Source organism: Pseudomonas sp. YeP6b (assembly GCF_025642995.1).
Lineage (GTDB): Bacteria > Pseudomonadota > Gammaproteobacteria > Pseudomonadales > Pseudomonadaceae > Aquipseudomonas.
Map to the genome: position 1 here is coordinate 56,889 of NZ_CP080090.1, position 57,671 is coordinate 114,559.

46 protein-coding genes and 2 pseudogenes (2 of these 48 cut by a window edge) are annotated in these 57,671 nt (G+C 60.6%); 26 read left to right on the forward strand and 22 right to left on the reverse strand.

Features of this window, described 5'->3' with window-relative positions; translation table 11 throughout:
- The 3 genes in view from tssK to tagH are tightly spaced (at most 56 nt apart) and all read right to left on the reverse strand, a layout consistent with a single transcriptional unit that may run on beyond the window.
- Positions 1-1,198, reverse strand: partial view of a type VI secretion system baseplate subunit TssK gene (gene tssK, locus KZH41_RS00265; RefSeq protein ID WP_263274192.1) — the 5' portion only. It extends 137 nt beyond the left edge of the window; only the first 1,198 of its 1,335 coding nucleotides appear in the window; the start codon lies at positions 1,196-1,198; its stop codon lies beyond the left edge, outside the window.
- An 18-nt stretch (positions 1,199-1,216) separates the two neighbouring features.
- Positions 1,217-1,726 (reverse strand): type VI secretion system lipoprotein TssJ, encoded by a 510-nt coding sequence (gene tssJ / locus KZH41_RS00270; RefSeq protein WP_094948686.1) that lies wholly within the window; start codon positions 1,724-1,726, stop codon positions 1,217-1,219.
- Positions 1,727-1,782: 56 nt separating this feature from the next.
- Positions 1,783-3,141 (reverse strand): type VI secretion system-associated FHA domain protein TagH, encoded by a 1,359-nt coding sequence (gene tagH, locus KZH41_RS00275; RefSeq protein WP_263274193.1) that lies wholly within the window; start codon positions 3,139-3,141, stop codon positions 1,783-1,785.
- A 403-nt stretch (positions 3,142-3,544) separates the two neighbouring features.
- Here tagH and tssA point away from each other — a divergent pair, with 403 nt between their 5' ends.
- The 14 genes and pseudogenes from tssA (at position 3,545) to KZH41_RS00345 (ending at position 23,117) form a co-directional block, all read left to right on the forward strand.
- Positions 3,545-4,564, forward strand: coding sequence for a type VI secretion system protein TssA (gene tssA / locus KZH41_RS00280; protein ID WP_263274194.1), 1,020 nt, complete (start codon positions 3,545-3,547; stop codon positions 4,562-4,564).
- A 54-nt stretch (positions 4,565-4,618) separates the two neighbouring features.
- A complete protein-coding gene (tssB, locus tag KZH41_RS00285) occupies positions 4,619-5,125 on the forward strand; it encodes a type VI secretion system contractile sheath small subunit (protein ID WP_010168268.1) in 507 nt (168 codons plus the stop codon).
- 2 nt (positions 5,126-5,127) lie between these two features.
- Positions 5,128-6,624: a type VI secretion system contractile sheath large subunit gene (gene tssC / locus KZH41_RS00290; protein WP_094953189.1), complete on the forward strand. Its 1,497-nt coding sequence runs from the start codon at positions 5,128-5,130 to the stop codon at positions 6,622-6,624.
- Positions 6,625-6,773: 149 nt separating this feature from the next.
- Positions 6,774-7,262 (forward strand): Hcp family type VI secretion system effector, encoded by a 489-nt coding sequence (locus KZH41_RS00295; protein WP_078739799.1) that lies wholly within the window; start codon positions 6,774-6,776, stop codon positions 7,260-7,262.
- 93 nt (positions 7,263-7,355) lie between these two features.
- Positions 7,356-7,871 (forward strand): type VI secretion system baseplate subunit TssE, encoded by a 516-nt coding sequence (gene tssE / locus KZH41_RS00300; RefSeq protein WP_005792513.1) that lies wholly within the window; start codon positions 7,356-7,358, stop codon positions 7,869-7,871.
- The gene (gene tssF, locus KZH41_RS00305; protein ID WP_094953191.1) at positions 7,868-9,727 is read left to right on the forward strand and encodes a type VI secretion system baseplate subunit TssF; all 1,860 of its coding nucleotides are present in this window, start codon (positions 7,868-7,870) and stop codon (positions 9,725-9,727) included. The genes tssE and tssF overlap by 4 nt, the downstream gene beginning before the upstream one ends.
- A complete protein-coding gene (gene tssG, locus KZH41_RS00310; RefSeq protein ID WP_094953193.1) occupies positions 9,691-10,734 on the forward strand; it encodes a type VI secretion system baseplate subunit TssG in 1,044 nt (347 codons plus the stop codon). The genes tssF and tssG overlap by 37 nt, the downstream gene beginning before the upstream one ends.
- A complete protein-coding gene (tssH, locus tag KZH41_RS00315) occupies positions 10,727-13,405 on the forward strand; it encodes a type VI secretion system ATPase TssH (RefSeq protein WP_263274195.1) in 2,679 nt (892 codons plus the stop codon). Before tssG ends, tssH begins: the two co-directional genes overlap by 8 nt.
- Before the next feature lie 157 nt (positions 13,406-13,562).
- The gene (locus KZH41_RS00320; RefSeq protein WP_094953196.1) at positions 13,563-15,503 is read left to right on the forward strand and encodes a type VI secretion system Vgr family protein; all 1,941 of its coding nucleotides are present in this window, start codon (positions 13,563-13,565) and stop codon (positions 15,501-15,503) included.
- Positions 15,504-15,518: 15 nt separating this feature from the next.
- Complete coding sequence (locus KZH41_RS00325; RefSeq protein WP_094953197.1) at positions 15,519-15,953, forward strand: DcrB-related protein; 435 nt, start codon at positions 15,519-15,521, stop codon at positions 15,951-15,953.
- A gap of 12 nt (positions 15,954-15,965) precedes the next feature.
- Positions 15,966-20,354 carry an RHS repeat-associated core domain-containing protein gene (locus KZH41_RS00330; RefSeq protein WP_263274196.1) on the forward strand — a complete coding sequence of 1,463 codons (4,389 nt, stop codon included), beginning with the start codon at positions 15,966-15,968 and terminating at the stop codon, positions 20,352-20,354.
- Between the two features lie 13 nt (positions 20,355-20,367).
- Positions 20,368-21,030 (forward strand): hypothetical protein, encoded by a 663-nt coding sequence (locus tag KZH41_RS00335; RefSeq protein WP_083356085.1) that lies wholly within the window; start codon positions 20,368-20,370, stop codon positions 21,028-21,030.
- A gap of 180 nt (positions 21,031-21,210) precedes the next feature.
- Positions 21,211-22,494 (forward strand): annotated as a pseudogene (locus KZH41_RS00340) (RHS repeat-associated core domain-containing protein); the annotation flags it as partial.
- An 11-nt stretch (positions 22,495-22,505) separates the two neighbouring features.
- Positions 22,506-23,117: an imm11 family protein gene (locus tag KZH41_RS00345; RefSeq protein WP_094948980.1), complete on the forward strand. Its 612-nt coding sequence runs from the start codon at positions 22,506-22,508 to the stop codon at positions 23,115-23,117.
- A 107-nt stretch (positions 23,118-23,224) separates the two neighbouring features.
- On the opposite strand, the gene KZH41_RS00350 is transcribed toward KZH41_RS00345, so the two are convergent.
- From KZH41_RS00350 to KZH41_RS00360, 3 genes are all read right to left on the reverse strand, one after another.
- Complete coding sequence (locus tag KZH41_RS00350) at positions 23,225-23,500, reverse strand: HU family DNA-binding protein (protein ID WP_003213368.1); 276 nt, start codon at positions 23,498-23,500, stop codon at positions 23,225-23,227.
- Positions 23,501-23,691: 191 nt separating this feature from the next.
- Positions 23,692-24,840, reverse strand: a complete 1,149-nt coding sequence (locus KZH41_RS00355) for an NAD(P)/FAD-dependent oxidoreductase (RefSeq protein ID WP_058421114.1) — start codon at positions 24,838-24,840, stop codon at positions 23,692-23,694.
- A 36-nt stretch (positions 24,841-24,876) separates the two neighbouring features.
- A complete protein-coding gene (locus KZH41_RS00360) occupies positions 24,877-25,044 on the reverse strand; it encodes a rubredoxin (protein ID WP_003213373.1) in 168 nt (55 codons plus the stop codon).
- 195 nt (positions 25,045-25,239) lie between these two features.
- Between KZH41_RS00360 and KZH41_RS00365 the strand changes: the two genes are divergently transcribed.
- Both KZH41_RS00365 and ubiA read left to right on the forward strand, forming a co-directional pair.
- Positions 25,240-25,803 carry a chorismate--pyruvate lyase family protein gene (locus tag KZH41_RS00365; protein WP_094948981.1) on the forward strand — a complete coding sequence of 188 codons (564 nt, stop codon included), beginning with the start codon at positions 25,240-25,242 and terminating at the stop codon, positions 25,801-25,803.
- Positions 25,803-26,693: a 4-hydroxybenzoate octaprenyltransferase gene (gene ubiA / locus KZH41_RS00370; RefSeq protein WP_094948982.1), complete on the forward strand. Its 891-nt coding sequence runs from the start codon at positions 25,803-25,805 to the stop codon at positions 26,691-26,693. The genes KZH41_RS00365 and ubiA overlap by 1 nt, the downstream gene beginning before the upstream one ends.
- Before the next feature lie 167 nt (positions 26,694-26,860).
- Here the strand turns inward: ubiA and KZH41_RS00375 are convergent, their stop codons facing one another.
- Positions 26,861-27,241, reverse strand: a complete 381-nt coding sequence (locus tag KZH41_RS00375) for a hypothetical protein (protein ID WP_094948983.1) — start codon at positions 27,239-27,241, stop codon at positions 26,861-26,863.
- Between the two features lie 154 nt (positions 27,242-27,395).
- Here KZH41_RS00375 and phoB point away from each other — a divergent pair, with 154 nt between their 5' ends.
- From phoB to KZH41_RS00390, 3 genes are all read left to right on the forward strand, one after another.
- Complete coding sequence (phoB, locus tag KZH41_RS00380) at positions 27,396-28,085, forward strand: phosphate regulon transcriptional regulator PhoB (RefSeq protein WP_003195617.1); 690 nt, start codon at positions 27,396-27,398, stop codon at positions 28,083-28,085.
- Between the two features lie 81 nt (positions 28,086-28,166).
- Positions 28,167-29,453: a phosphate regulon sensor histidine kinase PhoR gene (gene phoR / locus KZH41_RS00385; protein WP_242156154.1), complete on the forward strand. Its 1,287-nt coding sequence runs from the start codon at positions 28,167-28,169 to the stop codon at positions 29,451-29,453.
- Between the two features lie 268 nt (positions 29,454-29,721).
- The gene (locus KZH41_RS00390; RefSeq protein ID WP_083356076.1) at positions 29,722-31,062 is read left to right on the forward strand and encodes a hemolysin family protein; all 1,341 of its coding nucleotides are present in this window, start codon (positions 29,722-29,724) and stop codon (positions 31,060-31,062) included.
- A gap of 3 nt (positions 31,063-31,065) precedes the next feature.
- On the opposite strand, the gene KZH41_RS00395 is transcribed toward KZH41_RS00390, so the two are convergent.
- From KZH41_RS00395 to KZH41_RS00440, 10 genes and pseudogenes are all read right to left on the reverse strand, one after another.
- On the reverse strand, positions 31,066-31,737 hold the full coding sequence (locus KZH41_RS00395; protein WP_094948985.1) for a peptidoglycan DD-metalloendopeptidase family protein: 672 nt from the start codon (positions 31,735-31,737) through the stop codon (positions 31,066-31,068).
- Positions 31,738-31,781: 44 nt separating this feature from the next.
- A complete protein-coding gene (locus tag KZH41_RS00400) occupies positions 31,782-31,976 on the reverse strand; it encodes an XRE family transcriptional regulator (protein WP_318654894.1) in 195 nt (64 codons plus the stop codon).
- A gap of 4 nt (positions 31,977-31,980) precedes the next feature.
- Positions 31,981-32,232 (reverse strand): annotated as a pseudogene (locus tag KZH41_RS00405) (type II toxin-antitoxin system RelE/ParE family toxin); the annotation flags it as partial.
- Positions 32,233-32,351: 119 nt separating this feature from the next.
- The gene (locus tag KZH41_RS00410; protein WP_094948988.1) at positions 32,352-33,254 is read right to left on the reverse strand and encodes a response regulator; all 903 of its coding nucleotides are present in this window, start codon (positions 33,252-33,254) and stop codon (positions 32,352-32,354) included.
- A gap of 167 nt (positions 33,255-33,421) precedes the next feature.
- Positions 33,422-34,183 carry a phosphate signaling complex protein PhoU gene (phoU, locus tag KZH41_RS00415; protein ID WP_094948989.1) on the reverse strand — a complete coding sequence of 254 codons (762 nt, stop codon included), beginning with the start codon at positions 34,181-34,183 and terminating at the stop codon, positions 33,422-33,424.
- 115 nt (positions 34,184-34,298) lie between these two features.
- Positions 34,299-35,132, reverse strand: a complete 834-nt coding sequence (gene pstB, locus KZH41_RS00420; RefSeq protein ID WP_056860879.1) for a phosphate ABC transporter ATP-binding protein PstB — start codon at positions 35,130-35,132, stop codon at positions 34,299-34,301.
- A gap of 93 nt (positions 35,133-35,225) precedes the next feature.
- On the reverse strand, positions 35,226-36,896 hold the full coding sequence (pstA, locus tag KZH41_RS00425) for a phosphate ABC transporter permease PstA (RefSeq protein WP_263274197.1): 1,671 nt from the start codon (positions 36,894-36,896) through the stop codon (positions 35,226-35,228).
- 15 nt (positions 36,897-36,911) lie between these two features.
- Positions 36,912-38,945 (reverse strand): ABC transporter permease subunit, encoded by a 2,034-nt coding sequence (locus KZH41_RS00430; protein ID WP_176462889.1) that lies wholly within the window; start codon positions 38,943-38,945, stop codon positions 36,912-36,914.
- 485 nt (positions 38,946-39,430) lie between these two features.
- Entirely contained in the window at positions 39,431-40,417 is a 987-nt protein-coding gene (locus tag KZH41_RS00435; RefSeq protein ID WP_094948992.1) for a phosphate ABC transporter substrate-binding protein PstS, read from the reverse strand.
- 250 nt (positions 40,418-40,667) lie between these two features.
- Complete coding sequence (locus KZH41_RS00440; RefSeq protein ID WP_242153523.1) at positions 40,668-41,957, reverse strand: MFS transporter; 1,290 nt, start codon at positions 41,955-41,957, stop codon at positions 40,668-40,670.
- A 456-nt stretch (positions 41,958-42,413) separates the two neighbouring features.
- Between KZH41_RS00440 and KZH41_RS00445 the strand changes: the two genes are divergently transcribed.
- Positions 42,414-42,818, forward strand: coding sequence for an acyl-CoA thioesterase (locus tag KZH41_RS00445; protein ID WP_010566936.1), 405 nt, complete (start codon positions 42,414-42,416; stop codon positions 42,816-42,818).
- Positions 42,819-42,875: 57 nt separating this feature from the next.
- Positions 42,876-43,775, forward strand: a complete 900-nt coding sequence (locus KZH41_RS00450) for a D-hexose-6-phosphate mutarotase (protein ID WP_094948994.1) — start codon at positions 42,876-42,878, stop codon at positions 43,773-43,775.
- Positions 43,776-43,941: 166 nt separating this feature from the next.
- On the opposite strand, the gene KZH41_RS00455 is transcribed toward KZH41_RS00450, so the two are convergent.
- From KZH41_RS00455 to KZH41_RS00475, 5 genes are all read right to left on the reverse strand, one after another.
- A complete protein-coding gene (locus KZH41_RS00455; protein ID WP_094948995.1) occupies positions 43,942-44,478 on the reverse strand; it encodes a DUF3299 domain-containing protein in 537 nt (178 codons plus the stop codon).
- A 77-nt stretch (positions 44,479-44,555) separates the two neighbouring features.
- Positions 44,556-44,801, reverse strand: a complete 246-nt coding sequence (locus KZH41_RS00460) for a GlsB/YeaQ/YmgE family stress response membrane protein (protein WP_010168336.1) — start codon at positions 44,799-44,801, stop codon at positions 44,556-44,558.
- Between the two features lie 106 nt (positions 44,802-44,907).
- Entirely contained in the window at positions 44,908-45,993 is a 1,086-nt protein-coding gene (locus KZH41_RS00465) for a 5-(carboxyamino)imidazole ribonucleotide synthase (RefSeq protein ID WP_083356067.1), read from the reverse strand.
- A 12-nt stretch (positions 45,994-46,005) separates the two neighbouring features.
- Positions 46,006-46,497 carry a 5-(carboxyamino)imidazole ribonucleotide mutase gene (gene purE, locus KZH41_RS00470; protein WP_003195648.1) on the reverse strand — a complete coding sequence of 164 codons (492 nt, stop codon included), beginning with the start codon at positions 46,495-46,497 and terminating at the stop codon, positions 46,006-46,008.
- Positions 46,498-46,828: 331 nt separating this feature from the next.
- Positions 46,829-47,752: a LysR substrate-binding domain-containing protein gene (locus tag KZH41_RS00475; RefSeq protein WP_094948996.1), complete on the reverse strand. Its 924-nt coding sequence runs from the start codon at positions 47,750-47,752 to the stop codon at positions 46,829-46,831.
- Positions 47,753-47,934: 182 nt separating this feature from the next.
- Here KZH41_RS00475 and aspA point away from each other — a divergent pair, with 182 nt between their 5' ends.
- From aspA to KZH41_RS00500, 5 genes are all read left to right on the forward strand, one after another.
- Positions 47,935-49,359: an aspartate ammonia-lyase gene (aspA, locus tag KZH41_RS00480; protein ID WP_053258714.1), complete on the forward strand. Its 1,425-nt coding sequence runs from the start codon at positions 47,935-47,937 to the stop codon at positions 49,357-49,359.
- Between the two features lie 391 nt (positions 49,360-49,750).
- Positions 49,751-51,202, forward strand: a complete 1,452-nt coding sequence (locus tag KZH41_RS00485) for an alanine/glycine:cation symporter family protein (protein ID WP_094948997.1) — start codon at positions 49,751-49,753, stop codon at positions 51,200-51,202.
- Positions 51,203-51,288: 86 nt separating this feature from the next.
- Positions 51,289-52,272, forward strand: a complete 984-nt coding sequence (locus tag KZH41_RS00490) for an asparaginase (protein WP_263274198.1) — start codon at positions 51,289-51,291, stop codon at positions 52,270-52,272.
- A 93-nt stretch (positions 52,273-52,365) separates the two neighbouring features.
- Positions 52,366-56,967 (forward strand): hypothetical protein, encoded by a 4,602-nt coding sequence (locus KZH41_RS00495; protein ID WP_263274199.1) that lies wholly within the window; start codon positions 52,366-52,368, stop codon positions 56,965-56,967.
- A gap of 62 nt (positions 56,968-57,029) precedes the next feature.
- On the forward strand, positions 57,030-57,671 hold the 5' portion of the coding sequence (locus tag KZH41_RS00500) for an AraC family transcriptional regulator (RefSeq protein WP_263274200.1). 351 nt of this gene lie beyond the right edge of the window; only the first 642 of its 993 coding nucleotides appear in the window; the start codon lies at positions 57,030-57,032; its stop codon lies beyond the right edge, outside the window.

The following is a 57,671-nucleotide window of genomic DNA, read 5'->3' on the forward strand; positions in this document are numbered from 1 at the left end:
GATACGGAATCTGGCGTGGCGCCACCGGCAGCGGCAGCAGGCCGATACCCGGCAGTTGCAGGTTGACCAAGTCGCGGATGTGTTCCACCGAGCCGACCTTGCTCTGCTGGCCGAAGCGCGCACGCAGGGTTTCGCCGGGCACATCGGCACGCACCACAAGGATGAAACTGGCGCTGTCGAGCACGGTTTTGTCCGCGAGCATGGCCACGTGCACGCCGTAGGCTTTCTCCACAATCGGAATCGGCGTGGCCTTGCTGTCGATCAGCATCGACAACGCCTCACGCAAGGCGGCCATCACCGGGGTGAAGCTCAGGGCCAGGTCGTCGTGCTGGTATTGCGGGTATTCCTGGGGGCGTCGGCCTGACGTCGAGAAGGTGGAAAACTCACCGGCCAGGCTCACCAGTTCGCTGAAAAACCGCTCCGGGTGCAGCGGGCTCAACTGGCTGAAATGCTGGAGCAGCGGCTGCGCGCGGTTGACCAGTTGCAGCAGCATGAAGTCGGCAATCTCCGACGCACCACCCGCGCCCGAGGCGACCACGCGGCCGGCCAAGGCTTCGCCACGTTGATGCAGCAGGCCCAGCAGTTCACTGCGAAACGCGGTCAACGGTTTGCTCGCGGCCACGTCGAGTACCGGCGGGATGTAGGTGTCATCCAGCACCAGCGCGCGGTCGGCGCGTTTTTCCTTGATGCGCACCAAGCCGATGGCGGCGTAGTCGCTGATGCCATCTTGCGCAGTCAGCAGGCGCAACGCGCGGGAACCGACGGCCACCGGCGCACGGTTTTCGAACGGGGCATTGTCGTCGCGCACTTCGCGTACCTGGCTGACATAGCGGGCGGCGCCGAGGTCTTCGCCGTCGTCCACCGTGTCACGCGCGCCCGCACGCTTGAGCGGCAAGGCCAGGTAAACCAGGCCATCGCGCAAGTTGTCGTCGATATTCAGCGGGCTCGGCGCCAGGTCGTCCTGGGGAATATTGAACGGCGTGCCATCCGGCAACAGGCCGCGCGCCGACACAATCGCCAGCTTGCCCTGGGCCAGCAGGCCCTGGTCGATCAGCAACTCGGAGAAACCCCAGGCGCCGGCGGACAATGGGCGGCTGCGGGCGTCGATCAGGTTTTCCAGGTAACGGTCATGCTGCTGGAAGTGCTGCGTTCCGATGAACATGCCTTCCGACCAGACCACGCGATTGTTCCAGGACATGGGGGCTCCGATTGCTTGTTATTGGGCAGGGCTGGATGGGGGAACCACGACGTCGGCGCGCACGGCGCGTACATCGAGGCTGATCTGGTATTCGGTGTATTGGCGCGCCGGCACGGTGAGCACCGTGCGCCATTGCGCGCGGTCCAACTCGCGATAGCCCACCAGCAAGCCGATCTGGCGTGTGGACGGGTCGAGGTCGCGCTGGATGCTCAGTTGCTGGCCGGGTTGCACCATCACTTCGTCCTGGTCCAGCAGGTCTAGGCCGAGGGTGGATTGCGCACGATCAGCCAGCGCAAAGTAGTCGGAGCGACTGAAGGTGGCGGCGTTTTTCAGTTCGAAGATGCGCACGCGAACCGGCGCGGCCTGGCCGTTGGCGCCAGGGTTGAGCCCGGAAATCGCGTGAAAATGCAGCTCGATGGCGGCGGTGTCGGCCTCAGCTTCGGCGGCCGCCTCGGGCTTAGCGGCATCCTTGGCACACGCCGTCAGCAGCAGCGCCGTGGCGGCTGCGAGTAAAAACCTGGGAATCATCCTGCGTCCTCAATGACGTACTTAGCTATCCGTTTTATCCATTACCGCACCCCGCGTTAACGACGCTGTCGTGCGCTGTGCTCTTCGTAGGCTCGGCTGAATTCGCGGCCGAACAGGTCCTGGAAATCTTCCTGGGCCTCGCGGGAAATATTGCTATAGAGCTCGGTGAACTGCTGCCAGTACTGGGCCTGGCGTGAGCCGTTGAAAAGGCTCGACAGCCCGGCGGACTTGCCCATGCGCTCCTCCAACTGCGCCGGTTCAAAACGCGCGAGCAGGTGTTTGATCGCCGCTTCCACACCGGCCATCACCGCCAACTGGTGGGCCCGCAGGTCATCGAAACTGTCGCGCACGGCGATGTCCGGCGCCATAAACGCTTGGTTTCCATGACGAAGCAGCAGCAGTAAGGCTTCGTCGGCATTCGGTGCGAATTTCAACGGATTGTTTTCGGCTGGCTGGATCATCGTCTGCTGCATGCGGAATTCGCCCTTGAGGCTGGCGCGGGCACGCAACACGTCGATCAGGCCTTCGACCATCAGCCGATAGCTGCGGCCGATGCTTTCCATCTGTGCGCAAGCGTCGGCTTTGTCGAGGCGCAGTTGGTCGAGGCCAGCGCCGCGCAGGAAGGCTTGCAGGAGGTCGGGCTGTTGGCTGTCGGCCACGGGGAGCGCGGGCTCGACCACAGGTGGCGGCGGGATGACCGCAGCGGGTGGCGGTAGTGGCGACGATGCCGGCGGCGGTGCACTGACGACCGGTGCCGGCGTGTCGCCAAACAGATCCCAGTCTTCGGGAATCACCGAACCGGATACCACCGGTCTCTCAATCAACGGCCTCTCAACCACCGGCACGGCAACCGGCGTCGGCGGGCGGAAGTCGTGTTGCTCGGAAGGCACGTGGTCCGCCACGGTCGGTGGTGGCACGGCGGTGGGGCTGAGGAAGTCGAACAGGTCCGGCAGCGTGTCCATCGACGAGGCGCCTTGGAACTGCGGCGCGATCACCGGTGTGGCTGCTGGCGTACTGGCGACAGCGCCCATCAGCGCTTCAAAACTGTTCGGCGAATCACCGGCAAATGCCTGGCTGTCGACGGCTTGCACGTTGAAGTCGATGCGCGCCTGGATTTCGTAATCGCCGATGCGGATCAGCTCACCATCTTGCAGCGGCTCGCTGTTGCCCCTGCGCAGACGGACACCGGCATTAACCAGCTCAACACCGTTGGTGCTGTTATCGGTTAAATAATAACGGCCATCTTTGTATTGAATAACGCAGTGTTGCGAGGAAACCAGGCGCTCTGGATCAGGCAATACCCAGTCATTATCCGAGCTGCGGCCGATAGCCATCGAGCCCTGGTTCATGGACTTTTCGGGGCACTGCCCAGGGGTAATCTTGTGATAACTAGTAATAGTCAAACACAGCGACATCTTGCCTCCTTGCTGATACTTCGCGCGCAGTCGATTCCCGGGGCGACGGTTCCCCAGAGACCCCACTAGGTCGTGAAATCGACCCTCACAGCCTGCTAATGCCAGCATGATCGCTGATCTTAACCGGGCTCCATGACAAAAATCCTATTCTGGTGCACCACTCGACTCACCAGTCGCGCAGGTTGTTAAACACCGCACATCTGTCACAGAGGGCGAATAGCTTACCTTGACAAGGCCTAACTACTACACCAAAAATGCACAACTTCTTGAATACCAATGATGGCACTTTGAAATCAACTTGAATTCAAAGTTCCAGTATGTCCAAGAAAACATGCCTAGTTCATCGTGCAACTAGTGCATGCATTGCCCGCCATTTAACGGGCTGATAGGGAGATCAATTTCAGTGGATGTGCCGTTGCTGCTCACCGCCGTTTCCGCGACTTCGCCGTGTGGCGAAGACATGGAATATGACGCGGACTTTCTCCACCTGGAGCGTGCCGCCAAGGGCCAACCCGAGCGCAGCATGGGCGATTCTATCCTGCCCGCTGAACCGCCGGATTGGCACAGCATCCAGCAGCAAAGCCTCGACTTGTTGCAGCGCAGCAAAGACCTGCGCATCACCCATTTCCTGTTGCAAAGCTCCCTCGCTCTCCAAGGCGTGGCCGGGCTGGCCGATGCCCTCACGCTGATCAACGCCCTGCTGCGCGAATACTGGGCCGACCTGCACCCGCGCCTGGATGCCGACGACGATAACGACCCCACCGTACGCATCAATGCCCTGTCCGGCTTGACCAGCGACGCGACCATTCGCCTGCTGCGCGAAAGCATCCTCACGCGCTCGCGCACCTTCGGCCCCGTGAGCCTGCGCGCCGCGCTGAACGCCAGCGGCTTGATGAGTTTCCCCGACGAACAGCTCGGCTCCCAGCAACTCAACGCCGCGTTCCTCGACAGCGACCCCGAACAACTGCAAGCCACCCGCAACGCCGTGAGCGCCGCACGTGCCGCCTGCGAAGCCATCGAACAACAAGTCAGCGACCAGGTCGGTTCGGCCCAGGGCGTGGACCTCAGCCTGTTGAAGCAACCGCTCAAGCAGGCGCTGCAAGTCCTCAACCAATTCGTACCGAACAGCGACACCAGCAGCGAGCCCGAGGCCGTCAGTGACGACAATGCCCCCTCGGTTGAATACGCCGCTGCCCCCGCAGCACCACGCCCGACCGGCGACATCGCCAACCGCGATGACGTGCTGCGCAGCCTCGACAAGATCCTTGCGTACTACACCCGGCACGAGCCTTCGAGCCCGCTGCCGGTGCTGTTAAACCGGGCGAAGAATCTGGTGCATGCCGACTTTGCAGCCATCGTGCGCAATCTGATTCCCGACGGCATGTCCCAATTTGAAAACCTGCGTGGCCCGGACGGCGAGTAAGCCGCCCGGCTGTGCAGTAACAACACCGTCGCTCAAGCGACCAGGAGCAGCAACGTGGCGAAGCAAAGTTCTCAGAAATTCATCGCGCGCAACCGCGCGCCTCGAGTGCAGATCGAGTACGACGTCGAGCTTTACGGCGCCGAGAAAAAGGTCCAGCTGCCCTTCGTGATGGGCGTGATGGCCGACCTCGCCGGCAAGCCTGCCGAACCGCTCGCGCCCGTGGCCGACCGCAAGTTCCTTGAAGTGGACGTCGACAACTTCGACTCGCGCCTCAAGGCCATGCAGCCGCGCGTGGCGTTCCACGTACCGAACGAGCTGACCGGCGAAGGCAACCTGAGCCTGGACATCACCTTCGAAAGCATGGACGACTTCAGCCCGGCCGCCGTGGCGCGCAAGGTCGACTCGCTGAACAAGCTGCTCGAAGCCCGTACCCAGTTGGCCAACCTGCTGACCTACATGGACGGCAAGACCGGCGCTGAAGAAATCATCATGAAAGCGATCAAGGACCCGGCACTGCTGCAGGCCCTTGCGAGCGCGCCGAAGCCTGCTGGGGATCAATAATCATGACCGAGAATACCGCCCGCGAAGGCGCTCAGAACCTGGGCGCAACCGAGGAAACCAGCGAGTTCGCATCGCTGTTGCTGCAAGAATTCAAACCCAAGACCGAGCGTGCCCGCGAAGCCGTTGAAACCGCTGTGCGCACCCTGGCCGAACAGGCTTTGGCACAGACGGACCTGGTGTCCAATGACGCGATCAAGTCGATTGAATCGATCATCGCCGCCATCGACGCCAAGCTCACCGCCCAGGTCAACCAGATCATCCATCACCAGGATTTCCAACAGCTGGAAAGCGCCTGGCGTGGCCTGCACTACCTGGTCAACAACACCGAGAGCGATGAGCAGCTGAAGATTCGCGTGCTCAACATCGCAAAGCCCGAACTGCACAAGACCCTGAAGAAATTCAAGGGCACCGCGTGGGACCAGAGCCCGATCTTCAAGAAGATGTACGAAGAAGAATACGGCCAGTTCGGCGGTGAACCTTACGGTTGCCTCGTAGGCGACTACTACTTCGACCAGTCGCCACCCGACGTGGAACTGCTGGGCGAGCTGTCGAAAGTCTGCGCCGCCATGCACTCCCCGTTCATCGCTGCGGCGTCGCCGACCGTGATGGGCATGGGCTCGTGGCAAGAACTGTCGAACCCGCGCGACCTGACCAAGATCTTCACCACCCCGGAATACGCCGGCTGGCGCTCGCTGCGTGAATCGGAAGACTCGCGCTACATCGGCCTGACCATGCCGCGCTTCCTGGCACGCTTGCCGTATGGCGCCAAGACCGACCCGGTGGAAGCCTTCGCCTTCGAAGAAAACACCGACGGCGCCGACAGCTCCAAATACACCTGGGCCAACGCCGCGTACGCGATGGCGGTGAACATCAACCGTTCGTTCAAACACTACGGCTGGTGCTCGCGCATCCGTGGCGTGGAGTCCGGCGGTGAAGTGGAAAACCTGCCCGCCCATACGTTCCCGACCGATGACGGTGGCGTGGACATGAAGTGCCCGACCGAAATCGCCATCAGTGACCGCCGCGAAGCGGAACTGGCGAAGAACGGTTTCATGCCGCTGCTGCACAAGAAAAACACTGACTTCGCTGCTTTCATCGGCGCCCAGTCGTTGCAGAAACCGGCCGAATACGACGACCCGGACGCCACCGCCAACGCCAACTTGGCCGCGCGCCTGCCGTACCTGTTCGCCACCTGCCGTTTCGCCCACTACTTGAAGTGCATCGTGCGCGACAAGATCGGTTCCTTCAAAGAGAAGGACGAGATGCAGCGCTGGTTGCAGGACTGGATCCTCAACTACGTCGACGGCGACCCGGCGCACTCCACCGAAACCACCAAGGCCCAGCACCCATTGGCTGCCGCTGAAGTGATCGTGGAAGACGTCGAAGGCAACCCGGGTTACTACAACTCCAAGTTCTACCTGCGCCCGCACTATCAGCTCGAAGGGCTGACCGTGTCGCTGCGCCTGGTATCGAAGCTGCCTTCGGCGAAAAGCGCGTAACTCGCTCGTTCCCACGCTCTGCGTGGGAATGCCGCCCGGGGCGCTCCGCGTCCCAGTGACGCAGAGCGTCACAGGATGCGTTACCACGCAGAGCGTGGGAACGATCAGCGTTAATAAATTCTGTGGCTGAGACCACACAGGGAGAAAACATGGCTGTTGATATTTTCATCAAGATCGGCGACATCAAGGGCGAGTCCATGGACAAAGCCCACAAGGACGAAATCGACGTGCTGAACTGGAGCTGGGGCATGGCCCAGTCCGGCAACATGCATGTTGGCGGTGGCGGCGGCGCAGGCAAGGTGAATATCCAGGACCTGTCGCTGACCAAGTACGTCGACAAAGCCTCGCCGAACCTGATGATGCACTGCGCCAGCGGTAAGCACATCGACAAGGTCAAGCTGACCGTGCGCAAGGCCGGGGGCGAAAGCCAGGTCGAGTACATGATAATTAACCTGGAAGAAGTACTGGTCACGTCCCTGAGCACCGGCGGCTCGGGCACTGATGATCGCCTGACTGAAAACGTCACCCTGAACTTCGCCCAAGTGATGGTCGACTACCAGCCGCAGAAAGCCGACGGCACCAAAGACGGCGGCGCGATCAAGTTTGGCTGGAACATCCGTTCCAACACCAAGCGCTGATAGCCCTGGCGGCCGTGGCTCCCCGCCACGGCCACTGGCATATGCCCCGCGCAAAAACCGTCCCTCTCACAACCCGTCCGTGGAGCTGCTTTGGTGGTAACTGAAATCGCTTCCCGCGACCGTCTGCAACCGTCCCTGCTGGACCGGTTGACTGACGACGACCCGACCAATCCCAAGGAAAGCGCCGACAAACGCGTGCTGTCCCTGACCCAATTGAAAGCCTCGGTTCTGCGCGACCTGGCGTGGCTGCTCAACACCACGTCGTTGCTGGATGCCGATGCCACGCTGCACACCCCGGCCGGTACTTCGGTGGTCAATTACGGCCTACCGGCACTCGCGGGCAACAGCGTCTCCAGTGTCGACATCAAGGCCCTGGAAGCCCTGATTTACCAGGCGATCGCCACGTTTGAGCCACGTATTTTGCGCCACACCCTGCGCGTCAAAGCCCGCGTCGGCCATGGCGAGATGAACCACAACGCCCTGAGTTTCGAGATCGAAGGCGACCTGTGGGCGCAGCCGGTGCCGCTGCGCCTGTTGCTGCAAACCGACCTCGACCTGGAATCCGGCCATGTGCGCGTAGTGAATGCCGACCAGCGGAGGCGCCCATGAACCCGCGCCTGCTGGAGCTGTACAACCAGGAACTGCACCACGTGCGCGAAAGCGCCGCCGAGTTCGCCAAGGAATACCCGAAGATCGCCAGTCGGCTGACCCTGTCCGGTATGGACTGCGCCGACCCGTACGTCGAACGCCTGCTCGAAGGTTTTGCCTACCTCACCGCCCGCGTGCAACTCAAGCTCGACGCCGAGTACCCGACCTTCACCCACAACCTGCTGGAAATCGCTTACCCGCACTACCTGGCGCCCACGCCATCGATGACCGTGGTGCAATTGCAGACCGACCCCGACGAAGGCTCCCTGGCCAGCGGCTTTCCGCTGCCGCGCGACACCGTCTTGCGTGCCGCGCTGGGCCGCGAAACCCAGACCTGCTGCGAGTACCGCACCGCACACCCGGTGACGTTGTGGCCGTTGCAGGTCAGCGGCGCCGAGTACTTCGGCAACCCCGCCGCCGTGCTCGGCCGCCTGGCCGCCAGCGAGCCGAAAGCCAAGGCCGGCTTGCGCCTGACCCTGCGCACCGGCGCCGAATTGCCGTTCAACAGCCTCAACCTCGACAGCCTGCCGCTGTACCTCAGCGGCGCGGATGAACAGCCGTTCCGCCTCTACGAACAACTGCTGGGCAATGCCTGCGCGGTGTTTGCGCGCAAGCCCGGCGGTGATTGGGTCGAGCGCCTGCCGCAAGACGCCCTGCGTTCCAAGGGCTTTGACGACGCCGACGCGGCTATGCCGGTGGTGGCCCGCGCGTTCCAGGGCTATCGGCTGTTGCAGGAATACTTCGCCCTGCCCCACCGCTTCCTGTTCGTCGAATTTGCCGAGCTGAGCCGCGCAGTCAAACGTTGCGACGGCCAGGAGCTGGAGCTGATCGTGCTGTTCGACCGCCACGAGCCGAGCCTGGAAGGCAGTGTCGGCGCGGCGCAGTTCATGCCGTTCTGCACCCCGGCGATCAACCTGTTCCCCAAACGCGTGGACCGTATTCATTTGTCCGACCGCGTCAACGAACACCATGTGATCGCCGACCGCACGCGGCCGATGGATTTTGAGATTCACTCGCTAAGCGGCATCGCCGGCCATGGCACCGGGCCGGAGCAGCCGTTCCTGCCGTTCTATGCGGTGCGCGACCCGTCACGCTATGGGCGCGATCAGGCTTACTACACGCTGCGCCGCGAGCCCCGCGTGTTGTCCAGCGACCAGCGCCGCAATGGCCCGCGCTCCACTTATGTGGGCAGCGAAACCTTTGTCAGCCTGGTCGACAGCCAGCAAGCGCCGTACCGCCACGACCTGCGCCAACTCGGCGTGACGGCGCTGTGCACCAACCGCGATTTGCCGCTGTTCATGAGCGTAGGCAGCGGCAAGACCGACTTCACCTTGGCCGACAGCGCGCCGGTGTTGTCGGTGCGCTGCGTCGCCGGGCCGAGCCGCCCGCGCGCCAGCCACGCCCACGATGCCAAGGCTTGGCGCCTGATCAGCCAGTTGTCGCTCAACTACCTGTCGCTGAGCGAACAAGGCCAGGGCGCCGGCGCCTTGCGCGAACTGTTGCGCCTGTATGGCGACAGCAACGACGCGGCGCTGCAATTGCAGATCGAAGGCCTGCGCGAAGTCAGCAGTAAAGCCGTGACCCGTCGCCTGCCGATGCCCGGCCCGATTGTGTTTGGCCGTGGCCTGGAAATCACCCTGGAATTCGATGAAAACGCGTTTCGCGGCACCGGCGTGTTTCTGCTCGGTGCGGTGCTGGAGCGCTTCCTGGCACGCTACGTGTCGATCAACAGTTTTACCGAGACGGTGATCCGTACCACCGAACGCGGCGAGATCATGCGATGGAAAGCCAAGCCCGGGCGTCGTCCGACCCTGTGAACACACTGGATGCGATGCATCAGCAGCCCTGGGAATACGATTTCTTCCAGGCGCTGCGCCGTATCGAGTGCGAAGCGCCGCAGCTGCCGCGCCTGGGCCATTCCCTGCGCCTGGCAGATGACCCGCTGCGCCTGGGGCAACAGGCGGATTGCACCTTCGCCCCGGCCACGTTGGCCTCGGTCGACCCCGGCAGCGACGGCAAACCCGCGCGGCTGGAGCAGTTCTTCTTCGGCCTAGGCGGCCCCAACGGCCCGTTGCCGCTGCACATCACCGAGTACGTGCGCGAGCGTCAGCGCAACAACGCCGACAGCACCAGCAAACAGTTTTTGGATGTGTTCCACCACCGCCTGCTCAGCCTTTTTTACCGGGCCTGGGCCGAAGCGCGGCCGACGGTCAGCCACGATCGCCCGGATGACGATTATTGGTCGGCGCGCCTCGCCGCCCTGAGCGGCCGGGGCATGCCGAGCCTGCTCAACCAGGGGCTGATTCCCGACACGGCGAAGCTGCATTACAGCGGCCACCTGTCGGCGCAAACCCGTTACCCGGACGGCCTGAAGGCGATTCTCGGCGAGTACTTCGGCCTGCCGGTGGAAATCGAAGAATACGTCGGCCAATGGCTGGAGTTGCCCGAGCGCAGCCGCGTGAGTGTCAGCGCCAACCAACTGGGCGTGGACTTTTGCCTGGGCAGCCACGTGTGGGATCGCCAGCATAAATTCCGCATCCGCTTAGGCCCGCTCAAGCTGGATGACTACATGGGCATGCTGCCCGGCAGCCAGCCGTTCAACGAGCTGGTGGCGTGGGTGGCCGAGTACCTGGGCCATGAATTGGACTGGGACTTGAACCTGGTTTTGCAACAACCCGAAGTACCGGCGCTGCAGCTCAATGGCCAGTTCCGCCTGGGCTTCAACACCTGGCTCGGCCAACCCGAGCATGACGCCAACGACCTAATCCTGGCTCGGCATTACGCCGACCACGCCACCACCTCAAGGAATCCAGAGCATGGGTGAAATCAGTCGCGCCGCACTGTTCGGCAAACTCAACAGCGTGGCCTACAAGGCCATCGAAGCCGCCACCGTGTTCTGCAAGTTGCGGGGCAACCCGTACGTGGAACTGGCCCACTGGTTTCACCAATTGCTGCAACTGCAGGACTCGGACCTGCACCGCATCATTCGCCAGTTCAACGTGGAGCCGGCGCGCCTGGCCCGTGACTTGACCGAGGCCCTGGACCGCCTGCCGCGTGGTTCGACGTCGATCACCGACCTGTCGTCCCATGTGGAAGAAGCCGTGGAGCGCGGCTGGGTCTACGGCAGCCTGATGTTTGGCGAAAGCCAGGTGCGCACAGGCTACCTGGTGCTGGGCATTCTGAAGACGCCGAGCCTGCGCCATGCGTTGCTGGGTTTGTCTGCCGAATTCGACAAGATCAAGGCCGAAGCCCTGAGCGAACGCTTTGACGAATACGTCGGCGACTCGCCCGAGAATGCGTTGAGTGCCAGTGACGGCTTCAACGCCGGTGCCGTGCCCGGCGAAGCCAGCGGCGCGATGGCGCCGAGCGCGATGGGCAAGCAGGAAGCGCTCAAGCGCTTTACCGTGGACCTGACCGAACAGGCGCGCAGCGGCAAACTCGACCCCATCGTCGGCCGTGATGAAGAAATTCGCCAACTGGTGGATATCCTCATGCGTCGTCGTCAGAACAACCCGATCCTCACCGGTGAAGCCGGTGTGGGCAAGACTGCCGTGGTTGAAGGTTTCGCCCTGCGCATCGTCGCCGGTGACGTGCCGCCCGCGCTCAAAGACGTGGAGCTGCGCAGCCTCGACGTGGGCCTGCTGCAAGCTGGCGCCAGCATGAAAGGCGAGTTTGAGCAGCGCCTGCGTCAGGTCATCGAAGACGTCCAAGCCTCGCCCAAGCCGATCATCCTGTTTATCGACGAAGCCCACACGCTGGTGGGTGCCGGTGGCGCCGCCGGGACGGGCGATGCGGCCAACCTGCTCAAGCCAGCCTTGGCGCGCGGTACGTTGCGCACCGTGGCTGCCACGACGTGGGCCGAGTACAAAAAACACATCGAAAAAGACCCGGCCCTGACCCGCCGCTTCCAAGTCGTGCAGGTGGCGGAGCCGTCGGAAGACAAGGCGCTGTTGATGATGCGAGGCGTGGCGTCGACCATGGAAAAACACCATCAGGTGCAGATCCTCGATGAAGCCCTGGAAGCCTCGGTGAAGCTGTCGCACCGTTACATTCCGGCGCGCCAGCTGCCGGATAAATCCGTGAGCCTGCTGGACACCGCCTGCGCCCGCGTCGCCATCAGCCTGCACGCAGTGCCGGCCGAAGTGGACGACAGCCGCCGTCGCATCGAAGCGCTGGAAACCGAACTGCAAATCATCGCCCGCGAGCATGCCATCGGCATCGCCATCGGCGCACGCCAGACCAATAGCGAAGCTTTGCTGAGTGCCGAGCGTGAACGCCTGGCAACCCTGGAAAGCCGTTGGGCCGAAGAAAAAACACTGGTAGACGAGCTGCTCGCCACCCGCGCGACCTTACGCGAGAAAGCCGGTGTTGTGGACAGCGATGCGGGTGGCAACGAGAGCGACGAATTGCGCGCGCAACTGGTCGACCTGCAAGAACGCCTCACCACCTTGCAAGGCGAAACCCCGCTGATCCTGCCGACCGTGGATTACCAGGCGGTGGCCTCGGTGGTCGCCGACTGGACCGGCATCCCAGTGGGCCGCATGGCGCGCAACGAACTGGAGACCGTGCTCAACCTCGACCAGCACCTGAAAAAACGCATCATCGGCCAGGATCATGCCCTGCAGATGATCGCCAAGCGTATTCAGACCTCCCGCGCCGGGCTCGACAACCCGAGCAAGCCGATTGGCGTGTTCATGCTGGCCGGCACATCGGGTGTGGGCAAGACCGAAACCGCGCTGGCGCTGGCCGAGGCCATGTACGGCGGTGAGCAGAACGTGATCACCATCAACATGAGCGAGTTCCAGGAAGCCCACACCGTGTCGACCCTCAAGGGCGCGCCACCGGGCTATATCGGCTACGGCGAAGGCGGCGTGCTGACCGAAGCGGTACGGCGTAAACCCTACAGCGTGGTGCTGCTGGACGAGGTGGAAAAAGCCCACCCGGACGTGCATGAAATCTTCTTCCAAGTATTCGATAAGGGCGTGATGGAGGACGGCGAAGGCCGGGTGATCGACTTCAAAAACACCCTGATCCTGCTGACCACCAACGCCGGTACTGAGCTGATTTCCCAGGTCTGCAAAGACCCGGCGAATATCCCTGAGCCGGAAGAAATCGCCAAGGCACTGCGCCAACCACTGCTGGAGATTTTCCCACCGGCGCTGCTCGGCCGTTTGGTCACGATTCCTTACTACCCGCTCAGCGATGAGATGCTCAAAGCGATTACCCGCCTGCAGCTCAACCGCATCAAAAAGCGCGTGGAAACTACGCACAAAGTTGCCTTCGACTACGACGACGCGGTGGTCGACCTGATCGTCTCGCGCTGCACCGAAACCGAAAGCGGCGGCCGCATGATCGACACCATCCTCACCAACAGCCTGCTGCCAGACATGAGCCGTGAGTTCCTCACGCGCATGCTCGAAGGTAAGGCGCTGGCGGGTGTGCGTATCAGCAGCCGGGATAATGAATTGCACTACGACTTCAGCGACGCCGAATAACGACTGTTGGAATACGGTCAATGTGGGAGCTGGCTTGCCTGCGATAGCGATCTGACATTCAGTATTGATGTTGATTGATCCACCGCCATCGCAGGCAAGCCAGCTCCCACATTTGGATTCGGTTTCTTCAGTTATTAAGTCATTTACGAGACGCCCGATGCTATTCAACCAAGCCTCACGCCTGGCCAAGATCACCAGCCCTCTGGGGCCGGATGTGCTGTTGCTCAATGAAATGGGCGGCGGTGAAGAGCTGGGCAGGTTGTTCAACTATGAGCTGCAACTGACCTCGCTGGACGCCAACATCGACCTCAACCAGTTGCTCGGCAAGCCGATGAGCGTCGGCGTGCAGTTGGCGGACGGTAGCGAGCGGCACTTCCACGGCATCGTCGCGCGGTGCAGTCAGAACATCGACCAGGGCCAGTTCGCCAGTTACCAGGTGACCTTGAGGCCGTGGTTCTGGTTGCTCAGCCGCACCTCGGACTGCCGGATTTTCCAGAACCTGAGCATCCCGCAGATCATCAAGCAAGTGTTCCGCGACCTGGGCTTTTCCGATTTCGAAGACGCCCTCAGCCGGCCGTACCGCGAGTGGGAATACTGCGTGCAGTACCGCGAAACCAGCTTCGATTTCGTCAGCCGCTTGATGGAACAGGAAGGCATCTACTACTTCTTCCGCCATGAACAGGACCGCCATGTGCTGGTGCTGGCCGACGCCTACGGCGCCCACACCACGGTGCCGGGCTACGCGTCGATTCCGTACTACCCCAAGGACGAGCAGCAGCGCGAACGCGACCATATGCACAACTGGCACCTGGCGCACGAAGTACAGCCGGGCTCGCTGGAGCTCAATGACTACGACTTCCAACGCCCCAGCGCCAGTATCGACGTACGCTCGGCAATGCCGCGCCCGCACACCGCCGGCGACTACCCGCTGTACGACTACCCCGGCACGTATGTTCAAAGTGAAGACGGCGAACACTACGCACGCACCCGCATCGAAGCCCTGCAAACCCTGCATGAGCAGATCGAGTTCAGCGGCAACGCCCGTGGCCTCGGCTCCGGCCACTTGTTCAGCCTTACCGGCTTCAGCCGCCAGGACCAGAACCGCGAATACCTGATCGTCGGCTGTCGCTACTACATCGTCCAGGAAAGCCTGGAAAGTGGCGGCGGCTCGGGCTCGGCGCAGTTCGAAAGCAGCCTGACCTGCATCGACGCCCAGCAAAGCTTCCGCCCACTGGCGAATACACACCGGCCCATCGTCAAAGGCCCGCAAACCGCCTTGGTGGTCGGCCCCAAAGGCGAAGAAATCTGGACCGACCAGTATGGCCGCGTGAAGGTGCACTTCTATTGGGACCGCCACGACCAATCCAACGAAAACAGCTCGTGCTGGATTCGCGTGTCGCAATCCTGGGCCGGGAAGAACTGGGGCTCGATGCAGATTCCGCGTATCGGCCAGGAAGTGATTGTGAGCTTCCTTGAGGGCGATCCCGACCGGCCGATCATCACCGGCCGGGTGTACAACGCCGAGCAGACCGTGCCCTACGACCTGCCGGAAAACGCCACCCAGAGCGGGATGAAAAGCCGTTCGAGCAAGGGCGGCACGCCGGCCAACTTCAATGAAATCCGCATGGAGGACAAGAAGGGGCTGGAGCAGTTGTATATCCATGCCGAGAGGAATCAGGACATCGTGGTGGAGGTGGATGAAAGCCACTCCGTCGGGCATGACCGCAATAAGAGTATTGGGCATAACGAGACGGTGACGATTGGGAATAACCGTGTGCGCATCGTCAAGCACGAAGACATCCTTTCTGTGGGCCAGAGGAAAACCGACAGCGTCAGCCAGAGCTACGTGATTGAAGTGGGCGAAAACCTGCGCCTGGTCTGCGGTAAAAGCATTCTGGAGTTGAACGCCAGCGGGCAGATCAACCTGAGCGGCGTCAATATCAGCTTCCACGCCAGCGGCGATGCCGAATTCAATACCGGCGGCGTCCTGCACCTGAACAACGGCGGCGGCCCCGGCGCAACGCCCGATGGCCAGGGCATGAAAACCAGCATCGACGCCAACATCAAAGCCGCATTCCCCACGCCTAAAAGCTCCTGACGAGACCTGCTTGCCATGACGTACCGAATCAACGAATTCCAGTTTCAACTGCCTGAGGGCGAGCTGCAGGACGCGTCGATCAATATCCTAAAGTTCCCCGAACTTGGCACGTCCTTGATCATCAGCCGTAGCTTCCTCAGCGAAGGCGAAACCCTGCACAGCAACTTCGACGACCAGCTCAAGCGCCTGGAAAAGCAGGTGCAGGATTTACGCTGCCAGCCGAGCGTTACCGTGCGTTTGGGCGCCGCCCAAGAGGTGGAAGGGATTGAGCTGCGCAGCCAGTTCAACAAGGGCAACGACAAAGTGTTCCAGTACCAGTTGGCCCTGGTGTTGCCAGGTACGCGCAAGATGCTCGCCTTGAGTTATGTGAAGGCGGACAAGCTTGGGGATGCTGAGGCGGGGCATTGGGCGATGATTAAGAACTCGCTGTCGTTCGACGCTATTTCTTGATGAGCTGCCTACATGTCTGACGCGTTATGGGCGGCCCGGATGGGCGATGCGCTTTCCCACACTTCGATGATGGCGGACATCCTCGGTGGTGTGCTGGAAGTGGCGGCCAATATTGCGATCACTGCCGTGGCAACGGCTGCCGTGGTCGCGGCCACCGGCATTACCGTGGCCACCGGCGGCCTCGGCTGCTTCCTACTGGGCGCGGTGGTTGGCACGATTGTCGGCCTCGCCATGAGCAAGAGCGGAGCGGACAAAGGGCTGACCAAGATATGCGACGGCTTCAGCAACGCCCTGTTTCCGCCCACGGTGCAAGCGAACATTCTCACCGGTTCCACCAATACGCTCACCAACAACATCCCCGCCGCCCGTGCCGCCGGGGCGATCAGCTCCCATGTCACGCCGGCTGGCACCGAGCTGGAAGCGCCTAAGCCTGAACCGGAACCCAGTTACCTGGATATGGCCGAGGGTTTCTTCTCGCAAATGTGGCGCCCCACCGTCGCGACGCCCGCGCCGGGCGCCGTGCCTAAACCGCTGGACCTGGTCGTGTGCATGAAGCACCCGCCGATGCCGCCGCAGTTTCTCGCAGAAGGTTCGGAAAAGGTCACGGTCAATGGCCAACCGGCGGTGCGCAGCGGTGACCGCAGTACGTGCGATGCAACAGTGGTGTCGTCGGGGCTGATTTCCTCCAACGTGACCATCGGCGGCGGCTCGGTGGTGGTGCGTGAGATTCGCAGCGGCAAAACGCCGGGTGTTGGGTTGGCGGTCACGGCGTTGTTGATGCTCAAGGGTGGCAAGGGAAAATTTTTCAGCAAGCTTCCGTGCATGTTGGTCAGCGGTGCCACCTCAATGGCCATCAGCAGTGCCATGGGGGCTGCGGCCAATGCCGCGATGGGTTCGTCGAACCCGGTACATGCTGCGACGGGCGCGAAGATACTCGGCGATGTCGAGGAACTGGATTTCGTGCTGCCCGGCATCTTCCCAATTGACTGGCAACGCTTCTACAACAGCCGCGACGAACGCCAAGGCAGCTTGTTTGGCGCCGGGTGGAGCGTGCCCTACGAAGTGTGCGTCGACGTACTGCCCCACCCCGAAGGCGGCGATACGCTTGTCTACACCGATGAACAGGGCCGGCCTATCGACATGGGCTCGATTGCCTTGGGCGCCGCAGTGTTCAGCGCCGGTGAAGGGCTGGCGGTGCGGCGACACCTCAATGGGCAGTTGCTGATCGAAAGCGATGACGGCGTTTACCGCCTGTTTGAGCCTGCACCAGCAAACCCGTCGCGATTGCGCCTGAGCCAGCTCGGTGATCGCAATGACAACCGCATCCATCTCGACTACGACGATGCCGGATGCCTGGTTCGTCTGCGCGATACGTTTGATCTGGTGCAGGTTGAGCTGATCCGTGATCAAGGCCATCTGACCCACATCGAACGCTTGTACCCGGATCAACGCCGTGAAGTGCTGGTCAGCTATGGCTATGATGCTGCGGGCAACCTGGCGCAGGTACGCGACGCAACCGGCCAAGTACAACGGCGTTTTTCCTATGATTCCGGGCGCCGTATGGTCGAGCACCAGCTGCCGACAGGATTGCGCTGCTTCTATGACTGGGCGTTGATTGAGGGCCTGGAATGGCGCGTGGTGCGGCACTGGACCGATGAAGGCGACACCTACCAATTCGACTATGACCTGCAAGCCGGCACCACACGCATCACCGATGGCTTGCAGCGCGTCAGCATCCGCCACTGGAACACTCAGCACCAGATCACTCAGTACAGCGACAACCTCGGCCAAACCTGGCTGTTCGAATGGAACGATGAGCGCCAATTACTCAGCGCCACCGATCCGCAGGGCGGGCGTTATGCCTACAGCTACGACGAGAGCGGCAACCTGATCGGCGAGACCGACCCGCTGGGGCGCAGCGATTCCACCTTGTGGCTGGAACACTGGGCGCTGCCGCTGGTGGAAACCGACGCTGCCGACAACAGCTGGCAGTATCGCTATGACCCGCGCGGTAACTGCGTCGCCGAGACCGATCCGCTGGGCTATATCACCCGTTACCGCTATGACGCGCACGGCCAGCCAGTAGAAATCATCGACGCCACTGGCAAAAGCAAAAAACTGCGCTGGAACCCGTTTGGGCAGTTGGTCGAGCATATCGACTGCTCGGGCTACCCGACGCGTTTCAGCTACGACGAGCGGGGCTATTTGCAGGTCATCACCGATGCCCTGGGTGAACGCACGCAGTTCAGCTATGACGCCCAGGGGCGTTTGCTCAGCAGCCAATTACCGGATGGCCGCACCGAGCAATACCAGCGCGATGCCAGTGGGCAGTTGGTGGGCTACACCGATCCCGCCGGGCATACCACACTCTATCAACACAACCGGCGAGGCCAGGTACGCCAGCGCACCGACGCCCATGGTCGGCAGGTGCAGTTCGGCTACGACAGCTACGGGCGACTGCAAGCGCTGGTCAATGAGAACGGTGAAAGCTATCGGTTTGCGTGGGACGCCGGGGATCGGCTGACTGAGCAGCAAGACCTCGATGGCAGCGCCAAGCGCTACGACTACGACTTGCTCGACAACATCACGGCGGTGACGGCCGTTCCAGCGCCTTACGGCAATGGCCTGGCGGTGATGCCCGAGACGCCACCGGCGCCTATCGTCCACCGACTGGAACGCGATGCAGTCGGCCGACTGGTCGCCAAAACCACCGACGATGGCCGCACCGACTACAGCTACGATGCAGTCGATCAGCTCAAAGCCGTCACCTTCACCGACTTGCAGGGCAACGCCCAAGCCTTGGCTTTCGCCTACGACGCTGTCGGCCAGTTGCTTGCCGAACAGAGTGCTGGCGGCAACCTGCAACACCACTACGACGAACTCGGCAACCTGATCCAGACCCAACTGCCGGACGGCCGCTGGCTCAACCGCCTGTACTACGGCAGCGGCCACCTGCACCAGATCAACCTCGACGGCCAGGTTATCAGCGACTTCGAGCGCGACCGTCTGCACCGCGAAGTGCTGCGCACCCAAGGCCAACTCAGCACCCGCAGCGAATACGACCGCAGCGGCCGCCTGCGCTCTCGCCAACGCCGCCTTAACAGCCAGCCCTCGTTGATGCCCGCCGCGACGCAAAAGCAGTTCGAATACGACCCCGCCGACAACCTGATCGGCAAACTCGACCAGCAACCCGCTGCGCAACATCGCCAGTTGCTGCACTACGACTCCACCGGCCGCATCATCGCAAGCCAAGACAGCCTGCACGGCCAGCGCGAAACCTTCGCCTACGACGCCGCCGCCAACCTGCTGGACAGCCCCCAGGCAGGCGCCGGGTTGGTGGTGCATAACAAGCTGCTGACGTATCAGGACAAGCGTTATCGCTACGATGCGTTTGGACGGATGATCGAGAAGCGAAGCGCCAAGCGCGGTGTGCAGCGGTTTGCGTATGACGCGGAAAACCGGTTGGTTGAAGTGCGCAGCCAGAAAGATGGACGGGAGACAGTCGTGAAAATGACTTATGACCCGCTCGGCCGCCGCACCGCCAAAACTGAACATGACAGCCAAGGTTACCCCTTAGGCGAAAGCCGTTTTGACTGGGAAGGTATGCGTCTGCTGCAGGAACATCGGCATAGCCAGACCAGCCTCTACATCTATGAAGAAGATAGCTATGCGCCGCTGGCGCGTGTGGATGGGGCGAACAAGCATCAAAGTGTGCGCTATTACCATAACGATCTGAATGGGTTGCCGGAGCAATTGACCGAAACTGACGGGGTAACCGTGTGGCAGGCGCGGTATCAGGTTTGGGGGAATACAGTTCAAGAGGTGCGTGAAGCGTACTTTATCGAAGAGCAGAATTTACGGTTTCAGGGGCAGTACCTGGACCGGGAGATTGGGCTGCACTACAACACGTTTCGGTTTTATGATCCGGATGTGGGACGGTTTACGACGCCAGACCCAATTGGGTTGGCGGGTGGCGATAACCTCTACCAATACGCCCCTAATACGTCCGGATGGATTGACCCGCTGGGCCTGCTCAAAGAAGGCGAGGTTGCTGGTTATGGCGCCAAGGCCCATAAGAATGACGGGCTGGAAGCACACGAAATTGTCCGCAATAAATTCCTAGAAGAAAAAGGTATAGCCAAGGGGCGGCGCTACAAGGGCAACCCATCCATCGCGCTGTCGCCCGAGCATCATGACATGGTGCATGCCGAGGAAAATCGTTTGCGGCGCGCTCGAGGGATGGGGCCCAATCAGATGCTCAAACGTGGGAAGCTGGAGATTCGTATCATGTCCCAAGCCATACACAACTCGCTGGTCAAAACCGGCATCATCACACAACAGCAGGCCAGAACGGCGAGGCGGTCTGCCACGTCATTTGCCAAACGAAAAGGTTGTTTCTAAAGGATCAAGGGCTATGGGCATCAATCAAATCATTCTCTCAGAGCAAGACCATAACCTTGGGCAAATTGGCGGAGGAGCTTGGCTGACAGACCTTGCTCTGTGGCCTAAGGACCCGAAAACCGGTCAACTGATGCTACCGGTGATGATGATGACCCCAGCGTTCCTGGGCGTCTCATTTATTCCCGCCGGAATGGCGCTGACAGTGTTCGTTTGCGTTGAGCGAAATGACGAAACCTACACACGGTCTTCGGTACGTCAGCTGACCGTCCATCAACAAAGCGAGATGGAGAAGCTTAAACTTGGCCATAGCTGCGTTCTGCTTCACACGCTGGCAACCTTTGAACTCACACCCACCACGTTGGTTGACCCGATTCCGCGGACGTACATTGCCCAGCAGCCGCTGACTCCCGAACAAATGGAAGAAGAATTGGAGGACTTGGAGTGTGGCGCGGGTATTAGCAAGGTTTTAGGGCGCCCGGCGTGGTTGCAAGACCCTTTGTATGAAAGCCCTCGTTACTATTTTTTAGCTCAGCTAATCGACGCTGACATCGCAAAAATAAGCCCTAGCCACGAAGGAATATTCGGTGGAGGTATCGGCTATATTTTTGCCGATAATCGAGCGAAAAAGATGAAGGAAGGAGATATGGGTGGTTACTTCCTCGTTCAATTCACTTGAGGATGAGTGAGACAGATTGATTTGAATTAACCAGCTAAGTAAATCCGGCCCTTATCCGAGACGCCACCCGCGTCCATCATCCACCGGAGGGAACGCGATGCGGTCGATCAGTTCATGGCCGTCACCTTCACGTACCCTGGGTTTCGCCTGCGCACCCAGCGCCACCTCAGCACCCGCAGCGAATATGACCCCGCCGACAACCTGATCGGCAAACTCGACCAGCAACCCGCTGCGCAACATCGCCAGTTGCTGCACTACGACTCCACCGGCCGCATCATCGCAAGCCAAGACAGCCTGCACGGCCAGCGCGAAACCTTCGCCTACGACGCCGCCGCCAACCTGCTGGACAGCCCCCAGGCAGGCGCCGGGTTGGTGGTGCATAACAAGCTGCTGACGTATCAGGACAAGCGTTATCGCTACGATGCGTTTGGACGGATGATCGAGAAGCGAAGCGCCAAGCGCGGTGTGCAGCGGTTTGCGTATGACGCGGAAAACCGGTTGGTTGAAGTGCGCAATGAAAACGGCAGCGTGGTCAGGATGGTCTACGACCCGCTGGGACGGCGGATTGAAAAAGCCGAGCATGGCAGTGATGGTTATCCATTGGGCGAAACCCGGTTCATGTGGGATGGACTGCGGTTATTGCAGGAGCATAAACACAGTCAGACCAGCCTTTACGTCTATGAAGATGAAGGCTACCAACCCCTGGCCCGCGTCGACGGTGCCGGGCCGCTGCAAAAAATTCGTTACTACCACAACGACCTGAACGGCTTGCCGGAGCAGCTGACCGAAACCGACGGGCACAGCGTTTGGCAGGCGACTTATCGGGTGTGGGGCAACACGCTGGAGGAAGTGCGCGAGCCTTATTACATTGAGGAGCAGAACCTACGGTTTCAGGGGCAGTACCTGGACCGGGAGACGGGGCTGCATTTCAATACGTTCAGGTTTTATGATCCGGATGTCGGGCGGTTTACGACGCCGGATCCGATTGGGTTGGCAGGTGGGATCAATCTTTATCTTTATGCAGCAAACCCATACGGTTGGATTGACCCATTGGGTTGGAGTTGTACGTCATCTATAAATCGACGTATTGGTCGCCTGAAAAAACAGGGATATCAGGACCACCACATACTGAGCGACAAACATGCCAGTACAAAAAATCATCCTCTGCTCAAATTGGCAGGGTTCGATTTACAAAGCCGGCAGAACAAAATATTCCTGCCCAATAAGACCACGGCGTTGACTGATGGGCGTCGATCCATCCACCAAGGACGCCATGCAGGTAGAGTCAACGACAGTCTGGCCGAAAAAATGACACAAGTGCAAACAGTCGGTGATCGGAACAAATGGAACCAAGCTCAGTACCGCAAAGCCTTGGATAAAATCGTGTCTGATGAACGCAGATTACTCCGCTCCGGCGAAAGGCAATTGAATAAAAATGCTCGACCGGGCGCTTACTACGATTAGGAGATCCAGAAATGATCTTGAGCTGGAAAGCCCCTACCTATTACAGCGAAAAATTAATTGGCTCATACGACGCCGAAAGCGGCTCTTATGAAACCGCAGGCTCAAATTTCAAATATTTGTCGCTTCGGGCGGGCAAGCCCTATCCGCCAGACATGGACAAACCCAGGATTTTTTTCCCATGCAACAAAAAGAAATTACTTACTTACGACTGCTTATGGCTATTGGGTGGTGTTCCACTTTTGAGTAGTCGATTAGCGGACTTCCTCATACAGCATGCAAATCAAGATATTGAGCTTTTGACACCCGCAAGCATCATTGCCGGAGGTGAAGATGTTAACGAAGCGTATTACGTGATGAACGCAGTGCAAGCGATAAGCGCGGTTGATCACAGCAAGTCGGTTGCGGAGCGCGCAGACGACGGATCAATACTTTATTTCACAAAAACCTGGTTCCAAGACAGCCCGACAGGAATGCGCGCAATCGCACGCGAATGTGATTCGGGAGACCTATTGATTTCTCAAGAGCTGGCTGACGCTATGATCGAAAGAAAATTCAAAGGCGACAAAGGGCTAGGTTTCTATAACGCTGAGCGATCATTCACCCCCTATAAAAACCAAGCGTGAAAGGCACTGGTTAAAAGCGCCAATCAGCCCCCACAAAAAATGGGCACCCGACCCAGTCGGCGTGCCCATTTTTTCCCCATCCCGCCTCCCTTCAGACGGTACCGCTCTTACGGGTTGACGCTGTCTTTAAGCGACTTGCCCGGCTTAAACGCAACGGTGTTGCTCGCCTTGATCTTCACCGGCTCACCGGTCTGCGGGTTTTTGCCGGTGCGGGCGCCGCGGTGGCGTTGCAGGAAGGTGCCGAAGCCCACCAGGGTGACGCTGTCCTTGCGGTGCAGGGCGCCGGTGATTTCTTCGAGAACGGCGTTGAGGACGCGGTTGGCCTGTTCTTTGGTGAGGTCTGCTTTTTCAGCGATGGCGGCTGCGAGTTCTGGTTTACGCATAAGTGAAGCCTCTTTGACGGTTTTTTGTTGTTATGTCCGTGCTGCTCTCTTATGGAGCAGCGCCCAAGGCGCCGCAGGCTCTACTCTGCGGCAGACGGGAGTGAGGATGGCATGCCCTCGCACGCTCCGCCAGTCTCGAGGCGACCTTTCTACGGGTAAGAACGTGCTGATTCCGACAGAACGACCGGTATTTACGCCAGTAACGGCGGAAGTTCTTTGTTCAAAGCCAGTTTTTCCATCACGGCGCTGCCGGTCAGCGCGTAGCCGAGCAGGCGGCCGCTGGCGTCGCGGCACAAGGCCTTGATGTCGGCGCCCTGCCCTTCGACGCTCCACACGCCTTCGGTACCGCGTGGCGGCGGGGAAACCACCAGTGGGCAGATCGGGGTTTTCACAGTGATCGGCATCGGTCCGTAGCTCACCGCCGTGGCGTTGCCTGCCAGGGTTTGGGCCAGGGCGCGGGCGCAGCTCATCAGCGGCATCACGTACAGCAGGTTCAGGCCATCGACCTCGGCGCAGTCGCCGAGGGCGTAGATGTTGGCGTGGGAGGTCTTGAGGTGACGGTCCACCATGATCCCACGGTTGATCTGCAGGCCGGCGGCGGCGGCGAGGTCCACGCGCGGGCGCAGGCCGATGGCCGAGACGACCAGGTCGCAGTGGATCACTTCACCGTCCGACAGGTGCGCTTCCAGGCCATCAGCCGTGCGCTGCAGGCGGTTGAGCACCGGGCCCAGGTGGAAACGCGCGCCGAGGCCTTCCAGCCCGGCTTGCACGGCTGCGGCCGCTGCCGGGTGCAGCAGGGTCGGCATGACTTGCTCGCACGGGGCCACCAAGTCGATTTCATAGCCACCGAGGATCAGGTCGTTGGCGAATTCACAGCCGATAAGACCGGCGCCGAGCAGCAGCACGCGGCGTTTGCCGGCGGCGGCGGCACGAAAGCGCGCGTAGTCTTCGAGGTCGTTGATCGGGAAAATCAGCTCAGCCGCGTCGCCTTCGACCGGGACACGCACGGTTTCTGCGCCCCAGGCCAGGATCAGGTCGCGGTAGGCCACGGCTTCCTCGCCGATCCACAGGCGTTTGTGGCCCGGGTCGATGCCGCTGATGCGCGTGTGGGTGCGCACCTCGGCCTTGAGTTGCTCGGCCATGGCGCCCGGTTCAGCCATGCTCAAGCCATCGGCTTCCTTGTTCTTGCCAAAGCCGGTGGAGAGCATGGGCTTGGAGTAGGAGCGCCCGTCATCCGCGGTGATCAGCAGCAACGGGGTCTCGCTGTCGAGCTTGCGAAACTCCCGGGCCACGTTGTAACCGGCCAACCCTGTGCCGATGATCACGACAGGTGCGTTCATTCCTTTCTCCTTGTAGTACGTTTCTTAAATCGATGATTAACCGATTTCGATCATTTCGAAATCCATTTTGCCCACGCCGCAGTCCGGGCACAGCCAGTCTTCCGGGACGTCCTGCCACAGGGTGCCCGGAGCGATACCGTCATCCGGCCAGCCGTCTTTTTCGTCGTAGATCAGGCCGCACACTACACATTGCCACTTCTTCATTACTTACTTCCTCAGGGTCCAGGCATCTTGGCCGACGGTCGATAGACCAACGTTGCCGTGCGGCTCAGGGCGTTTTGTACTGATCGGGGCCGGCAGATGCAAGCATGTTCGGCGCAAACGGCCGGTTCAGCACGGCAAAAGCTCAGGACGCCATGGTAAGCTCGCCGCCTCTTTTGCTGCCAATACTGACTCACCGTGCCGCACTCAATCGCCCCGCCCGATGCTTGCCAATGGCTGACCCAGAGCCTTCTGAGCCCATTGCCCGCGCCCTTGGCACTCAATTGGCTGTTCGACGAAGGCTCGCTGACACGCCGGCTCACGTGGCTGTCCAACGACGGTTTCAGCGTGACGCCGTTGTTCGAAGGCTGGCAGCCGTTGCGCGAGGATGAATGCGCAGCGCTGGGCTTGGCCCCTGCTAGCATCGGATGGGTGCGCGAGGTGTATTTGCGCGGGCACGGCCAGCCGTGGGTGTTCGCCCGCAGCGTGGCGGCACGCAGTGCCTTGCAGGGCGACGGCTTGCACATGGACGAGCTGGGCAGCCGTTCGCTGGGCGAGTTGCTGTTCTGCGACCACGCCTTCACCCGCCAGGCCATCGAGGTGTGCCACTACCCAAGGCAATGGCTGCCGCCCGCGGACCAGGCCGACGGCCTGTGGGGGCGCCGCTCGCGCTTTGATCGCGGGCCGCTGAGCGTGCTGGTGGCGGAAATCTTCCTGCCGAGCTTTTGGCATGCACTGCATGACCATCCGGAGAACTGCTGATGTATCAACGTCTGCTCAAGTCCCTGAACCACCTGAACCCCAGGGCCTGGGATTTCATTCAGTTGACCCGCATGGACAAGCCCATCGGCATCTACCTGCTGCTGTGGCCAACACTGTGGGCGCTGTGGATCGCCGGTAAAGGCTCGCCTTCTCTTATCAACATCGTGATTTTCGTCCTGGGCGTGGTGCTGACCCGCGCCGGCGGCTGTGTGATCAATGACTGGGCTGACCGCAAGGTCGACGGCCATGTGAAGCGCACCGAGCAACGCCCGCTGGTCAGCGGCAAGATCAGTTCCAAAGAAGCGCTGGTGTTTTTTGCGGTGCTGATGGGCATCAGCTTCCTGCTGGTGCTGCTGACCAACGCCACGACCATCCTGCTGTCGTTGGGCGGCCTGGCGCTGGCGGCGAGCTACCCGTTCATGAAGCGCTACACCTATTACCCACAAGTGGTGCTGGGCGCGGCGTTTTCGTGGGGCATGCCGATGGCGTTCACCGCCGAGACCGGCCACCTGCCTGCCACGGCATGGCTGCTGTACATCGCCAATTTGTTGTGGACGGTGGGCTATGACACTTATTACGCGATGACGGACCGCGACGATGACCTGAAGATCGGCGTGAAGTCCACGGCGATCCTGTTCGGCGATGCCGACCGCGTGATCATTCTTACCCTGCAAGGTTTATCGCTGGTCTGCCTGTTGCTGGCAGGCATGCGGTTCGAGCTCGGCGGCTGGTTCCACCTCGGGTTGCTGGCGGCGGCAGGCTGTTTTGCCTGGGAGTTCTGGTACACCCGGGACAAGGACCGCATGAAATGCTTCAAGGCGTTTTTGCACAACCACTGGGCCGGGTTGGCAATTTTTGTAGGGATTGTGGCGGATTATGGGTTTCGTTGATCCTGTGGCGAGCGGGCTTGCTCGCGAAGACGTCGGCCCAGCAAACATTGATGTTGACTGACCCAGCGCTTTCGCGAGCAAGCCCGCTCCCACAGGGGGTCTGCGCTTAACTGAACGGCATTAGGGCTTGCCCGCTTGCAACGATAAGCTCGCTAGCCGCTAAGCGATCAGGGCTTGGCGACCTTCCAGGCTCCGTCCATTTTGCCGTCGCCGGTCATGTCACCGGCCTTCTTGTCCATAACGAAGGTGTAGAGCGGCTTGCCGCTGTAGGCCCACTGGCTCTTTTCATCGTCACGGGTAATCACGGTCCACTTGCCCATGGGAGTGTCGGTGGATTCAGCCATCAGCGGCGGCCAGTTGGTGGCGCACTTGTCGTTGCACATAGATTTGCCATCGGCGTCCTTGGCAAAGGTGTAGAGCGTCATGCCATTGTGGTCCACCAACATCCCGTCTTTGGTCATCCCTGGCTCAGCCGCAAATACCAGTGTCGGCAGCGTCAACGCGGCCGTTACCAGCAGGGCTTTCCAGGAGAAAGTACTTTGAGTCATCGGAACCTTCCTTTTGTGGTTGTCAGGATTCGGACCCAAAGGGTAGTCCAGAGTGCCAATAATTGCCCAAGCGACTAAATTACTGTCACACGACTGCAATAATTCCGTTATCTAATGCGGCGCAAGACAGTTAAATGACAAGAGGATTTTGAGCATGGTTGGCAGGAGCATTCTGATTGTTGACGACGAAGCGCCCATCCGCGAGATGATCGCCGTTGCGTTGGAAATGGCCGGCTACGACTGCCTGGAGGCGGAGAACTCCCAGCAGGCCCATGCCATTATCGTCGACCGCAAGCCGGACCTGATCCTGCTGGACTGGATGCTGCCCGGCACCTCTGGCATCGAGCTGGCCCGGCGCCTCAAGCGTGACGAGCTGACTGGGGACATCCCGATCATCATGCTCACCGCCAAGGGCGAAGAGGACAACAAGATCCAGGGCCTGGAAGTCGGCGCTGATGACTACATCACCAAGCCTTTTTCCCCACGGGAACTGGTCGCGCGCCTCAAAGCCGTACTGCGCCGTGCCGGACCGACTGATGGCGAAGCGCCGATCGAAGTCGACGGCCTGATTCTGGACCCGATCAGCCACCGTGTGACCATCGACGGCAAACCGGCCGAGATGGGCCCGACCGAATACCGCCTGCTGCAGTTTTTTATGACTCACCAGGAACGCGCCTACACCCGTGGCCAACTGTTGGACCAAGTGTGGGGCGGCAACGTATATGTGGAAGAGCGCACCGTGGATGTGCATATCCGCCGCCTGCGCAAAGCCTTGGGCGATGCCTACGAGAATCTGGTACAAACCGTGCGCGGCACCGGCTACCGCTTTTCCACCAAAGGCTGAGCCAGCCCTCCCTTTCCTTAACAGCTGACAAGGACGCACGTTTAAGTGAACCAGAACTGGCATGGCACCCTGATCCGCCACATGCTGCTGTTGATCACTGGCTGCCTGGTGGTAGGCCTGGTCAGCGGCTATTACGGCTGGAGCCTGGCTGTGGGTATCGGCCTGTACCTGGGCTGGACCCTCAAACAGCTGCTGCGTCTGCATGAATGGCTGCGCCAGCACAAACCCGAAGAAGCACCTCCCGACGGCTACGGCCTGTGGGGCGAGGTGTTCGACAGCATCTACCACCTGCAACGCCGCGACCAACGCGTGCGTGGGCGCCTGCAGGCGGTGATCGACCGGGTGCAGGAATCCACCGCCGCGCTCAAAGACGCGGTGATCATGCTCGACAGCGACGGCAACCTGGAATGGTGGAACCGCGCGGCCGAGACTCTGCTGGGCCTCAAGACGCCCCAGGACAGCGGCCAGCCGGTGACCAACCTGGTGCGCCACCCGCGCTTCAAGGAGTACTTCGAACAGGAGAACTACGAAGAAGCCCTGGAAATCCCCTCGCCCACCAACGACCGCGTGCGCATCCAGCTGTACTTGACCCGCTACGGCAACAATGAGCACCTGATGCTGGTGCGCGACGTGACGCGCATCCACCAGTTGGAACAGATGCGCAAAGACTTCGTCGCCAACGTCTCCCACGAGCTGCGCACGCCGTTGACGGTAATCTGCGGCTATCTGGAGACGCTGCTGGACAACGTCGAGGAGATCAACCCGCGCTGGAGCCGTGCCCTGCAGCAGATGCAGCAGCAAGGCTCGCGCATGCAGACCCTGCTCAACGACCTGCTGTTGCTGGCCAAGCTTGAGGCCACCGATTACCCGTCAGACAACCATCCGGTAGCGGTGCAAAGCCTGTTGCAGACCATCAAGAACGACGCCCAGGCGCTTTCCGGCGAGCGCGGGCAGCAGATCACCCTGGAAGCCGACCCGCTGGTGCTGCTCAAAGGCAGCGAGGGCGAGTTGCGCAGCGCGTTTTCTAACCTGGTGTTCAACGCCGTGAAGTACACCCAGGACAAGGGCAATATCCGCATCCGTTGGTGGGCTGACCAGCACGGCGCACACCTGAGCGTGCAGGACTCCGGCATCGGTATCGACGCCAAGCACCTGCCGCGCCTGACCGAGCGCTTCTACCGCGTCGATTCCAGCCGCAACTCCAACACCGGCGGCACCGGGCTCGGCCTGGCCATCGTCAAACACGTGCTGCTGCGCCACCGTGCGCGCCTGGAAATCAGCAGCGTGCTGGGGCAGGGCAGCACGTTTACCTGCCACTTCCCACCCGCGCAGGTGACGCGTTCGCGGGTGATCGGCACAGATGAATAGCCTGAGAACGACACTGGACTAAGTGTGGGAGCTGGCTTGCCTGCGATGGCGGTGGGTCAGCTGAAAATACGCCGACTGACAGTCCGCTATCGCAGGCAAGCCTGCTCCCACATTGGATTTGTATCGTTTCCAGGAATGCATTGCAGGTCCCGCCCGGCAGCGGGCACTAGGCAAGCGCCCCATCAGCCGCTACATTGGCCGACTTGCGCCTGCCTTTCAGGCCTGTCTGTCACCCTTATTGAACACACGGAACCTGCAAAACCCCATCATGGACCCTTCCCCTGGCATCACCCTCGCTACACTCTTCGCCGACTTCGGCATGATTCTTTTTGCACTGATCCTGGTACTGCTCAACGGTTTCTTCGTTGCGGCGGAATTCGCTATGGTCAAACTGCGCGCCACCCGGGTCGAAGCCATCGCCCACAAGAACGGCTGGCGCGGGCAGATCCTGCGCACCGTGCACAGCCAGCTCGACGCTTACCTGTCAGCCTGCCAGCTGGGTATCACCCTCGCCTCCCTGGGCCTGGGTTGGGTCGGTGAGCCGGCTTTTGCGCACATCCTCGAGCCGATGCTGGGCGCCGTAGGCGTCGAGTCGCCGGAAGTGATCAAGGGCGTGTCGTTTTTTGCCGCCTTCTTCGTGATTTCCTACCTGCACATCGTGGTCGGTGAGTTGGCGCCTAAATCCTGGGCCATCCGCAAACCTGAGCTGCTGTCGCTGTGGACCGCAGTGCCGCTGTACCTGTTCTACTGGGCGATGTACCCGGCGATCTACCTGCTCAACGCCAGTGCCAACGCCATCTTGCGTATCGCCGGCCAAGGCGAACCTGGCCCGCACCATGAGCACCATTACAGCCGCGAAGAACTCAAGCTGATCCTGCACTCCAGCCGTGGCCAGGACCCGAGCGACCAAGGCATGCGTGTACTCGCCTCCGCCGTGGAAATGGGCGAGCTGGAAGTGGTGGACTGGGCCAACTCCCGCGAAGACCTGGTCACCCTGGACTTCAACGCCCCGCTCAAAGAAATCCTGGCGCTGTTCCGCCGCCACAAATTCAGCCGTTACCCGGTGTATGACGCCGTGCGTAACGAGTTTGTCGGCCTGCTGCACATCAAGGATTTGCTGCTGGAACTGGCGGCGCTGGACCACATCCCCGAGTCGTTCAACCTGGCCGAGCTGACCCGCCCGCTGGAACGCGTATCGCGGCATATGCCGTTGTCGCAGCTGCTGGAGCAGTTCCGCAAAGGCGGCGCGCACTTTGCCCTGGTGGAGGAAGCTGACGGCAAGATCATCGGCTACCTGACCATGGAAGACGTGCTGGAAGTGTTGGTCGGCGATATCCAGGACGAACACCGCAAGGCTGAGCGCGGCATCCTCGCCTACCAGCCGGGCAAACTGCTGGTGCGTGGCGACACGCCGCTGTTCAAAGTGGAACGCCTGCTGGGCGTCGACCTGGACCACATCGAAGCCGAAACCCTGGCCGGGCTGATCTACGACACCCTGAAGCGGGTGCCTGAAGAGGAAGAAGTGCTGGAAGTTGAAGGCTTACGGATCATCATCAAGAAGATGAAAGGCCCGAAGATCGTGTTGGCCAAAGTGCTGTTGCTGGATTGACCCTCAATTGCCCAACGCAAAGTTGGGCAATGTGCCAACCGGCTGGTTGAACTCGTAAGGGATCGATACCAGCCCGGCCTCGGTACTGCGCTGCACCACAAAATGCAGATGCGGCCCGCTGCTGTTGCCGGTATTGCCCGACAACGCCAGCGAGCTGCCCACCGCGACACGCTGCCCTGGCGTGACACTCACCGAACCTCGCTTGAGATGCAGGTACACGCCCTCACTGCCGTCATCGTGGCGCACCCGCACGAAATTCCCTGACGCGTCACCGCCGCGTCCTGCCTGGCTATTCTCGATCTTCACCACCATCCCGCTACGCGCCGCAATGATCGGCGTGCCTTCGGGCATGGCGATGTCCATGGCGAAGCGGCTCTTGGCGTCGGTGTGGCTGAAGCTGCCGTTGGGGCCTTGGGTCAAGCGAAACGGGCCTCCGCGCCAGGGCAAAGGATAGCGATAGGCTTGCTGGGGATAACTCGATTTTGGCACATCCAGCACTGGCCGCCGCACCCGATCGACCCTGCGTTCCTGGATCACAAACGCCTGGGCGCCCGGGGTTTGCCGGTCACTGAAAACCACCACCCCATGAGCATCGGTGGATTTGTAGAAGGTCATGGCCAGGGTCGAGGTGGCGACCGAGGCCAGCCCGCAAAACAGCATTAAGCGCAAAAGCATGGCCTGAACCTTCCGGGATGACTGAACCGCAGGCTTGCAAGGGATCATGACAACTCTAAGTGAGCGTCAGGCGGGCTAATACCGAGCCTTTGCGCCGCATCCTCCTGAGAGAACTCCCAGCGACGGATGGTGTTGCACAGTTCCACCCGTAATTTTGAGCGCAGGCGCATATTGGCGGCTTGCTCAGGAGTATCCCAGACGCAGCTGAAACGTTCGGTGTAGATTTTTGAGTCTGTCATGGGCTTAACCTATGTCCTGCAATCTGGCACGAGCCCGTTCTATATCCCGCCCTTCGGTTTTCTGTGTGGTCTTGCGCAGCGCGTGCAGCACATAGACCGCTTGCGGCCGATTGACCACATAGAACACTCGAAACGCTCCTGAGTCCTCAGTGATCCGAATATCACTGACGCCCCTCCCAATGGTTTTCATCGGCTTGCAATCAAAAGGCTGTTCGCCCTGCTGCAAAAGGTCCAACTGAAAAGTGGCGCTTTGTTTCAAGGCATAGCAAAGACTCGTTAACATTGATGCGTTATCGAGAGGCTCTATCGAAACAGATATAAATCAATCCAGCTAACGGGAATCAGACGGTCGGTCGATTCCCGCAATTGAGGTGATCACGCACCCGGCACAAAGTGCTTCTGCGCCGTGCCACGGGCGATCAGGCGGGAGATGTAATCGAGCTTCTGTGCGTCCTGGTCGATGAACCGGAAGGTCAGTTGCAGCCAGTCGCTGTCGGGCTTGGGCTCGTAGGCGACAATGGCGTGCAGGTAGCCGTTGAGGCGTGCGACTTCGGCGTTGTCGCCTTGCTCAAGGTCCAATACTGCACTTTCCAGTACCTGAGGCAGGACTTCACCGCGACGCACCACCAGCAGCGCTTCCTTGATGCTCAGCGCCTTGATCACGCATTGCTGGGTGCCGCTGGGCAGGCGCAACTGGCCCTGGCCACGACCGCCAGCCGGCGGGGCGGTTGGAGCCGCTTGCACGGACGGGCTGTTGAGCAGGCCTTTGCTTGGCGCCGCCGCTACCGGTGCCGGCTTGACCGCTTCAGGCTTGCCGCCGGTCAGGGCGCTGAGGGAGTCATTGCCGAAGGCCGAGTTCATCTTGGTCGGCGCACTGGCGATCAGCGCGTCGAGGCGGCCGATCTTGTGCAGCGCCTGTTTGACCTTGTTCAGCAACTGTTCGTTGGTGAACGGCTTGCTGACGTAGCCGGAAACCCCGGCCTGAATCGCCTGGACCACGTTTTCCTTGTCGCCACGGCTGGTCACCATCACGAACGGCATGGCTTTGAGATGAGGCTGCTCACGGCACCAGGTCAGCAGTTCAAGGCCGGACATCTCGGGCATTTCCCAGTCGCACAGCACCAGATCGAAGGTCTCGCGCATCAGGATGGTTTGCGCCTTTTTGCCGTTCACCGCGTCTTCAATCTTGATCCCCGGGAAGTAGTTGCGCAGGCACTTCTTCACCAGGTCGCGGATAAACGAGGCGTCATCCACCACCAACACACTGACTTTACTCATCGACCCTTCATCCTATAAAAACTTCGGCACGCAGAACGCCTGACAGGTGGCATTTTGCCAAAACTCGCTGGTCACAGAGGGACTTTATCGCGCCCACTGCGCAAAAAATTCAGATGCCACAAACAAAAACGCCCGACCAAAGGCCGGGCGTTAATTTCTCGGGCAACTTACTTATCGTCAGATTTGCCCGGAACATTAGGAATTTGATCAGCCGTGCCTTCAACTTCGGCCTTCATGCGCTTGAGGCCCATGTGCCGTACGTCGGTGCCGCGCACCAGGTAGATCACCAGTTCCGAGATATTGCGCGCGTGGTCGCCGATACGCTCCAGTGAACGCAGTACCCAGATAATGTTCAAGACCCGCGAGATAGAGCGCGGGTCTTCCATCATGTAGGTGGCCAGCTCGCGTAGTGCGGTCTTGTATTCGCGGTCGATGGTCTTGTCGTACTGAGCCACCGACAACGCCAGTTCGGCGTCGAACCGGGCAAACGCGTCGAGTGCATCGCGCACCATGTTGCGCACCTGGTCGCCGATGTGGCGCACTTCCACGTAACCACGCGGCGCTTCGCCTTCTTCGCACAGTTGGATGGCGCGGCGCGCGATTTTGGTGGCTTCGTCACCGATGCGCTCCAGGTCGATCACCGACTTGGAGATGCTGATGATCAAACGCAGGTCGGACGCCGCCGGCTGACGACGCGCCAGAATGCGCAGGCATTCTTCGTCGATGTTGCGTTCCATCTGGTTGATCTGGTCGTCGATCTCACGCACTTGCTGGGCCAGGCCCGAGTCGGCCTCGATCAGCGCAGTGACGGCGTCGTTGACTTGCTTCTCCACCAGCCCGCCCATCGCCAGGAGGTGGCTGCGCACTTCCTCAAGCTCGGCGTTGAACTGCGCGGAGATGTGATGGGTTAAGCCTTCCTTCGAAATCATGGTTTTGCTCCACAAAAGCTGTATGCCGCAAGCTACAAGCTGCAAGTTGATATGTGTCGTTGCATTGAACTGCTTTTACTTGCCGCTTGAAGCGTGCGGCTCGCAGCTGCTCCAACTAGCCATAACGACCGGTGATGTAGTCTTCGGTCTGCTTCTTCGCCGGATTGGTGAACAGGGTATCGGTGTCGCCGAACTCCACCAGTTTGCCCATGTACATGAACGCGGTGTAGTCGGAAACCCGCGCCGCCTGTTGCATGTTGTGGGTCACGATGACAATGGTGAACTTGGACTTGAGCTCGTAGATCAGCTCTTCGACTTTCAGCGTCGAGATCGGGTCGAGTGCCGAGCACGGTTCGTCGAGCAGCAGCACTTCCGGCTCCACGGCGATGGTACGGGCGATCACCAGACGCTGCTGCTGGCCGCCGGACAGGCCGAGTGCCGATTCATGCAGGCGGTCTTTGACCTCGTCCCACAGTGCGGCGCCTTTCAAGGCCCACTCAACCGCTTCGTCGAGGATGCGTTTTTTGTTGATGCCCTGGATGCGCAGGCCGTACACCACGTTTTCGTAGATGGTCTTGGGGAACGGGTTGGGCTTCTGGAACACCATGCCCACGCGACGACGCAGCTCGGCAACGTCTTCGCCTTTGCGATAGATGTTGGTGCCGTAGAGGTTGATCGCGCCTTCTACGCGGCAACCGTCGACCAGGTCGTTCATGCGGTTGAAGGTACGCAGCAGCGTCGACTTACCGCAGCCGGACGGACCAATGAAGGCGGTCACGCGCTGTTTCGGGATGTTCATGCTGACGTCGAACAGCGCCTGCTTTTCACCGTAGTACAGGCTCAGGCCTGGCACTTCGATGGCCACGGTTTCCTGGGCCAGGCTCAGGCTCTGCTTGTCGCGACCCAGGGCCGACATGTTGATGCCGTGGGTGTGGGTTTCGTGTTGCATGGTCTCACTCCGTTCGTAGCTGCCAGCTTCTAGCTGCAAGCTGCAAGATTTGAGCAAAAGCGGCTTGTAGCTTGCCGCTTGTGGCTAATAGCTTTAGCTGTCCAGCGCTTTGTATTTTTCGCGCAGGTGGTTACGGATCCACACCGCCGACAAGTTGAGCGTGGCAATCACCAGCACCAACAGCAAGGCTGTGGCGTACACCAGCGGTCGTGCGGCTTCGACGTTGGGGCTCTGGAAGCCGACGTCATAAATATGGAAGCCCAAGTGCATGATCTTCTGGTCCAGGTGCAGGTACGGGTAGTTGCCATCCAACGGCAGCGACGGCGCCAGTTTCACTACACCTACCAGCATCAGCGGCGCCACTTCACCGGCGGCGCGGGCCACGGCGAGGATCATGCCGGTCATCATCGCCGGGCTGGCCATCGGCAGCACGATCTTCCACAGCGTTTCCGCCTTGGTCGCGCCGAGCGCCAGCGAGCCTTCACGCACGGTGCGAGGAATTCGCGCCAACCCTTCTTCGGTCGCCACAATCACCACCGGCACCGCCAGCAGCGCCAGGGTCAGCGAGGCCCACAGCAGGCCCGGCGTACCGAAGGTCGGTGCCGGCAGGGCTTCGGCGAAGAACAGGCGGTCAACCGAGCCACCCAGTACATACACGAAGAAGCCCAAGCCGAACACGCCGTAAACAATGGCCGGTACGCCCGCCAGGTTGTTCACCGCGATGCGGATAATCCGGGTCAGGGTGTTCTGCTTGGCGTACTCACGCAGGTACACGGCCGCCAGCACGCCGAACGGGGTCACGATCATCGCCATGATCAGGGTCATCATCACGGTGCCGAAAATCGCCGGGAAGATCCCGCCTTCGGTGTTGGCTTCACGTGGGTCGTCGCTGAGGAATTCCCAGACCTTGCTGAAGTAGAAGCCGATCTTGGTCATCGTGCCCATGGCGTTCGGCTGGTAGGCGTGCACCACTTTGCCGATGCCAATTTCGACTTCTTTGCCATTGCCATCGCGAGCCGTCAGGGCGTCACGGTTGAACTGGGCGTGCAAGTCGGCCAGGCGCGCTTCGATGTCCTGGTAACGGGCGTTCAATTCGGCGCGGCCGCTGTCCATATCCGCTTGAGCGGTGGCATCGAGCTTGCCTTCCAGCTCCAGCTTGCGGCCGTGCAGGCGGATGCGTTCCAGCCCGGCGTTGATCGCGCCGATGTCGGTTTTTTCCAAGCTCTTGAGCTCAGCAGCCAACTTGTTCACACGGTCGACACGGGCTTGCAGCTCTGGCCACGCGGCCTCGCCTTCGGCGATGACCTTGCCGTCCTGCTTGACGTTGACCAGGGTGCCGTAGAAGTTGCCCCACTCACGTCGCTCGATCGCCATCAGGTTCGCAGGCTTGGTCTGGTCCTTGAGCCATTCGCCAACAATCCAGGTGAAGTCATTGCCGTTCAGGTCGCGGTTACCGACCTTGATCAGCTCGCGGGTCATGAATTCCGGGCCTTGGTCGGGCACCGGCAGGCCAGCGCTTTTCAGGCGCTCGCGCGGTACTTCTTCCTTCTGCACCACTTCGCCGATGACGATATGGTTTTCCTGGCCCGGCACGTTGTAGTTGGCCTGGATCAGGTCAGCCGGCCAGAAGTGGCCCAAGCCACGCACCGCAATCACGGCCAGCAAACCAATGGTCATGATGACCGTGATGGACACCGCGCCACCGCTGATCCAGACGCCTGGGGCGCCGCTCTTGAACCATCCATTCAGGGAGTTCTGTTTCACAGACTTCTACCTTTCTTAAAGCGACGAGTATTTCTTGCGCAGACGCTGACGAATCAGCTCGGCGAGGGTGTTCATGATGAAGGTGAACAACAGCAGCACCAGCGCCGAGAGGAACAGCACGCGGTAATGGCTACCACCGACTTCCGACTCGGGCATTTCCACCGCGACGTTGGCCGCCAATGTGCGCAGGCCCTCGAACAGGTTCATCTCCATCACCGGGGTGTTACCGGTGGCCATCAGCACGATCATGGTTTCACCCACTGCGCGGCCCATGCCGATCATCAGCGCCGAGAAAATCCCCGGGCTGGCGGTCAGGATGACAACGCGGGTCATGGTCTGCCATGGCGTGGCGCCCAGGGCCAACGAGCCCAGAGTCAGGCCGCGCGGCACGCTGAACACGGCGTCTTCGGCGATGGAGTAGATGTTCGGGATCACCGCAAAGCCCATGGCCAGGCCGACTACCAGGGCGTTGCGCTGGTCGTAGGTGATGCCCAGGTCGTGGGAGATCCACATGCGCATGTCGCCGCCGAAGAACCAGGTTTCCAGGTATGGGCTCATGTACAGCGAGAGCCAGCCCACAAACAGGATCACCGGGATCAGGATTGCGCTTTCCCAGCCATCGGGAACGCGCAGGCGGATCGACTCAGGTAAGCGGCTGAAGACAAAACCGGCCACCAGGATGCCAATCGGCAACAGCATCAGCAGGCTGAAAATCCCCGGCAGATGCCCTTCGACATACGGCGCCAGGAACAGGCCGGCGAAGAAGCCGAGGATCACCGTCGGCATCGCTTCCATCAGTTCGATCACCGGCTTGACCTTGCGGCGCAGGCTCGGGGCCATGAAGTACGCGGTGTAGATCGCGGCGGCAACGGCCAGGGGTGCGGCCAGCAGCATGGCGTAGAACGCGGCCTTCAATGTACCGAAGGTCAGCGGTGCCAGGCTCATCTTGGGTTCGAAGTCGGTGTTGGCGGCGGTCGATTGCCAGACGTACTTAGGCTCGTCGTAGTTTTCGTACCAGACCTTGCTCCACAACGCGCTCCAGGACACTTCCGGGTGCGGGTTGTCCAGCAGCAGCGGTTGCAGCTTGCCGCCGGCTTCGACGATCACGCGGTTGGCGCGTGGCGACAGGCCGAACACACCTTGGCCGTCGACCACCGGGTCCACCAACAGCGTGCGGTGGGCGGTGCTGTGGAACACGCCGAACTTGCCGGACGCGTCGAGGGCGGTGAAGCCTTTACGACGTTCTTCTGCGGTGATTTCCACGATCGGCGTGGTGCCCATCTGGAAGGTGCGGATCTGTTTCAGGTGCTGCTCGCCATCCGGGTCGCGGGCCATGAACCATTGGGCCAGGCCGCCCTTGGAGTTACCGACGATCAGCGAGATACCGCCCACCAGTTGAGTGCTGGCGGTGATTTCGGCATTGCCGTCTTCGAGCAGTTTGTAGCGACCGTTGAGGCTCTTGTCGCGCAGGCTGAATACATCGGCGAGGGCGCGACCGTTGATCACATACAGCCACTGCTGGCGTGGGTCGATGAAGATCGCCTTCACCGGCTCAGTCATTTGCGGCAGCTCGATGCGCTTCTGCTCGCTGGTGACTTCGCCAGTCATCATGTTTTCTTCGCGGCTCAGGGCCAGCACGTTCAGGTGCGAACCGGCGGAGCCTGCCACCACCAGCGAGGAGTCAGTGGCGTTGAGGGCGACGTGTTCCAGCGGGCGGCCGGCATCATCCAGCACGATCGGCGCTTCGCCGTAAGGGTATTCAATTGCCGGCGTAATGGTTTTTTTGCCGTCCGGGTAAGACACCTTATAGGTGTGGCGGAACACCAGGGACTGGCCGTTGGAGAGACCGAGGATCACCAGCGGGCTGCCCGGTTGGTCTTCACCGATGGACGCAACACTGGCGCCTGCCGGCAGCGGCAAGTCGACACGCTTGAGTTCGGCGCCGGTCTCCACATTAAAGAACAGCGCCTGGCCCTTGTCGGAAACCCGCATGGCGACCTGGTTCTGTTCTTCGAGGGAGATCATCAACGGCTTGCCGGCGTCCTGAATCCAGGCAGGCGTCAGCGCGTCTTCCTTGGTCAGCGAGGCACCTTGGAACAAGGGCGCGACGACGTAGGCAAGGAAGAAGAAAATCAGGGTGATGGCACCGAGGACGGCGAGGCCGCCGATCAACACGTACCAACGGGTCAGGCGATCTTTGAGCGCGCGAATGCGGCGCTTGCGTTGCAACTCAGGCGTATTGAAGTCAATGCGCTTGGGGGGAGAAGTCGTCGTCATGGTGGAATTGGCCAGATCATTCATGCGCACACCCTAGCGATCCTGTATGACAGAAAGATGACAATGCAGTGACGCAAGAAATCCGCCGCGTAGCAGAGCTGGCAGCGGACTAAAAAATTAGGGGTGTAGACGGGTAGTCTGGGGGTGGGTATGCCCGCGATGGCGTCAATACGGTTTCAACTCTAAACCGCGTCGCCAGCATCGCGGGCAAGCCCGCTCCCACCGAAAAGCATGCGTCTACACCAGGTATTACAGGCTTAGTTACCTTCTTTCAGACCCAGGTCAGCCAGGGCCTTGGCGGCCACTTTGGCTGGCAGTGGGATGTAGCCGTCTTTGACTACAACTTCCTGGCCCTGTTTGGACAGAACCAGCTTCACGAACTCAGCTTCCAGCGGGGCCAGAGGCTTGTTCGGGGCTTTGTTGACGTACACGTAGAGGAAGCGCGACAGCGGGTATTTGCCGTTCAGGGCGTTTTCTTCGGTGTCTTCGATGAAGTCAGTGCTGCCTTTCTTGGCCAGGGCTACTGTCTTCACGCTAGCGGTTTTGTAGCCAATGCCCGAGTAACCGATGCCGTTCAGCGAGGAGCTGATCGACTGCACAACCGAAGCCGAGCCTGGTTGTTCGTTCACGTTTGGCTTGTAGTCGCCTTTGCACAGGGCTTCTTCTTTGAAGTAGCCGTAGGTGCCGGATACCGAGTTACGACCGAACAGCTGAACTGGCTTGTTGGCCAGGTCGCCGGTCACACCCAGGTCGCCCCAGGTTTTCACGTCGGCTTTAGCACCGCACAGGCGAGTCGAGGAGAAGATCGCGTCGACTTGTTCCATGGTCAGGTGCTGGATCGGGTTGTCCTTGTGCACGAACACGGCCAGGGCATCCACAGCTACCGGGATAGCGGTTGGCTTGTAGCCGTACTTCTGCTCGAAGGCAGCCAGTTCGGTGTCCTTCATCTTGCGGCTCATCGGGCCCAGGTTAGAGGTGCCTTCAGTCAGCGCAGGTGGAGCAGTGGCGGAGCCGGCAGCCTGAATCTGGATGTTGACGTTCGGGTATTCCTTTTTATAGGACTCAGCCCACAGGGTCATCAGGTTAGCCAGAGTGTCGGAACCAACGCTGGACAGGTTGCCCGAGACACCGGTGGTCTTGGTGTAAGCCGGCATTGCCGGGTCAACACCAGCGGCTACCGCGTTAGCGGTCGCAACGCCAGCAGCGACAAAAGTCATTGCCGCCATCAAACGTTTCAGTTTCATGCCTTGCTCCTAGCAGATAGGGATAGTTGGATCGGGGCCAAGTATCGGTAGGCCGTGTGAACACTCTATGTCCGGAATGTGACAATTAGATGAAAGGCCAGTATTCGTGAAAAACCTGGCAGGAAGGATAAAGATCAATAGAGCTGGGGCTTGCGAGGAGGTTGGAGCGTTTGAAGCGGTGTTTCAGAAATACGCTGTAATCTATGACCATTCCTACACCTCTGTGTAGGAATGGTCTTCAAGCTGCGGGTTAGCGTCCGCGCTTCCACAGGTACCCACCCACCAACATCCCCATCACGCACAGCACGGCGACATAGTAAGCAGGGCCCATCGGGCTTTCCTTCATCAGCAGCGACACTGCCAGCGGCGTCAAACCACCAAACACGGCGTAGGCGACGTTGTAGGAAAACGACAACCCGCTGAAACGCACCACCGGCGGGAAGGCTTTCACCATCACGTAAGGCACCACGCCGATCACACCAACAAACAGGCCGGTCAGGGTGTACAGCGGGAAGAGCCAGGTCGGGTGGTCAAGAAGGCTGTGGTACAGCGTCCATGACGTCGCCAATAACAACAGGCAACCGCTGACCAGCACACGGCCCGCGCCAAAGCGGTCGGCCAGGGCGCCGGAGGCGATGCAGCCCAGGCTCAGGGTGACGATGGCCATGCTGTTGGCTTGCAACGCAACGGTGGGGCTGAAGTGGTAGACGGTTTGCAGCACGGTTGGCGTCATCAGGATGACCACGACAACACCGGCCGACAGCAACCAGGTCAGCAGCATCGACAGCACGATGGCGCCACGGTGATCGCGCAATACCGCACGCAACGGCAGTTCGGCAGCCAGGGTCTTGCGTTGCTGCATCTCGGCGAAAATCGGCGTTTCATGCAGCCAGCGGCGCAGGTACACAGAGAGCAGGCCGAACACACCACCCAGCAGGAACGGGATACGCCAGGCGTAATCCGACACCTGCTCCGGGCTGTAAAGCGTGTTGATGGCGGTGGCCACCAGCGAGCCCAGCAGGATGCCCGCGGTCAGGCCGCTGGTCAGGGTGCCGCAGGCGTAGCCGATGTGGCGCGGCGGCACGTGTTCGGAGACGAACACCCAGGCGCCCGGTACTTCACCGCCAATCGCCGCGCCCTGAATGACGCGCATCAACAGCAGCAGGATCGGCGCCCACAGGCCGATCTGCGCGTAGGTCGGCAGCAGGCCCATGATCAGGGTCGGCACGGCCATCATGAAGATGCTCAGGGTGAACATTTTCTTGCGGCCCAGCAGGTCGCCGAAGTGCGCCATGATGATGCCGCCCAGCGGGCGTGCCAGGTAGCCGGCTGCGAAGATGCCGAAGGTCTGCATCATGCGCAGCCATTCAGGCATGTCGGCGGGGAAGAACAGTTTTCCGACCACGGTGGCGAAAAACACGAAGATGATGAAGTCGTAAAACTCCAGCGCCCCGCCCAAAGCAGACAGCGACAGAGTTTTGTAGTCGTTGCGGGTCAGCGGGCGCGACGGTTGCGCGCTGCTTGCGGGCACGGAGGACATGGCAAGGCTTCTCTTATAGTAATCAGAACGGCAAGCCCGGGACTTGCGGCAGGTTTGGCAAGATAGCAAATCGCTTGAAAAAGCACAGCGCCTACCGAATAACAGTTCAGAAGGGCGAAATATTCCCCATTCCTGCGCTTTCACCGCAATCAGAAACACAGTTGCGCGAAAAAGCCGCATAACAGCCGCGATTTGCCGACCAAATGAGTATCGGGAGGTCGTCGCGGCGCCGGCGTCTCGATATACTCGGCCCCTGCAAGCGCAAGACCCGCAGTCTTGAGGGGCTGCTGTGCCAAAACGTCGTTGGTGCCATCCAGCCGATTTGGCAGAGTTTCCCTTTAGTACGCCTTACGAGAAACGCATCGAGCGGTGTATGTTGGTGCTGAAACGTTTTTCCAGAAGACGGCTATCCACTTGAACTACCCATGACGCGTCACGGGTCAGAGGCACCCTCGCATGATCGAACTCGAACAAGAAGATCCAATTCCGCAAGGCGATCTCGCCCTGCAAATCACCGCGCTGCCGCGTGAAACCAACGGTTTTGGCGATATCTTCGGCGGTTGGCTGGTCTCACAGATGGACCTGGCCGGCACGGCCATGGCCAGTAAGGTTGCCGGTGGGCGTGTTGCCACCGTGGCGATAGATCGCATGGCGTTCCTGGTGCCGGTAGCCGTCGGCGCGCAACTGTCCTTCTATACCCAGGCCTTGGAAATCGGCCGCAGCTCGATCCAGATGATGGTCGAAGTGTGGAGCGACGACCCGTTGTCCAGCGAATGGCGCAAGGTCACCGAGGCGGTTTTTGTGTTCGTCGCCATCGACGGCAGCGGCCGTACGCGCTCGGTGCCATCGCGCGCACGTTAAACATCGCCGGGTTTTGACGGTCAATTGCCCCATTGCCTGCCATTTGAGAGCACTGCTATGCCTACGCCCCACGTTGAAACCGTGAAAATCGACGCGCTGGACTGCTGGCGCATCCGCCACAACGGCGCCGAAGTGATGGTGGCCCAACAAGGCGCGCACATCTTCAGTTACCAGCGCCAGGGCGAGCAGCCGCTGATCTGGCCTAACCCTGAGGCCGTGTTCAAACAGGGCAAAGGCATTCGTACCGGCGTGCCGGTGTGCTGGCCGTGGTTTGGCGTGTTCGACCGCAACCCGCAGAGCGTCAAGGCGATGCGCCAGAGCGATCAGCCTGCCGGTGCCCACGGTTTTGTGCGCACGGCACTGTGGGAACTGGCCGGGACCGCGTTTGAAGGCGATGCATTGCGCGTCGACCTGGTACTGCCGGTGCCTGCGGGCGGCTTCCCTGCCTGGCCGCATCAGGTCGACCTGAAGCTGAGCCTGCTGCTGGACGAGCAACTGCATATCCGCCTGACCAGCCACAACCGTGGCACCGACACCGTGACCCTCAGCCAGGCGCTGCACACCTATTTCGCCGTGAGCGATGTGCGCAACGTGCAGGTCGAAGGCCTCGACGGGCGGGCGTATATCGACACCGCCGATGGCTGGAGCCACAAACAGCAATCCGGCCTGCTGCACTTCAGTGCCGAGACCGACCGTATTTACCTGGATACCCCGGCGCAGTTGAGCATTGTCGATAAAGACTGGCAGCGCCGCATCCAGCTGACCAGCCAGGGTTCGAACTCGACGGTGGTCTGGAACCCCTGGACCGAACGTGCCAAGGCTTTTGACGACATGGCCGATGATGGCTGGCAGGGCATGCTGTGCATCGAGACGGCGAATGTGCTGGATGATGTGGTGAGCTTGGCGCCGGGTGAAAGCCATACGCTTGGCGTGAGCATCGCCGGTATCGCCCTGTAAACCCAATCAAAAATGTGAGAGCTGGCTTGTGTGGCAGCCGGCGGTTCGGCGCTTCGACTTGCCCGCGATGCAGGCACCTCGGTGCATCAGTGAGACCGAGGCGATGCTATCGCAGGCAAGCCAGCGCCCACACAAGCCTGCCCCCACATAGAGGGGTGTTGTGGGCTTAGAGATCCGATTCCTTCACCACCCGCACCTTCCCCGCATCCAACGCATACGCCGCATCGGCGAGGTCGTTATTGACCTTCTCCACCTTCAAGGTGCCGGTGACCCACAGCGGCGTGTAGATATCATCCAGCTTCAGCCCCTTGGGATAACGCACCAGCACCAACTGGTTAGGCGGCGGTGGCGGCACGTGGATGCAGGCACCCGGGTACGGCACGAGGAAGAACAGCGTGCTGCGGCCCTTGGCATCGGTTTCCAGCGGCACCGGGTAGCCGCCGATACGGATGTTCTTGCCGTTCATGGCGGCCACGGTTTTGGTCGAATACATCACCGCCGGCAAGCCCTTGCTTTGTTTCAAGCCACCGGTGTCGGTGAACGTGCCTTGGGCTTCGGGCGAGTTGTGGTCGATCTCGGGCATGGCTTCGAGAGCTTTCTGGTCCGACAGCGGCATCAGGTCGAGCCAGTCGGTTTCCGGCAGTTCGCCAGCGTGCGCCAGGCCAGAGCCCAGCAAGAGGAGAGTCAACAGAAGACGGCGCATGGAAAGGCTCGACAAATACAGGTGGCGAGCATTCTAGCCCTCTGCGCCTGCGCAGCGCAGAGGGCTTTGTGGCTAAATTATTTTTTTCGCAGCAGACCGTAGATCACCAGCAGCACGATGGCGCCGATCAGCGCGCCGATGAAGCCTGCACCCTGGCCCGCCTGGTAGATGCCCAGAGCCTGGCCACCGTAAGTGGCGACCAAGGAACCTGCGATACCCAGCAGGATGGTCATGATCCAGCCCATGCTGTCGTCGCCAGGCTTAAGGAAACGCGCGAGCAGACCGACGATCAAGCCGATGAAGATGGTTCCGATGATACCCATGGCATTTCCCTCTGATTGAATGTGAGCCATGCCAAAGCCTAGTCAGGCTTTGGCATCCTGCAATCAGAGAGACGACGGTGACCAATGGTTCCCGACGACCCTTGGCTTATTGCTCGGCGATCAGCGCTTCGACCTTGAGGATTTGCGCTTGCAGCGTCGCGCGGTCCTTGCAGCGCAGGTTGGCATGACCGACCTTGCGCCCGGCTTTGAAAGCCTTGCCGTAGTGGTGCAGGTGGCAGTCATCGATCGCAATCACACGCTCAACCGGCGGCACAACACCGATGAAGTTGAGCATGGCGCTCTCGCCGACCTTGGCCGTGGAGCCCAACGGCAAGCCCGCCACCGCCCGCAGGTGGTTTTCGAACTGGCTGCACTCGGCGCCTTCGGTGGTCCAGTGCCCGGAGTTGTGCACGCGCGGGGCGATTTCGTTGGCCTTGAGGCCACCGTCGACTTCAAAGAACTCGAACGCCATCACGCCGACGTAATCCAGCTGCTTGAGCACACGGCTGGAATAGTCTTCGGCCAGGGCTTGCAGTGGGTGGTCGGTGCTGGCCACGGACAGCTTGAGGATGCCGCTATCGTGGGTGTTGTGCACCAACGGGTAGAAGCGGGTTTCGCCATCACGGGCACGCACGGCGATCAGCGAGACTTCACCGGTGAACGGCACGAAGCCTTCCAGCAGGCAGGCGACGCTGCCCAATTCGGCAAAGGTACCGACCACATCGGCGGCGGTGCGCAGGACTTTCTGGCCCTTGCCGTCGTAACCCAAGGTGCGGGTTTTCAGCACAGCCGGCAGGCCGATGCTGGCAACGGCAGCGTCCAGGTCAGCCTGGGACTGGATGTCGGCGAAGGCCGGGGTCGGAATGCCCAGGTCCTTGAACATGCTCTTTTCGAACCAGCGGTCGCGAGCGATGCGCAAGGCTTCAGCGCTCGGGTACACCGGTACGAACTGCGACAGGAAGGCCACGGTTTCGGCCGGGACGCTTTCGAATTCGAAAGTCACCAAGTCGACTTCATCGGCCAGTTGGCGCAGATGGTCCGGGTCGCTGTAGTCAGCGCGCAGGTGTTCACCGAGGGCCGCCGCGCAAGCGTCCGGCGCCGGGTCCAGGAAAGCGAAGTTCATCCCCAACGGGGTTCCCGCCAAAGCCAGCATGCGACCCAGTTGGCCGCCACCGATTACACCGATTTTCATCAATCAATAACCTCAGGCGATGCGTGGGTCTGGATTGTCCAGGACGCTGTCTGTCTGCTCAGCACGGAATTTTTTCAGCACCGCGTGGAACTGCGGGTGCTTGGCGCCCAGGATGCTGGCGGACAGCAAAGCCGCGTTGATCGCGCCGGCCTTGCCGATCGCCAAGGTGGCCACTGGAATACCGGCGGGCATCTGCACGATGGACAACAGCGAATCCACACCCGAGAGCATCGACGACTGCACCGGCACACCGAGCACCGGCAGGTGGGTCTTGGCCGCACACATGCCTGGCAGGTGCGCTGCACCGCCGGCACCGGCGATGATCACCTCGATGCCACGGGATTCTGCTTCATCGGCATACTGGAACAGCAAATCCGGGGTGCGGTGGGCAGAGACCACTTTCACTTCATACGGAATGCCGAGTTTTTCCAGCATATCGGCGGTGTGGCTAAGGGTGGACCAATCGGACTTGGAGCCCATGATCACGCCAACCAATGCACTCATCGTCGTGCCTCTTCTCTCTGGGCGCCCGCAGGCGCGTCAAAAAACAACAAGCCACGCGGGAAATCCGGCGTGGCTTGTTGTACGAAATTTGGCCGGTTGGACCGGCCGAAGGCCGCGCAGTATACCGTAATAATTCAGATAAACAGCCCCTGGAATGACCATCTGTCTAGCCGTGCAAACCGGCGGTTTTATTGACTTTCAGGTCAGCGAAAACACCGCCGATAAACCATGGGAACGGGATCAATGTGGGAGCTGGCTTGCCTGCGATAGCATCACCTCAATATGCCTGATGTACCGAGGTGCGCGCATCGCAGGCAAGCCAGCGCCCACACTAACCGCGCTCAACGGGAGGACTCTGCGCCGCCCCACCTTCCAACTTGCGCCACAACAACCGCACGTTCGCCTTACGCACCAACGCGCAGCGATACAGGCGAATCTCCAGCGGCACGTGCCATTGCGGGCCGCCACACACCACCAACTCGCCTCGGGCCAACTCTGCCCGCACACTCAGTTGCGGCACCCAGGCGATGCCCAACCCTTCTAGCGCCATGCTCTTGAGGCTGTCGGCCATGGCGGTCTCATAGATAGTGGTAAACCGCAGGGCGCGCTGACGCAGCAACAGGTTCACCGAGCGCCCGAGAAATGCACCGGCACTGTAGGCCAGCAGCGGCACACTGCCCTCGCCTTCCAGGTCGAACAATGGCTTGCCCTCGGCATCCGCGGCGCACACCGGGAGCATTTCGGTATTGCCCAAGTGCAGCGACGGGAAGATCTCCGGGTCCATCTGCAAGGCCGCGTCGGGGTCGTAGAACGCCAGCATCAAATCGCAGCCGCCTTCGCGCAGGGCGTGCACGGCGTCGCCGACGTTGGTGGCGACCAGCCGTGTGGCGATGTTGAGGCCCTCGTTGCGCAGTTGCGCGATCCAGCGCGGGAAGAAGCCCAGCGCCAGGGAGTGGGCCGCCGCCACTTGCATGACCTCGCCCTGACCGCCTTCCAAGTGATGCAAATGGCGCAGGACTTCACCGAGCTGTTCGACCACCGTGCGCGCGGTGACCAGGAACAGTTGCCCCGCCGCCGTCAGTTCGACTGGCGTGCGCGAGCGGTTGACCAAGGTCAGGCCCAGTGCGGCCTCCAGGCTGCGGATACGTCGGCTGAACGCCGGCTGAGTGACAAAGCGCCGCTCCGCCGCCTGGGAAAAGCTGCGGGTAGCCGCCAAGGCGCTGAAGTCTTCCAGCCATTTGCTCTCAAGGTTCATCACTTCCTCCCACGGGTACGCACCATTTTGGCACACACGCCCGTCATGATAGCTGGGTCACACCTACATTATGCCGTTTGTGCATAGGCCAGTGTTTAACAGCATTGGCCCAAAAACTCCCACAAGCCTAGCATTCGCAGCGTTCCGGCCAGTTCCGGGTCCATATCGAGATGATTTCCGTCATGTCCTCCGCTGCATCATTCCGCACAGAAAAAGACCTGCTTGGCGTACTTGAAGTACCTGCTCAAGCGTATTACGGCATCCAAACCCTGCGAGCGGTGAATAACTTCCGCCTCTCGGGCGTTCCGATTTCGCATTACCCGAAATTGGTGGTCGGCCTGGCAATGGTCAAGCAGGCAGCCGCTGACGCCAACCGCGAGTTGGGCCAGCTCAGCGAAGCCAAGCACGCTGCCATCAGCGAAGCCTGTGCCCGCCTGATCCGCGGCGATTTCCACGAAGAGTTCGTGGTGGACATGATTCAAGGCGGCGCTGGCACTTCAACCAACATGAATGCCAACGAAGTCATCGCCAACATCGCGTTGGAGGCCATGGGCCACAACAAGGGCGAGTACCAGTACCTGCACCCTAACAACGACGTGAACATGGCGCAGTCGACCAACGACGCCTACCCGACTGCGATCCGTTTGGGTCTGCTGCTGGGCCATGACGCGCTGCTCGCCAGCCTCGACAGCCTGATCCAGGCGTTCGCCGCCAAAGGCGTCGAGTTCAGCCACGTGCTGAAAATGGGCCGCACCCAATTGCAAGACGCCGTGCCGATGACCCTCGGCCAGGAATTCCGTGCCTTCGCCACCACCCTTGGTGAAGACTTGGCCCGCCTGAAAACCCTGGCTCCGGAGCTGTTGACCGAAGTTAACCTGGGCGGCACCGCCATCGGCACCGGCATCAACGCCGACCCGCGTTACCAGGCCCTGGCCGTACAGCGCCTGGCCCTGATCAGCGGCCAGCCGCTGGTACCGGCTGCCGACTTGATCGAAGCCACCTCCGACATGGGCGCCTTCGTGCTGTTCTCCGGCATGCTCAAGCGTACTGCGGTGAAGCTGTCGAAGATCTGCAACGACCTGCGCCTGTTGTCCAGCGGCCCACGCACCGGCATCAACGAGATCAACCTGCCGGCACGCCAGCCAGGCAGCTCGATCATGCCCGGCAAGGTCAACCCGGTGATCCCGGAAGCGGTCAACCAAGTCGCGTTCCAAGTTATCGGTAACGACCTGGCCCTGACCATGGCTGCCGAAGGCGGCCAACTGCAGCTGAACGTGATGGAGCCGCTGATCGCTTTCAAGATCTTCGACTCGATCCGCCTGCTGCAACGCGCCATGGACATGCTGCGCGAACACTGCATCGTCGGCATCACCGCCAACGAAGCGCGCTGCCGCGAACTGGTGGAGCACTCCATCGGTCTGGTGACTGCGCTGAACCCGTACATCGGCTATGAAAACGCCACCCGCATCGCCCGTATCGCCCTTGAAAGCGGCCGCGGCGTGCTGGAACTGGTGCGCGAAGAAGGCTTGCTCGACGACGCCATGCTCGACGACATCCTGCGCCCCGAAAACATGATTGCCCCACGTTTGGTCCCGCTGAAGGCCTAACGTTTGTTGCACTGCTCACCAGGATGAGGGACTAGACACCTCTCACCTTTTGAGGGCCTGAAGGCTCGTTCTTCAGGCCCTTTTTTTTGCCTCCAGGTTGTGAAATGACGCGCATAAAAACTCCAATATCGCCCTGCAAACCCTCCTTGCCTGCAACAGCTTGGCTGAAACCTTTAATCGCCCCGTGCAGACGGATCACGCTCGCCTAGGTATAGTGCCGCCCCTCTTCGCGTCTGCGGCCGTCGGTAACGAGGCCCGGATACAGCGCGAAACCGCATGAATAACAACACCCGCAAAAGGATTGGGTCGAAGCGTCGTGCACTGCCTGGTGCTGAGCGATGCGTCGAACCGTCCTGCGTTTGCCATTAGAAAAATCAGCGAGGAACACTCCATGCTCGAAGTCATCAACGACTTCCTCTCAGGGAAAGTACTGATCGTGCTCATTGTCGGGCTCGGCGGTTACTTCACGATCCGCTCGCGTTTCGTACAGTTGCGTCACTTTTTCCACATGTTCTCGGTGTTTAAAGACAGCCTGAAGAGCAGCGCCGGCCAACTCAGTTCGTTCCAGGCGCTGATGCTCAGCCTGGCCGGCCGCGTGGGTGCCGGTAATATCGCCGGTGTCGGCATTGCCGTGACCCTGGGTGGCCCGGGTGCCGTGTTCTGGATGTGGGTCACCGCGCTGGTGGGCATGTCTTCGAGCTTTATCGAATGCTCCCTCGGCCAGCTGTACAAGCGCACTGACGCTGAAGGCACTTACCGTGGCGGCCCGGCCTATTACATTCAGCACGGCCTGCACAAACGCTGGTTGGGCATGGTCATGGCGTTCCTGTTGCTGGTGACCTTCGGTTTCGCCTTCAACGGCCTGCAAGCCCACGCCGTGACGCACTCGCTGAACAACGCCTTCGGCCTCGACACCACCTACACCGGCCTCGCGCTGGCCGTATTGCTGGGCCTGGTGTTCATCGGTGGGATCAAGCGCATCGCCTCGATTGCCGACCTGCTGGTGCCGGTCAAGACCCTGGTCTACATCGCTGTGACCCTGTACGTGATCGTGCTGCAATTCGACCACGTGCCGGCCATGCTCGCGACCATCGTCAAGAGCGCGTTCGGCCTCGACCAAGCCTTCGGTGGCCTGGTAGGCAGCGCGATCATCATGGGCGTGAAGCGCGGCGTGTTCGCCAACGAAGCCGGTTTGGGCAGTGCGCCTAACGTGGCCGCAGTGGCTTCGGTAGAACACCCGATCGCCCAAGGCGTGGTGCAAGCGTTCAGCGTGTTCCTCGACACCTTCGTGATCTGCACCTGCACCGCGCTGCTGATCCTGCTCTCCGGTTTCTACACCCCAGGCTTTGAAGGCGACGGCATTGCCCTGACCCAGAACTCCCTGGCGGCCGTGGTCGGCGACTGGGGCCGGATGTTCATCTCGGTGGCCCTGGCGTTGTTCGTATTCACCTCGATCATGTACAACTACTACTTGGGCGAGAGCAACCTGCGCTTCCTGGTCGGCAACAACCGCAAGGTGTTGATGGGCTACCGCGCACTGGTGCTGGTGCTGATTTTCTGGGGTTCCATCGAGAACCTTGGCACCGTGTTCGCCTTCGCCGACATCACCATGACCATGCTCGCGTTCGTCAACCTGTTCGCCCTGGCGTTCCTGTTCAAGATCGCCATGCGCATCCTGAATGACTACGACAACCAGCGCGCAGCGGGCATCAAGACCCCGGTGTTCGACTCCAGCCAGTTCCCTGACCTGGACCTGGACCGCAAGGCCTGGCCTGCGAACCCGGCGAAGCCTGAGCCTGGCGCTCAAGCATCGGCCGAACTCAACGCTCAAGCGCAACGCTAAGCGTCGTAAGCCTAGATAGATGACACGCCGCCCGGCCTTGGGCATGCTCAGGGCCCGGCGGCGTTTTTCGTTCAGGAGATTGTTCAATGCAACCAGCTAACAACGTGATGGTGCTCTACACCGGTGGCACCATCGGCATGCAGGCCAGCGCCAACGGCCTGGCGCCTGCGTCGGGTTTTGAAGCGCGCATGCGCGAACAGCTTGCCAACCTGCCAGTGCCCACCTGGCGCTTTCGCGAAATGTCGCCACTGATTGACAGCGCCAACATGACCCCGGCCTATTGGCAGCGCCTGCGCGTCGCCGTGATCGAGGCCGTGGACGAGGGCTGCGACGCGGTGCTGATCCTGCACGGCACCGACACCCTGGCCTACAGCGCAGCGGCCATGAGCTTCCAATTGCTGGGCCTGCCGGCACCGGTGGTGTTCACCGGCTCCATGTTGCCCGCTGGCGTGCCCGACAGCGATGCCTGGGAAAACGTCAGCGGCGCCCTGCAAGCCTTGGGCGAAGGCCTGACACCGGGCGTGCACCTGTACTTCCACGGCGCGCTGATGGCGCCGACCCGCTGCGCAAAAATCCGCAGCTTCGGCCGCCATCCATTTGCCGCACTGCAACGCAACGGTGGCGCAGCCAAGGCCGATGCACTTCCAGCAGCTCTGGATTATCGCCAACCCAAGGCCCTGGCCAACGTCGGTGTATTGCCGCTGGTACCAGGCATCGCCGCCGAGCAACTGGATGCGTTGATCGACAGTGGCATCCAGGCGTTGGTCCTCGAATGTTTTGGCAGCGGCACAGGGCCCAGCGACAACCCGGCGTTTCTCGCCGGCCTGCAGCGCGCACGGGATAAAGGGATTGCAGTGGTGGCAATCACCCAATGCCATGAAGGCGGCGTGGAGCTGGATGTGTACGAAGCCGGCAGCCGTTTGCGCGGCGTTGGCGTACTGTCCGGCGGCGGCATGACCCGCGAAGCAGCCTTCGGCAAGCTCCATGCGTTGATCGGCGCAGGCCTTGCCACACACGAAATCCGCCGCTTGGTGGAGCTGGACCTGGGTACGGACTCGCACCCTAGATAAGTACCTCCCATCCCGTCTTGCCGCTTTCTAGCATGGAAACCCCGAGCGTAATTACCGGGTTGTTCCCATCAATCGGCAAGACAGGGATGCACCATGACCACTCCAAGCACCACCACGCAGGATGCAGAGTCCGAAGACATCACACAGAAGCTGATCACCCAGCTGTGTGTCGGTCCCTCGATAACGGAGGCTGCTGGCGAACTGCTGCGCGAAGCGTTAGACAAACAGTATCCAGACCTGCATATCAACCCGGATACCACTGTACTGGGTACGCCGGCCTGGGAGCTCGTCGACGACAAGATCATCTCTGCCCCCGCGCATTATCAAACCCTCAGCGCTGTGCTGGCCAGGCAAGCCGTGCGGCAAGTGCCGACGCTGTGCATCGAAGGCGAACATTTTCTCACCCGGCTCCCGCTGACCGAACCTGCAGTTAACTTGCCGGTACGCATTGTTGAAGTCGCCAACACGATCAACAGGTTGGCACCCGTCCTGTTCCAGGCGCTCAAGGAACAGCTGGTGGTTTTCTGGAACACCAGCAACGGCAGTGGCCCTCGCTGGCGAGAACTTGCCAATACACTGCGCAAAGCCTGGAATGTGCAACACGTGGACGAGTGGACCGACGCAGACTGTCAATTGGCTCGCAGTTTGTACCTCTCTCCCACACCGGCGAACCGAAAGCCCGACGATCCACTGCAGCTTCGCGCATGCATGATCGACGTTGACCTTATGAGCGGCACCAAAGTCACCCACACCCCACAGGTATTTATCGCCGTGCTGCTGGGGCAGTCCGCGGGGAAACCCGTCATCCTCTGCCACTCGCTCGATGGATACAAAAAATTCGCCACCTTGGATCAACTGGGCGAGTACCTGGCGACGCTGGTGTACCAGCCCGTACCCTATGAGCGCCTGCAGTGGCAACTGTACGAACCCACCGAGAATTTTTTCGAGCACTTGGCCTGCTCCCTGGTCGCATTGCAAATCGACGCTCTCACCACCACCTCCCCTGGCACGTCGGCCACGCCGAGCACACACCCACTGGGCGCACTGGCGGGGACGCCTGGACAGGTAACTCCCAAGGGGCCGGATCTTGCGTGGTATCAGCAATCACTGCCGGACTGGCTCGCCCAGGCCTCCACGTCGGACCAGGCGTTTTATTCACGGCATCTCAAGGACCTGGCCGCGCTGAACAGCCTGAATGCGGGAAAAACCTACCAGGACGACATCCCCTCTATCCAACGGTACGCTCAGGACAGGCTCAAGGCTCAGATCATCAAGGAACATCCCGACGCTGCGAACCTGCCCCTGGACACCCTGACCATCGAGATCAAAAGCCTGATTGTCTGGGGCTTGTTCACAGTCCCGGGGCAGTTCGAAACCACCACCTTCAGCCTGGCCGATCTGGCCCTGCAAAACCTGATCGCGTTGCCCGTCGGTAACCAAAGCCTGCGCATGCACACGCGCAAAGCCCTGCCTGTGTGGCTGACCGTCGACTACGTGAAAACGCTCATTGCCCAAGTCGATATCGGCACCGCCTACCCCGCACTGATACACCGCAAATTGATAGACGACGCTGCCGAATCGGCGCGGCGTAAAATCTTGTACACCCAACACCTGCGCATCCAACTGCCGCTGCTGGCTTTGCAATACAAAATCCGCCAAGAAGCCGGGATCGACGAGCGTGGCTATCGCTATGTGGCCGCCGTCATGCGAGCTGACGCCAGCGACCGTTATGTCGACGGGCAAGCCATCGTCATCAGGTATCTGGCCTTTGTGCCCAAACGTCGGCAGCCCAGTGTCCAGGACGTGGTGAGCAACATGTACGTCATCGGCCCACAAAATGCCGAAGCCGGTCCCTGCCTGCTGTATCGCCCGCTGTTCGATCCGGTGCTGATTCAATATCCGTCACAGGCAAACCTGCTGTACGCCATCGCACAGTCTCGGGATCTACGAAACTCGGTGCTCGCCTGGCTGCCGGACTCGGTGCGCTCTGATTACACCAACTACGTATTTCCCGGCGACCTGCCGTCACCTTGGGCCGTGGCCGATCTTCTGGTAGAACCTGACAAGCTCTGGACCTTCACCGGCCCCATGAGCCTTGGCCAACAAGCCCTCAACGACGATCCGTTCACCACGTTGTTTGATGCCAACGCCCAGGCACTGGTCGAGCTGGCGGACCGCCAATCGGTCTCCAATGCCGAAAACCGCTGGGCCACGCTCAAACAGGCCGGCTGGCTGATCTTCAATTCAGCCTTGCCGTTTTTGGGCCGTATCGCCGGCACCGGGGCCTGGATCTGGCAGATCGTCGATCAAGTGCAAACGCTGGTCGACGCACATGAACACGACGAACAGCAAGCGCAATGGTCGGCGCTTACCGATGTATTGCTCAACCTGGGCATGGCCATCACCTTACATGTCGCCACCCGTGCCCATCCTGGCGCGGCCTCTACTAAGGTTGAGCCACAAACACCTCATCTCCCCGCTGAAAAGCCGGTTACCGTAGAGCAATTACCTACGCGCACCACAGAACAGGCGCCTTCTGGTCACGAACTCGCACTGAACAACAGTGGCGCGCTCACTCGTACCGCCAGCAGCCTGGCGACCTTGCTGGACAGTTTCAACACTGACAGACCCACTGACCTGCCCGCAGTCATCACCGCAGAAGGCAGTGCATACCGACATCTTTATCTGCTGGAAAACCACTACTACGCCCCAGTGGGCACACGCTGGTTTGAAGTGACGCTGGACGGCGACGATACCGTCGTTATCGTCGACCCCAAGCAGCCCAATCGGACGGGACCACCGCTGATTAACAGTGCCAAGGGCGAGTGGTTCATCGACACCCGGTTACGCCTGCGCGGTGGCGGGCGTAAAAGCACACAGAAAAGCGCCTTGGAGGAGGCAAAGGCCAAGGCCATTGAGCTACGCACAAAATTGGCAGCATTCGAAACCACCAAAAAAGTTGCACAGCGCGACCTGCAACAGGCTTTCGATGCCATGACCGAAGGCCCCAGCACTTCGGCCCAGGCCCAGGCCAAACGCCAGGCCTACCTGGGTAAACTCGACAGTCAACGTTCGGACTACGAAGAGGCACGACAACAGCTGATGACCTTGCATGTCTTTACCCCGGTCGCTGACTTTCAGAAAACAGCGCTGGGTTATGTAAAGGCGCAAATGGAGCTCAACGAGGCGGGCCTCAGAGAGCTGCAAACCACGTTCACTCCGCAACTCAATACCGTCTTGGACCAGCTCGAAACCCCGTCAGCATCAAGCCAGGCAAGCCGCGTAGCGGACGCGCGATTAGTCACTGACATGAGTGACGACATCATCATGCGCCTGGATTACGCAAAATCGCGCTTCGCTGAGCTACGGCCCCTGGCACGCCAAGGCTTGCACATGATTCAGAGCAGCAAAAGCCGGCTGCCCACCTACACCAGCGACGACCTTCGAGCCTTGAAAGTGACGCTGGCGCGAAATTTATGCCTGCAACCGCACTCCATCACTACTGAACCTGCGGCCTGGACCCTGATCGGCGACATTGTCGATGGTGCAGACCTTGCCGTGCAGACCCTGCGTGACGCCCTGCAAGAACGTAGCGAAGTACGTTTGGACGAGCGTATTGAAACGTTGAGCAGCCTGGTCGAGCAATTCCAATTCATTGATGAGCGCCTGCAGGATTTTCCTGAGGACTATTCCGAACAAACCCTGACCGCGCCTGTTGGAAACCTGCGTGAAATGCTCCGCAGCTTCGCTGATAGGGCCACCGCCGAACTTGCGCCTCTGCACGTTCAGCAGGAGCACCGGCGCATCCGCCCCACACCGCCGCCTACACCGCCAAGAGCAGTGAAACAGTTCATTCACACACGCTTCAACGGTGTGTTGATAGGCGAGCCGCGCTTGACCGCAGTGGGTCTGGAGACCGAATTTGTCGATATCAAGTCTCCGCTGACCCATAAGACCCTGGCCACCTTTCATGAGAAAACCCCAGGAGTGTGGGTCGAGCACATTGAGGGCCACACCACGCCCGCACCCGCCGCACCTACCATTGAAACCAGTCTGGCCAACGGCCAAGCGTTATTGGACCAACTGCCTACGTTTCAGGCGCGTGCCGATGAGCAAATAAACAAACCCTCGCGCACACCCATCGGCATCGAACACATGTTTCATCAACATGCCCAAGTGCTTGAGAAGGCCGATCAGGCCATCGAAGATGCGCTGACCCAAGCCAATGTCACGGAAAGCCACCAGCCGTCGGCAGCCAGGCTGCGCAAACAACTCGACACCGCAGCTCAAGCGCTTTACGAGCAAGCCAAACAGCAGGTGCAGAAGATGATCATGCAACAGGCGCCCACCCTGTCAGGTGTTGAATGGCTCAAGAACAACAACGTCATCACTATCAAAAAAACCGTAAAGCGGCACCGTCTCAAAAGTGCCAAGAAAGATTATTTGGATGAGTACACCCTCACCGATGAGACCACCGGCACAACCCTCTGGTATGCGCATTTCCATTACTCAAGCACCGACGCACCGGCCGATAGATTTTTATCCGCCCGCTTGAAAACCCCACAAGAGCAAGCACAGGGCACGGCGGCTGATGATGTTCAAGGGCTCAACGCACAGCAACGAGTCGCGTTCTACCGCAGTACCATTAACCTGACACAAGCCAAGCGCTTGTTTTTCCGCCTTAAGCCCGAATAACAGGCGCCTGCGGTAACGGCATATAACTTGCTCCAGCCAGGTAAACCCGGGCTGGAGCCAGCATGCTGCATTCACACCTGACTACCCTCAATGCCGTCTCGCGGGTGTTGGACACCTTCAAGGCCGAAGGCGTGGCCTTCGAAGCGTTGCTGGCCGGCAGCGGCATCTGCAGCGCCGACCTGCAGCGCGCCGACACACGTATCACCACCCACCAAGAGATGCGCGTGTGTGCCAACGCAGTGGCCTTGCGCCGGGACGTTGGCCTGGAACTGGGGCGACGCATGCATGTGTCGTCCTATGGCATGCTCGGTTACGCCCTGCTCACCAGTGCCACCTTCGGTGACGCTTTGCGCCTCGCGCTGCGCTACCCGGCGCTACTGGGAACACTGTTTGAATTGAGCCTGGAGCAAGACGGCCAACGCATCTGGTTCACCGCCAGCGATTACCGCGAGGCCCCCGCGCTGGCTGCGTTCAATGTCGAGCAGTGCCTGGTCTCGCTGAAAGTCATTTGTGACGACCTGCTCGGCCAGCCTCTACCGCTGCTGCGCGCGCGTTTTGAATACTCAAGCCCCGACTATCAGGGGCGTTATGCAGAGTACTTCGACTGCCCGCTGGAATTTTCAGCCCACGCCAATGGGTTCGCTTTCGATCGGCGCTGGCTCGACCACCCGCTGCCGTTGGCGGATGCCATCACCCACCGGGCA

Bases quoted from the DNA above. Each gene is read 5' to 3' on its own strand.
- KZH41_RS00440 (WP_242153523.1), bottom strand. From the start codon at position 41,957: ATGTCCTCCGTGCCCGCAAGCAGCGCGCAACCGTCGCGCCCGCTGACC.
- phoR (WP_242156154.1), top strand. From the start codon at position 28,167: ATGCTGCTGTTGATCACTGGCTGCCTGGTGGTAGGCCTGGTCAGCGGC.
- KZH41_RS00475 (WP_094948996.1), bottom strand. From the start codon at position 47,752: ATGAACCTTGAGAGCAAATGGCTGGAAGACTTCAGCGCCTTGGCGGCT.
- tssJ (WP_094948686.1), bottom strand. From the start codon at position 1,726: ATGATTCCCAGGTTTTTACTCGCAGCCGCCACGGCGCTGCTGCTGACG.
- KZH41_RS00465 (WP_083356067.1), bottom strand. From the start codon at position 45,993: ATGAAAATCGGTGTAATCGGTGGCGGCCAACTGGGTCGCATGCTGGCT.
- KZH41_RS00495 (WP_263274199.1), top strand. From the start codon at position 52,366: ATGACCACTCCAAGCACCACCACGCAGGATGCAGAGTCCGAAGACATC.
- KZH41_RS00445 (WP_010566936.1), top strand. From the start codon at position 42,414: ATGATCGAACTCGAACAAGAAGATCCAATTCCGCAAGGCGATCTCGCC.
- KZH41_RS00435 (WP_094948992.1), bottom strand. From the start codon at position 40,417: ATGAAACTGAAACGTTTGATGGCGGCAATGACTTTTGTCGCTGCTGGC.
- tssG (WP_094953193.1), top strand. From the start codon at position 9,691: ATGGAAAGCCAAGCCCGGGCGTCGTCCGACCCTGTGAACACACTGGAT.
- KZH41_RS00335 (WP_083356085.1), top strand. From the start codon at position 20,368: ATGGGCATCAATCAAATCATTCTCTCAGAGCAAGACCATAACCTTGGG.
- KZH41_RS00395 (WP_094948985.1), bottom strand. From the start codon at position 31,737: ATGCTTTTGCGCTTAATGCTGTTTTGCGGGCTGGCCTCGGTCGCCACC.
- KZH41_RS00350 (WP_003213368.1), bottom strand. From the start codon at position 23,500: ATGCGTAAACCAGAACTCGCAGCCGCCATCGCTGAAAAAGCAGACCTC.
- aspA (WP_053258714.1), top strand. From the start codon at position 47,935: ATGTCCTCCGCTGCATCATTCCGCACAGAAAAAGACCTGCTTGGCGTA.
- pstB (WP_056860879.1), bottom strand. From the start codon at position 35,132: ATGCAACACGAAACCCACACCCACGGCATCAACATGTCGGCCCTGGGT.
- KZH41_RS00325 (WP_094953197.1), top strand. From the start codon at position 15,519: ATGACGTACCGAATCAACGAATTCCAGTTTCAACTGCCTGAGGGCGAG.
- KZH41_RS00345 (WP_094948980.1), top strand. From the start codon at position 22,506: ATGATCTTGAGCTGGAAAGCCCCTACCTATTACAGCGAAAAATTAATT.
- KZH41_RS00375 (WP_094948983.1), bottom strand. From the start codon at position 27,241: ATGACTCAAAGTACTTTCTCCTGGAAAGCCCTGCTGGTAACGGCCGCG.
- tssH (WP_263274195.1), top strand. From the start codon at position 10,727: ATGGGTGAAATCAGTCGCGCCGCACTGTTCGGCAAACTCAACAGCGTG.
- KZH41_RS00485 (WP_094948997.1), top strand. From the start codon at position 49,751: ATGCTCGAAGTCATCAACGACTTCCTCTCAGGGAAAGTACTGATCGTG.
- KZH41_RS00450 (WP_094948994.1), top strand. From the start codon at position 42,876: ATGCCTACGCCCCACGTTGAAACCGTGAAAATCGACGCGCTGGACTGC.
- phoB (WP_003195617.1), top strand. From the start codon at position 27,396: ATGGTTGGCAGGAGCATTCTGATTGTTGACGACGAAGCGCCCATCCGC.
- KZH41_RS00490 (WP_263274198.1), top strand. From the start codon at position 51,289: ATGCAACCAGCTAACAACGTGATGGTGCTCTACACCGGTGGCACCATC.
- KZH41_RS00320 (WP_094953196.1), top strand. From the start codon at position 13,563: ATGCTATTCAACCAAGCCTCACGCCTGGCCAAGATCACCAGCCCTCTG.
- KZH41_RS00360 (WP_003213373.1), bottom strand. From the start codon at position 25,044: ATGAAGAAGTGGCAATGTGTAGTGTGCGGCCTGATCTACGACGAAAAA.
- KZH41_RS00390 (WP_083356076.1), top strand. From the start codon at position 29,722: ATGGACCCTTCCCCTGGCATCACCCTCGCTACACTCTTCGCCGACTTC.
- KZH41_RS00330 (WP_263274196.1), top strand. From the start codon at position 15,966: ATGTCTGACGCGTTATGGGCGGCCCGGATGGGCGATGCGCTTTCCCAC.
- KZH41_RS00460 (WP_010168336.1), bottom strand. From the start codon at position 44,801: ATGGGTATCATCGGAACCATCTTCATCGGCTTGATCGTCGGTCTGCTC.
- tssF (WP_094953191.1), top strand. From the start codon at position 7,868: ATGAACCCGCGCCTGCTGGAGCTGTACAACCAGGAACTGCACCACGTG.
- tagH (WP_263274193.1), bottom strand. From the start codon at position 3,141: ATGTCGCTGTGTTTGACTATTACTAGTTATCACAAGATTACCCCTGGG.
- KZH41_RS00355 (WP_058421114.1), bottom strand. From the start codon at position 24,840: ATGAACGCACCTGTCGTGATCATCGGCACAGGGTTGGCCGGTTACAAC.
- phoU (WP_094948989.1), bottom strand. From the start codon at position 34,183: ATGATTTCGAAGGAAGGCTTAACCCATCACATCTCCGCGCAGTTCAAC.
- KZH41_RS00455 (WP_094948995.1), bottom strand. From the start codon at position 44,478: ATGCGCCGTCTTCTGTTGACTCTCCTCTTGCTGGGCTCTGGCCTGGCG.
- KZH41_RS00295 (WP_078739799.1), top strand. From the start codon at position 6,774: ATGGCTGTTGATATTTTCATCAAGATCGGCGACATCAAGGGCGAGTCC.
- KZH41_RS00410 (WP_094948988.1), bottom strand. From the start codon at position 33,254: ATGAGTAAAGTCAGTGTGTTGGTGGTGGATGACGCCTCGTTTATCCGC.
- purE (WP_003195648.1), bottom strand. From the start codon at position 46,497: ATGAGTGCATTGGTTGGCGTGATCATGGGCTCCAAGTCCGATTGGTCC.
- KZH41_RS00400 (WP_318654894.1), bottom strand. From the start codon at position 31,976: ATGACAGACTCAAAAATCTACACCGAACGTTTCAGCTGCGTCTGGGAT.
- ubiA (WP_094948982.1), top strand. From the start codon at position 25,803: ATGTATCAACGTCTGCTCAAGTCCCTGAACCACCTGAACCCCAGGGCC.
- tssC (WP_094953189.1), top strand. From the start codon at position 5,128: ATGACCGAGAATACCGCCCGCGAAGGCGCTCAGAACCTGGGCGCAACC.